The following is a 55430-nucleotide window of genomic DNA, read 5'->3' as shown; positions in this document are numbered from 1 at the left end:
CGACCGGCCCCGTACACCCATCGCGCCGCACATGGAGGTGCCCGCGTGAACTCGACCCCGTACGCCGAGAACCCCGACCCCACCCCCCTCGCCTTCACCGACCCCTGGGAATACGAGCTCGCCTTCCCGCGCGACCCCCGTGGCCCCGGGATCGCCCGGACGACCTTGCGGACGGTCCTCACCGCTCACGGGCTTCTCGAACTCTCCGAGCGGGCTGAGTTGTTGACCTCGGAGCTGGCCACCAATTCGGTCCGGTACGCCGACGGGCCGGCCTCCGTCCGCCTGCGCTGGGTGTGCCCCGTACTGCGGGTCAGCGTCACGGATACCTGTCCCCGTCTGCCCGTCGTGGCGGCGCCGCCCCTGCCCGACGCGGTGGGCGGGCGGGGGCTGCCGATCCTCGACCTCATCGCTGATGAGTGGGGCGGTTGTGCGCTCGGGAACTCGCTGCTCGGGCCGGGCGGCAAGACCATCTGGTTCGAGCTGGCGCTGCATACGAGGACGCCGCCTCCGCAGGCACCGCCCGCGCTGGCCGCGTAGTCGGCGTCGACCACGTAGCAGGCGGACGTGCCACGAGGCCGCGCCGGCGGACAGCGGCCGGCACGGCCTCGTGAGGGGAACGGGCGCCGGAGGGGGGTGGGCGCCCGGGGCGGAAGCCGCCCGGAAGGTACAGGTAGAGCAGGTAGAGCAGGTAGAGCAGGTAGCGGGGGCTAGACGACCAGCGACAGCAGCAGTACGCACGCGATGCCGACCACCGAGATCAGCGTCTCCATCACCGACCAGGTCTTCAGCGTCTGGCCGACGCTCATCCCGAAGTACTCCTTGACCAGCCAGAAGCCGGCGTCGTTGACATGGCTGAAGAACAGCGAGCCGCAGCCGATGGCCAGGACCAGAAGGGCGCCATGGGTGGTGGACATGTCCGCGGCGAGCGGGGCGACCAGGCCGGCGGCGGAGATGGTGGCCACCGTCGCGGAGCCGGTCGCGAGGCGGATGGTGACCGCGATCAGCCAGGCCAGCAGCAGCGTGGAGATGTGCCAGCCCTTGGAGATGTCGAGGATCATCTGGCCGACGCCCGCGTCCACCAGCGTCTGCTTGAAGCCGCCGCCCGCGCCGACGATCAGCAGGACGCCGGCGATGGGGGCGAGTGACTTCTCGACGGTGGCGGCGGTCCGGCCCTTGGTGAAGCCGGCCGCGCGCCCCAGCGTGAACATCGCGACGATGACGGCGGTGAGCAGGGCGATCAGCGGGGAGCCGACGACGTCGAAGATCCTCTGGACGGTGTGCTCCGGGTTGTCGACGACGATGTCCACCAGCGCCTTGGCCAGCATCATGACGACGGGGAGGAGGACGGTCGCGACCGTGACGGCGAAGCCGGGGCGCTTGTCGAGGTCGTCGGAGGCGCGCTCGGGGACCATGTTCTCCGGCGGACGGATGTCGACCCACCGGGCCGCGTAACGGGAGAAGAGCGGGCCCGCGATGATCGCGGTGGGAATGGCGACCACGACGCCCAGCGCCAGCGTGACGCCGAGGTTCGCGTGGACCGCGTCGATGGCGGCCAGCGGGCCGGGGTGCGGCGGGATCAGACCGTGCATGACGGACAGGCCGGCCAGCGCCGGGATGCCGATCCGCATCAGGGAGAAGTTGCCGCGCTTGGCGACCAGCAGCACCACGGGGATGAGAAGGACGATGCCGACCTCGAAGAAGATCGGCAGGCCGACGATGCCCGCGATCAGCACCATCGCCCAGGGCATGGCCTTGCCGCCCGCCCGTCGCCCGCCACCGCCCTTCGCCGGAAGGGCCTGCGGCCCTGCCCCTCCACATTTCGCCAGGATCGTGTCGACGATCTGGTCGGCGCCCCCGGAGTCGGCGAGCAGCTTGCCCAGGATGGCGCCGAGCGCGATCAGTACGCCGGTGCCCGCGACCGTCGTGCCCAGTCCCGTCGAGAAGCTGACGATGGCCTTGTCGAGCGGCGCCCCGGCCACCGCGCCGAGCACCAGCGAGCCGACGATCAGCGACAGAAAGGCATGCAGCTTGAACTTGGTGATGAGCAGGACGATGACGGCTATGCCGGCCAGGACGGCGATGCCCAGCTGCGCGTGACCGGCCGAGGTGATGGGCTCGGTCGCGTCCGCTGCGAGCATCTCGACGCTGAGATGTGTCACGGCGATTCCCTACGGTTCGGGGATTCCCTGGATGGGGGGACGGGGGCGGCCGCCCGATCAGGCGGCCGGTTCGAGGTGGTGCAAGGCGGCTACGGCGCGGTCGGCGATCTCCCGCGGCGTGCCGGACACCTCCACCGCGACGCCCGCCTCGTCCGCGCCGAGCGGCTCGAGCGTGGCGAACTGAGAGTCCAGCAGCGCGGTCGGCATGAAGTGGCCCTTGCGCTCGGCCATCCGCCCTTCGATCAACGCCCGGTCCCCGGTGAGGTGCAGAAAGACGACGCCGGGGGCGGCGGCCCGCAGGCGGTCACGGTAGACGCGCTTGAGTGCGGAGCTGCTGACGACGCCGCCGTGCCCGGCTCGGCCGTGGGCCCAGGCGCCGATGGCGTCCAGCCAGGGGCCGCGGTCGTCATCGTCCAGCGGGGTGCCGGCCGACATCTTGGCGATATTGGCCGGCGGGTGGAAGTCGTCGCCTTCGGCATACGGGACGCCCAGTGCGGCGGCCACCAGCGGCCCGATCGTCGTCTTGCCGGTGCCGGCCACGCCCATCACGACGATCACGTGGGGGGTGCTCATGCCGCTTACCTCGCTGTCCGCGCTGACCGCGCTGTCTTCGTTGACCGGCTACCGACCTTCGTACGTGGTCCGTAGCCAGCCCCACTGAAACTCATTAGGTACGACGTATTCAAGAGCCTGTGATGTAAACGTCATACTTAATTGGTCGAAGCCGGGGAACGTAGGCTTGCCCCATGGAAAACGAGGGGCTGGGGAAGGGGCTGCACGCCCGCGTATTGGAGTCCCTGGGGCCCGCGATCACCGCGGGCGCATACCCTCCGGGCACGGTCCTGCGCACGGACGAGCTGGAGCAGCGCTTCGAGGTGTCGCGCACGGTCATCCGTGAGGCGATCCGGGTGCTGGAGTCGATGCGGCTGGTCGCCTCGCGGCGGCGGGTCGGGGTGACCGTCCGCCCGATGGAGGAGTGGAACGTCTACGACCCGCGGGTGATCGGCTGGCGACTGGCCGGCCGCGACCGCCCCCGGCAGCTGCGCTCGCTGACCGTACTGCGCTCCGCCGTCGAACCGGTCGCCGCGGGCCTGGCCGCCACCCACGCCACCCCCGAGCAGTGCGCCGAGCTCACCGAACACGCGATGGGCATGGTCGCCACCTCACGCGGCCAGCAGCTCGACGCCTACCTCGTCCACGACATGGCCTTCCACCGGGTGGTGCTCACCGCCTCCGGCAACGAGATGTTCGCCCGGCTCGCCGATGTCGTCGCCGCGGTGCTGACCGGCCGCACCCAGCACCATGTGATGTTCACCGACCCCGACCCGGCGGCCGTGACCTTGCACGTCCAGGTGGCGGAGGCGGTACGCATCGGCGACGCGGCGCGGGCCGAGTCGCTGACGCGGCAGATCACGGCCGGCGCGATGGCCGAACTGGACGTACTGGCACCGTAGTCGGTGCCACGCCCGGGACGTCCGACGCGTCAGAACAACGGCTGCTGACCCGGCATCGGCGGTTCCTCCGGGTCGAACAGCTTCTCCGCCGGCGCCATCATCGGGGCCATCCGCCGCGACCCGGGGCAGGAGATCAGCTCGATCCCCGTACGGCGCCCCGGAGGGTCGTGACGGGCGAAGCGGCCGCCGACAACGGCGATCTCTCGGGTGCAGACGGGGCACGCGCGGCGGGGTGACGACATGGCACCAGTGTGACGGACTGGCGCGTTGCGCTCCCCGCCAGCTCGGCCGTCACCAGCTCCCGCACCCGCACGGCCAGTTCCCGCGTCACCGGGTCCCCGTCACACCTCCACCGACTCGCACGCCCCGCGCCCGGCAGCGTAAGGAGGAGCACGTCAGAACGCGCCCGTAGGGACATACGTCCCCCACACCCCCCGCAGCGCATCGCAGACCTCCCCCACCGTCGCCTTCGCCCGCAGGGCATCCCGCATCGGGTAGAGGACGTTGCCCGTCCCCTCGGCCGCTTTCTTCAGGTCGTCGAGCGCCGTCGACACCTCGCGGGGGTTGCGCCGGGCCCGCAGCGTGGCCAGCCGCTCCGCCTGTTCCGCCTCGATCGCCGGATCGAGGCGGAGCGGCTCGTACGGCTCCTCCTCGTCCAGCTGGAAGCGGTTGACGCCGACCACGACCCGGTCGCCGTCATCGGTCTCCCGCGCGATCCGGTACGCGTTCCGCTCGATCTCGCCCTTCTGGAAGCCCGCTTCGATGGCGGCCACCGCTCCGCCCAGGTCCTCGACCCGGCGCATCAGGTCCATGGCCGCGGCCTCCACCTCGTCGGTCATCGACTCGACGACGTAGGACCCGGCGAACGGATCGACGGTGGCGGTCACATCGGTCTCGTAGGCCAGCACCTGCTGCGTACGCAGCGCGAGCCGGGCCGCTTTGTCGGTGGGCAGCGCGATGGCCTCGTCGAAGGAGTTGGTGTGCAGGGACTGGGTGCCGCCGAGCACCGCGGCCAGTCCCTGGACGGTGACCCGGGCCAGGTTCACCTCCGGCTGCTGGGCGGTGAGCGCTACGCCCGCGGTCTGGGTGTGGAACCGCAGCATCAGCGACTTGGGATTCCGCGCGCCGAATTCCTCGCGCATCAGCCGGGCCCACATCCTGCGTGCCGCACGGAACTTGGCGACTTCCTCGAGGAGTGTCGTCCGGGAGACGAAGAAGAAGGACAGCCGCGGCGCGAAGTCGTCGACATCCATACCGGCGGCGAGGGCGGTACGGACGTAGGCGATGCCGTTGGTGAGGGTGAAGGCGATCTCCTGGGCGGGCGAGGCGCCGGCCTCGGCCATGTGGTAGCCGGAGATGGAGATGGTGTTCCACTTGGGGATCTCGGCCCGGCAGTACCGGAAGGTGTCCGCGACCAGACGCAGGGACGGCTGCGGCGGGAAGATGTACGTCCCCCGGGCGATGTACTCCTTGAGGATGTCGTTCTGGATGGTGCCGGTCAGGTGACGGGCCGCCACGCCTTCTTCCTCGCCGACCAGTTGGTAGAGGAGCAGCAGCAGCGCGGCCGGGGCGTTGATGGTCATCGACGTCGAGACCTTGTCGAGCGGGATGCCGCCGAACAGCACCCGCATGTCGTCGACGGAGTCGATGGCCACCCCGACCTTGCCGACCTCGCCGGACGCGATGGGCGTGTCGGAGTCGTGGCCCATCTGGGTCGGCAGATCGAAGGCGACCGACAGGCCGGTGGTGCCGTGGGCGATCAGCTGCCGGTAGCGGGCGTTGGACTCACGGGCGGTGCCGAAGCCGGCGTACTGACGCATCGTCCAGGGGCGCCCGGTGTACATCGACGGGTACACGCCACGGGTGTACGGGTACTCGCCGGGCGCGCCGAGCTGCCGCTCCGGATCCCAGCCGGCGAGCGCCTCGGGCCCGTACACGGGCTCGATGGGCAGGCCGCTCTCGTTGTATCGGACACTGCCCGACTCGCGCGCCATGGGGTGTACGCCTCCCACTGGGTGAATGGCATCCGGTTGTACGCCTTTGCCCAGCATGCCCGCAGGTTAGCCGCGTCGCAGCATTGGAAAGCATGAAGCGAGGCTGGTGCGGCCGGTGACATCCGGGAGTGGGCATGCGGCGAAAGAGCAAGAGCGCAAGACCCGTGGCAGGGGCGCTCCTGGTGGCTGTGGTGTGTGCGGCCGCGGTGGGCTGCCGGCCGGTGACGGTCACCGGCGCGGGGTCGGCCGACGGCAGCAACGGCCGCCCTCTGCCGACGGCGCCGGTCACGCCGTCCGCCGCTCACGCCAAGCCGCCCTCCCCCGCCCACCACGGCCGCGCCCACCGGCCCCGGCCCCGGTCGGTGATGGCCCGCGGCTCGCGCGGCGCCCAGGTCCGTGAACTCCAGGCGAGGCTGAGCCAGCTGGGCCTCTTCGGCCGGTCCCCGACGGGCTATTACGGCTCGGTCACCGCCGCCGCGGTCCGCGCGTTCCAGAAGCGGCAGGGGCTGCCGCGCACCGGGGTCCTGCCGCCCGCCGCCTGGAAGGCGCTCCGCTCGCATACCCGCGCGCCGTCGCACGACGAGCTCCGCCCGCCCACCAGCAAGCCGATCGGCATGCCCGACCGGCGCTGTATGACGGGGCGGGTGATCTGCATCAGCAAGAAGAGCCGCACTCTGACGTGGCGGGTGAACGGCAGGGTCGTCTCGGCGATGGACGTCCGCTTCGGATCGCAGTTCACCCCGACGCGCGAGGGCACCTTCCGCGTCACGTTCAAGAGCCGCCGTCACATCTCGACGATCTACCACACGGCGATGCCGTACGCGATGTTCTTCAGCGGGGGTCAGGCGGTGCACTTTTCGTCGGACTTCGCGGCGCGGGGGTATCGCGGTGCCTCGCACGGCTGCGTCAACGTCCGGGACAAGCGGCGCATCGCCGCGCTCTTCGCTGCGGTGGGGGCGGGCACGAAGGTGGTCGTCCACCGGTAGCCGGCAGGCCCACGGACTCGGTGGGCCCGGGGGGGGCGCGGGCAGGGCCGGGGGAACGTGCCCCGCCCGCGCCGTGGGCGCGGAACCGTGGGTACGGGGGGGAACCCCGGCTCGCGCGCAGCCGATGACCAGTCGGCTTCACTCACTACTGCGTCACTGGCTCAAAAAACGTCACACCCGGCCGGCGGCCGCCGTGCTCGGGGTGCTGCCGGAGGGGGCAGGCGTGGCGGTTGAGGGTGTGGGGGCGGGGGTGGCGGTGCCGGGCGACGGGGTGGGGCTCGGGGAGGTGGCGGGGTGCTCGTCGTCGTCCTCGTCGCCGCCCTGACCGCTGCCGTTCTGGCCACCGATCGGTGCGCCGCCGACGAGGCCGTCGTCGTTGCCCCCACCGCCGACCTGGTTCGCCAGGTACTGACGGCAGAAGGCGTGCACCTTTTCCGCGCCGCCCGCCGCGCGCTCCAGGCGCCGCCGGGTGGCGGGGTCCATGCCGCCCTTGCCGGATTCGTATTCACGGCACAGCGCCAGGACGAACTTCCTGCGGTCGTCTCCGCCCTGGCCGGGCTTGGACTTCTGGTCGTCGCCCTGGCCGGTGCCGGTGGGGCTGCCGCTGCCGGGGCCTGTGGTGCCGGGGGGACTGGTGTCGCGCGTAGACCCGCCCGGTGACGGGGTTGCGGTGGGGCCGGTCGTCCCGGGGCTGGGGCTGCCGTCCGGTGACCGGGTGGCATCGGTCTCGGCGCCGGGGTCCGGGGATTCGAGGGTGCCCGGGGTCTCGGCGGCGGAGACGCTGGCGGCGGGCTCGGGGTCGGCGCCGCCGCCCTGGAAAGGGGTCGGCAGCACGCCCGTGCCGGCCGCGACGGCCACGCCACCGATCGCGCAGACCGCGAGGGCGACGGCGAAGCCGCGCCGGAAGGGGCGCGCGAGGCGGGTGCGTTCGGCGACGCCGCCGGAGCGGGTGGTGTGGACCGAGGTGACCTCGGCGGCCGCCGAGCGGCGGCGCGGCCGCGCGCCGGGGCCGTGCTGGGCCCGGCGGAACGCGGCCACCGCGGCCGCTTCGCCGGGCAGCTCGGCGCTCTGGGCCGGGCCCCCGCCGACCGCCGCGGCGGCATCGAGGAGCTGCTGGAGTTCGCGTGCGCCGTTGCCGTCCGGGGCACTGACCGGGTCGCCACGCAGCAATCGCTCCGCGGCGTCCTTGTCGAGCCACTCGTACCGGTCGTCGGCCATCACATGTCCTTCTGCGTTCGTGCGGCCGTTTCCGTCACACCTGGTACGTACGATTCCGCCACGCCGTCGCGGCGTCTTCGGCCCTGGGCGGGCACCCCGTCCACCATTCCGCCGCCCTTGCGCGGGCCTCGTGCGGCCGGGCCGGAGGCGCGGTCTTCGCCCTGGTCGGCGCCGCCTTGAGCTCCGTCATGAGCTCCGTCATGAGCTCCGTCGCGAGCCCCCTCGCGAATGCCGCCTTCGCCGTCGTCGGGCTCGGCCTCGAGCAGTTCGGCGAGCTTGCGCAGTCCCCGGTGCGCCGCGGTGCGCACCGCTCCGGACCGCTTGCCGAGCACCTGGGCGGCGCTCTTGGCGTCGAGTCCGACCACCACGCGCAGCACCACGGCCTCGGCCTGGTCCTGCGGCAGCCGGGCTATCAGGCGCAGGGTGCGGCCGGTACCCAGGGCCTCGAGCGCCTCGCCCGCGGTGTCGGACAGCGCGGGGGTGTCGGCCAGTTCGCTCTCGTCGCCGCCGATCGCCGGACGGCGGCCGCGCATGCGTATGTGGTCCAGGGCGCGGTTACGGGCGATCCGGGCGGCCCAGCCGCGGAAGCGGTCCGCGTCGCCGCTGAAGCGGGCGAGGTCGCGGGTTATCTGGAGCCAGGCTTCGGACGCGACATCCTCTGCGTCCGGTTCGCCCACCAAGGTCCGTACATATCCGAGAAGTCGGGGATGTACGGCGCGGTAGACGGTGCGGAACGCCGCCTCGTCACCATCCTGTGCCGCCTGCACGGCAACGGTCAGCCGACTGTCGTCCGGCTGAATGTCGTCCCCTCGCACGGGTCCATCCTGTCGCACGCGGAATGTCCGCCGCCCGGTCCTGGCTGCTCTTTCGGTTCGCTCAGCTGCTTCGCTGACCCCGGGTAACCCGGCTGTTCCTGCAGACCGTAACCCGTGCGATCACACGCTCCGAACCCGGGCCACCGCGTGGAGCGACGGAGGTCCCGGTGACCGGACGGGCACCGAGCCGCCCGAAGTGGCCCGCGTCCGCCGCCGCGACCGCCGTGTGGTGCGCGCACCGATCCATCTGGAACTCCTCGCAAACACGGCCGTTTCCGGCCGCGGCAACAGGCCTGCCCCGTGCGCCTTCCGGCGCGAACCCGCACGTTACGGGCCTGGCCCGGCCCGCGTCCAGACCGCTCGCCCAGCGCCTCCCCGTACCCCCCGTGACGCTCGTGTGACGCTTTCGCGCCGTCTGGCGCTGTATCGATTAGGGACCCGTAACGGGCCCCTCGTGAACGACGGCCGGGGCCTCTCCTGTGGGGGGTGGCGGCCCCGGCCGTCCCTCGATTCACACCAAAATCACACCCGGCCGGCGAGCGCCTTGAAGCTCTGCCAGGACATTTTCGGCATTCCCGGGTCCCAGGTTTTCTGCGCCAGCGCCGCCAGCGGCAGCTGGATCCCGGCCGCGACCTGCTGCGGCGTCTGCGCACCGGAGAGGTCGGCCCAGATCGCGAACCGCGCGCCCGGCACCCGGTCCGGCCCGGTCTGGCTCGTGGGCACCGCCACCGGGGAGGTGCCGCGCAGCACCCGCGGGGTCCAGCTGCGGTAGATCCGCTCACCGGTCGGATAGGTGAACTGGTTTGGCTCGCCGAGCACGTAGTAGAGGTACTCGTCGTTGAAGTTCATGACGTTGCGGCCCTCGCGCAGGAACGCCGCCGGGTCGCGCTTGCCGATCTCCTTGCCGGTCCAGTAATCGACCATCCGGTCCTTGTCGGCGGTGACCTTCCCATCGGCGAAGAAGCCGTCGTTCCAGGCCTCGATGCGGTTCTTGCCCGCGGCCTTCACGGTCTTCTCCCGGTCGTTGAGCCAGCCGGTCGCCAGGTCCTCGATGGTGGCGCCGGATCCGTACTTCTCCCGCGCGGCCCGCGCCAGCTGCGGGTAGGAGGTCTCCGGGTCGCTGGACATCAGCGCCTGGTACTCGTCGCCGCCCAGATGCCAGTAGGCGTCGGCGCCCTTGGGGTTGCTGAACAGCGCCGCGTACTCGCGCAGCAGCGAGTCGATGAGCTGGGCGGCCTTCGGCTTGGAGATGTCGATCGCGCCCTTGACCGGCCGGCCCTGGGCATTGCGCAGGACGAGATCGGGATAGTGGTCGAGGACGGCGCCCAGGTGGCCCGGCGAGTCGATCTCGGGGATGACCGCGATGTGCCGGCTGCGCGCGACCTTGATCAGATGCCGTACCTGGTCCTTGGTCAGGTGGTCCTGGGAGACGATCTCGGGGTGCGTATCGCTTTGGATGCGCCATCCCTGGTCGTCGGAGAAGTGCAGCTGGAACTGGTTCAGCTTGAGGTCGCCGAGCTCCTTGATCCGGTCCTCGATCCAGGCCGCGCTGAACGGCTTACGGGCGTTGTCCAGCGACAGGCCGCGCTGCGGGCGGTCCGGCTGGTCCTTGATGGTGCCCTCGGGCAGGCCTCCGGCGGAGCGCACGGCCTGTTTGACGGTGCGGGTGCCGTTGAAGATTCCGGCGTCCGTCGGGGCCGTCAGAGTGAGCCGGGTGCCGCGGGCGGTGAGGGTGTAGGCCTCGTCGGCGGTGCTCCGGGCCGGCGCGTTGTCCGGCCGGCCGGCCCCTTTTTTCCCGGTGAGCTTCACCTCGATATCACCTGGCCGTACGGTCTGGTCACCCCACACCACCGGCAGCCCGCCGAGATCTTGGGCCATGAGTTGCGCCTCATCGGCAATGGTGCTCTTCTGCCCGGCCGACACGACGATCCGGGCTCCCTTGGACGGGCGCCAGCCGCGGCCGTCGGCCGGGGAGAAGTCCCGTACGGCGGGGATGACCTGCGGCTTGCCGGTGACGGCGGCCCAGGTGGGCGTGGGTGCGGGGGCTGCCGAGGTGCCTGTACTGCCCGGTGGCTGGGAGTCGGCGGCGCCGGAGCAGCCGGTGAGCGCCAGCGCCGAAGCGAGCGCCGGGGCCAGCAGCCCGGCCGACCAGGCCACCGGGGTTTTGCGTGACCTCGGGTGGGTCGGGTTCGACATCGTGCAATCCTCACTTTTCGGGGCGAAGGCATTGCCAGGTGTGCGGGGTCGCCGTCCACTAAGTGCGCGAAAGCTCTCTCATCCGGGTGAAATTCGCGCATCCATCGGACAGCGGTCGACAAGCGTCGTTAGCGTGGCGATTCCATCCGTCACCCCCGTCCCAGGGGTCCCGGATCGACGGCTTTTGCCGGGGTGTCGTGTCGCGCGCAGCGCCGCCACCACACCCGCCTCCCCTTCCGTACGCGTCCGGCGTCCGTCCGGTTCCTCTCCAGCTTCCGTCAGCCGTCCATCCCGCACCCGTCGAAAGATCCATCCGCCCCATCTGAGCCGTCCGGCCCCTCCGCAGTCCAGCCCCTGTCCATTTCCCACCCTCCGTCCGCCCGAGGAGCCCACGCTGTCCGGTGACACATCGACCACCCGGCCGACGACGCTTCCCCCGCTCACCGCCCCGTGCGGCATACGCCCGCACAGCCGGGCCGCGGTACCTCAGGGCCGGGGGTCCGGCACCGGGCTCGACCGCTTCAACACCGTGCCGCGCGATGACGCCGAGGCCGCCTTGCTGACCTGCTGCGGCTGCGACCGCTGGGCCCAGCGGATCGCCGCGCACCGCCCGTACCCCGATCTGGAGTCGCTGCTGGCCGCCTCCGACGAGGCCTGCTACGACCTCGCCCCGGCCGAGGTGGACGAGGCACTCGCCCGGGAATCGGTCTCCCCGCACCCGCTCGTCGGCGCCCGCGGGCCCGGCACACTCGCCGCCCACACCGCCCTGCGGGCCGCGCACGCCGAGTACGAGCGCCGCTTTCGACATGCCTTCGTCATCTGCCTGGACGGCTACCGCGACGACGAACAGCTGGACCAGGTGCTGTGCGGCATCCGCACCCGGCTCGGCAATGAGCCGGACGAGGAGCGGGTGGTCGCCGCCGAGGAGCTGCGCCGGCTCACTCGCGGCAGGGTGGCCCGACTCGCGGCTTCTCTCCCGTAAAGGACCGGTTGGTGCTTGTGTGATAGCCCGTTGGTGGCTGTTTGATCACACCTAAGGACCCCCGCGCGAGGAACCGACAACTCGTCGATACGATGACGAGCGGCCGGTGGACCGTACCCGGCCGGGCCCGACCGACAGAGAAGCCGGCGCGGCCCTAATCCCCGCTCCCGGAGGGTTCTTCCGTGCCGGCTGGAACGCTGTACCGCGGCCGGGAAGGCATGTGGTCCTGGGTGGCTCATCGAGTCACTGGCGTCCTCATTTTCTTCTTCCTGTTCGTACACGTCCTCGACACCGCTCTCGTACGCGTCTCCCCCGAGGCGTACGACAACGTCGTGGCGACTTACAAGACACCGATCGTCAATGTGATGGAGTACGGCCTGGTGGCCGCCATCCTCTTCCACGCTCTCAATGGCCTGCGGGTCATCGCGGTGGACTTCTGGGCCAAGGGCCCGAAGTACCAGAAGCAGATGCTGTGGTCCGTGGTCGGTGTCTGGGTCGTTCTGATGGCCGGTGCCTTCTACCCCGTGCTGCAGCACACCCTGCGCACGCTGTTCGGGAGCTGATGACGCGAGATGTCTGCTGAAACGACTCCTGTGAACGACTCCGTGTCCCTCTACGACGTGGACCACCCGGCGCCGGTGATCGAGCCGCCGCGCAAGCGCACGGGCAAGACCCCGAAGTCGACCCGTACCAACTTCGAGCTGTACGGCTGGCTGTTCATGCGGCTGTCCGGCATCGTCCTGGTCGTCCTGGTCCTGGGCCACCTGCTGATCCAGCTCGTGCTGGACGGCGGCGTCTCCAAGATCGGCTTCGCGTTCGTGGCCGGCCGCTGGGCCTCGCCGTTCTGGCAGGCCTGGGACCTGGTCATGCTGTGGCTGGCCATGCTGCACGGCGCCAACGGCCTGCGCACCGTCATCAACGACTACGCGCAGCGGGACAACACCCGCTTCTGGCTGAAGATGCTGCTGTACACCGCCACGGTGTTCACCGTCCTTCTGGGCACGCTGGTGATCTTCACCTTCGACCCGAACATCCGCTAGGCCCCGGGGCTGAGGTAACCGACCCATGAAGATCCATAAGTACGACACCGTCATCGTCGGCGCCGGCGGCGCGGGCATGCGCGCGGCCATCGAGTCGACGAAGCGCAGCCGCACCGCGGTCCTGACGAAGCTCTACCCGACCCGCTCCCACACCGGCGCCGCCCAGGGCGGCATGGCCGCCGCCCTCGCGAACGTCGAGGAGGACAACTGGGAGTGGCACACCTTCGACACGATCAAGGGCGGCGACTACCTGGTCGACCAGGACGCCGCCGAGATCCTCGCGAAGGAGGCCATCGACTCGGTCCTCGACCTCGAGAAGATGGGCCTGCCGTTCAACCGCACCCCGGACGGCACGATCGACCAGCGCCGCTTCGGCGGTCACTCCCGTAACCACGGTGAGGCCCCGGTCCGCCGGTCCTGCTACGCCTCGGACCGCACCGGCCACATGATCCTCCAGACGCTGTACCAGAACTGCGTCAAGGAGGGCGTGGAGTTCTTCAACGAGTTCTACGTGCTCGACCTGCTGCTCCAGGACGTCGACGGCGTCAAGAAGTCCGCGGGCGTCGTGGCGTACGAGCTGGCCACCGGCGAGATCCACGTCTTCCAGGCGAAGGCGATCATCTTCGCCTCCGGCGGCACCGGCAAGTTCTTCAAGGTGACCTCCAACGCGCACACCCTGACGGGTGACGGCCAGGCGGCCGCCTACCGCCGTGGCCTGCCGCTGGAGGACATGGAGTTCTTCCAGTTCCACCCGACGGGCATCTGGCGCATGGGCATCCTCCTGACCGAGGGTGCGCGCGGCGAGGGCGGCATCCTTCGCAACAAGGACGGCGAGCGCTTCATGGAGAAGTACGCGCCCGTCATGAAGGACCTCGCGAGTCGTGATGTCGTCTCGCGCTCCATCTACACGGAGATCCGTGAGGGCCGCGGCTGCGGCCCCGAGGGCGACCACGTCTACCTGGACCTCACCCACCTGCCGCCGGAGCAGCTGGACGCCAAGCTGCCCGACATCACCGAGTTCGCGCGCACGTACCTCGGCATCGAGCCCTACACGGACCCGATCCCGATCCAGCCGACCGCGCACTACGCCATGGGCGGCATCCCGACCAACGTCGAGGGTGAGGTCCTCTCGGACAACACCACCGTCGTCCCGGGCCTGTACGCGGCCGGCGAGGTCGCCTGTGTCTCCGTGCACGGCGCCAACCGCCTGGGCACCAACTCGCTCCTGGACATCAACGTCTTCGGGCGCCGGGCCGGCATCGCGGCGGCGGAGTACTCGGCCACGGCCGAGTACGTCGAGCTCCCCGAGGAGCCGGCGCAGCTCGTCGTCGACCAGGTCGAGCGGCTGCGCACCTCCACCGGCACCGAGCGGGTGGCGGAGCTGCGCAAGGAGCTCCAGGAGTGCATGGACGCCAATGTGATGGTGTTCCGCACCGAGCAGACGATCAAGACGGCCGTCGAGAAGATCGCCGAGCTGCGCGAGCGGTACCTGAACGTGTCCATCCAGGACAAGGGCAAGCGGTTCAACACCGACCTGCTGGAGGCCGTCGAGCTGGGCAACCTGCTCGACCTGGCCGAGGTCATGGCGGTGTCCGCGCTGGCCCGCAAGGAGTCCCGCGGCGGTCACTACCGCGAGGACTACCCCAACCGCGACGACGTCAACTTCATGCGGCACACCATGGCGTACCGCGAGGTGGGCGCAGACGGCACCGAGTCGATCCGCCTCGACTACAAGCCGGTCGTGCAGACCCGCTACCAGCCGATGGAGCGTAAGTACTGATGAGCACCCCGACTCTCGACAAGCACTCCGCGGCACTGGACGCGGCCGAGGACGGCGCTTCGCATCTGATCACGGTCACCTTCCGGATCCGCCGGTTCAACCCGGAGGTCTCGGAGGACGCGAGCTGGGAGGACTTCCAGCTGGAGATCGACCCCAAGGAGCGCGTCCTGGACGCCCTCCACAAGATCAAGTGGGAGCTGGACGGGACGCTGACCTTCCGTCGTTCCTGCGCCCACGGCATCTGCGGTTCGGATGCCATGCGGATCAACGGCCGCAACCGTCTCGCCTGCAAGACGCTGATCAAGGACATCAACCCTGAGAAGCCGATCACCGTCGAGGCCATCAAGGGCCTGACGGTGCTGAAGGACCTTGTCGTCGACATGGAGCCCTTCTTCCAGGCGTACCGCGATGTGATGCCGTTCCTGATCACGACCGGCAATGAGCCGACCCGTGAGCGCCGGCAGTCCGCCGAGGACCGCGAGCGCTTCGACGACACCACCAAGTGCATCCTGTGCGCCGCGTGCACGTCCTCGTGCCCGGTGTTCTGGAACGACGGCCAGTACTTCGGCCCGGCGGCGATCGTCAACGCGCACCGCTTCATCTTCGACTCGCGTGACGAGGGCGGTGAGCAGCGGCTGGAGATCCTGAACGACAAGGACGGTGTCTGGCGCTGCCGGACGACCTTCAACTGCACGGACGCGTGCCCGCGTGGCATCGAGGTCACGAAGGCGATTCAGGAAGTCAAGCGGGCGCTGATCACCCGGCGCTTCTGACTTTGCGGCCAAACCGCCGCCGCTCTCGCGGAGGTGGCTGCTCGCCGCGTGGGTTCCTCAATTGATGGTTGCGGTACCTGCAAGCAGGGCCCGGCACCCGGTGATCGCACCGGGGGCCGGGCCCTTGCGCATCTGGCTTTCCGCCTCCCAGGCCGGATAGACCAGCACCGGCCGCAGCGCCTCGTCCGCGAGCGCCACCGGATCGTCGCGGCAGAAGTACGACGGGACGAAGACCAGGCCGCGCCCCTCCAGATGGAGGTCCCGCTCCACCGGGTAGTCGACCTCCAGCACCGGCGGCCGCCATCGCATCGCCGGTCCGAACGTCCGCAGCATCGCCTCCGCCCCGGCCTCGTCCAGCGCATGCCGGCGCAACGCCCGGTCCGTGGCGACCCGTTCGGCGATCACCGGCCAGGACGGCGCGATGGCGTGATGGTGGTACGTGCGCAGGCTGCGGGCGAGATGCCGCAGCGCGGCCGGCTCCCCCGCCGCGATATCGCGCGTCCAGCCCGGCAGCGCCCGATGTCCGGCCAGTACGGCCAGCTCGGCGCGCAGCCGCGTCCGTGGCGTGCTCATCACGGCCTCCAGGCCCGGCTCGACACCGTCGGCGGTGGCGGTCGGGGTGAGGAAGTCCGGAAAATAGCCGTGCTGCGGCACCAGCGGGAAGAGGGTCCGTAACGGCCCCGGGCCGTGCCGCACGGCATGCCGCCGCCACGCGGCCAGGGCGGGCTCGGTCCGGCTCTCGCGCAGTGCGTGCAGGCTCAGGATGGTCTCCCACAGCGGATCGGCCCCCTCGGCCACGCGCGTACGCGCCAGATCCTGTGCGGTGAAGTGCACTCGCAGCACATCGTCCCCCGGTATTCGGGATCCCCCGCTCTGCCGGGGCCCGCCGCTCCCCCGAGCGACGTGCACAAGAGAATCCGTCGGCCGGGCGCTTGCCGCAAGCCAGACACGCGGAAGGAGCGGCAGAGGTTCGCCGCGGTTTCGGCTCCCCGCCCGCTCCGTGCCGCTCCGGCTGCTCAGGCCGAACGCAGCGCCCTCGCGGCCAGCGCCTCGTCCTGTGCCCGCCGCTCCCGCATGACCTGCGCATACGCCTCCAGGGCGGCCCGACGGCGCTGCAACTCGGCTATTTCCGCGTCCAGTTGGGTCCTCTGCCGCTCGATCGTGCCGCAGGACAATGCGCAGGAGGCCAGTCCCGGGCCGCCCTGGGCACAGGGCAGCAGAGCGCGGATGTCGTCCGTGTTGAGCCCGGTGGCCAGGAGTTCGCGTATCCGGGCGACGGTTTCGAGCGATTCGGCGTCATAGCGCCGGTAGCCGCTGGCGTCCCGCCGGGCTCGGAGCAGCCCGCGCTGCTCGTAGTAGCGCAGCGAGCGCGTACTGACGCCGCTGCGCCGCGCCAGCTCGCCGATCCGCATCCGGTCCCGCTCCCCCATGACCCGCTCCCCCATACCCCGTTCGCCCCGATCCCGATCCCGATCCCGATCCCCGGGCATCGCCTTTCCCTGCGGCCGACTTGACCTTTACACCGGTGTCACAGTGCAGTCTCGACGCCATGACCAACATTTCCGCGAGCACCCGCATTCCGGCGCCGGCCGCCGACCTCCCGCCCCTGTCCACCACCGTTTCCGGCGCCCCCACCGGCCCCGGCATCCTCCTGGCGCACGGCGCGACCGGCAGCATCCAGTCGAACTACGGGCAGCTCATCCCCGTACTGGCGGCCTCCGGCCACCGCGTGGTGGCCCCCGACTACCCGGGCTCGGGCGACACCCCACGCGCCACCGCCCCCTTGGCGCTGGACGACCTGGCCGACGCGCTGGTCGCCGAGGCCACCGACGCCGGCCTCGACTCCTTCACTTTGATCGGCTTCTCGATGGGTACGGCGGTCGCCGTACGGGCCGCCGCACGCCACCCCTCACGCGTCCGCGGCCTCGTGCTGACCGCCGGGCTCGCCAGGGCCGACGCCCATATGACCGTCTGGATGGACCACTGGCTGCACCTCCTGGAGCGCGGTGACTACGCGGGCTTCGCCCAGGCGCGGGCGCTCAGCGGTTTCTCCCGCGCCTACCTCAACGGCCTGTCCGCGGACGGGATGCGGACCGTACTGGACCCGGACCCGGCCCTCCCGCCCCGCGGCTCCGCCGAGCAGGCGGCGCTCGTGCAGACCCTGGACATCACCGCCGACCTCCCCGGCATCTCCGTGCCGACCCTCGTCATCGCCACGACCCGGGACCCCCTGGTCCACCCGTCCCACTCCCGCCTACTGGCCGACCACATCCCCGGAGCCGAGTACGCCGAGATCGCCACCGGGCATCTGCCGATGGTCGAGCGCCCGGAGGAGTGGCAGCGGCTGATCGCGGCCTTCCTCGCCCAGCACGGGCTGTGACGCCCGCCCCGCCGCCCGATTAGGGTCGTCAGCGTGGACGACGCAACGACGAGCAGCGGGAAGGCGCCGAGGTCCGGGGGCGGCCCCGGCGCCAAGAGCGAGCAGACCCGGCGGCTGATCCTGGAGACCGCACTGCGCCTCTTCCGGGAGCGCGGTTACGACAAGACCACCATGCGGGCCATCGCCCAGGAGGCCGGGGTCTCCGTCGGGAACGCGTACTACTACTTCGCCTCCAAGGAGCATCTGGTCCAGGGCTTCTACGACCGGATGGCCGAGGAGCACGCGGCCGCCGTCGAGGACGTTCTCGCGCGGGAGACCGGACTGGCGCGGCGGCTGCGCGGGGTGCTGCTGGCCTGGCTGGACATCGCCGAGCCGTACCACGAGTTCGCCGCCCAGTTCTTCAAGAACGCCGCCGACCCGGCCAGTCCGCTCAGCCCCTTCTCCGACGAGTCCGCGGGCCCCCGCGAGGCCGTCATCGACCTGCACCGCCGCCTCCTGGCCGGCGCCGACATCAAGGCGGACCCCGAACTCGCCGAACAGCTCCCCCGGTTGCTCTGGCTGCAGCAAATGGGCCTGGTCCTCTACTGGGTCCACGACCGCTCCGCGAACTGCGCCCGCAGCCGCGCCCTGGTGGAGCGCACCTCTCCTCTGGTCGCCCGCGCCATCGCCGCCTCCCGCTTCCGGGTTCTGCGCCCCCTGGTACGCGAAGTGACGGACGTGCTGGAGGAGTTCCTCCTCCCCGGCGCCGAATCGGAGCGGGCCAGCAGAACCTGACGGTCCGGAGCCCAGGACGTACGTTGGGCGGCGTGCGCACCGGCCCCTTCGTAGGCTCGGGATCATGAAGCGAATCCGTCGAAGCGCGGCCGTGATAGCCGCCCTCGCCCTGACGCTCCCGGGAGCCGTGCCCGGCCGCGCCGGATCGGGGCCCGCCGCCCTTCCTCACCAGGCCGGGCGGCGGCTTCCTACTGCCCGCAGCGCGTGCCCGCGCCCCGTTACCGCGCTCGTGCCCTGCCGGCCCGGGTCCTCGGCGGCCGCCTCAGCCCCAGTGCTGACCGCCGGCGTTCCTGCGGCGACGGGACACGACGACGATGGCGACGACGGCCGCGATGACCAGCAGAACGCCGGCGCCGATGCCGCCGTACAGCAGGGCGGCGTTCACCACCTTCTTGCCGCCCACCGGCGGGTCGGCGTCGGGCGCACCGGCCTCCAACTTGGATGACGCCTTGCCCTTCGGCATCGGCAGCGGGCCCTCCTTGGAGCCTGCGGGGATGTCCTTGCGCAGGGCGGGGCCGGGCTGGATGAAGCCGTAGCCGTAATGGGCGTCCGGGTGCTTGAGGCCCTTCTCCGACGAGGGCAGACCGGCCGTCTTCACCAGGCGGTTGGCGATCTGGCCGGGTGTGAGGTCGGGGTACTTCTCCTTGATGAGGGCTACGGCGGCGGAGACGTAGGCGGTGGCCCCCGAGCTGCCGTCCCTGGTCTGGTAGCTCGAGTCGCTCTTGCCCGTCGCGGCCGGGATCTGCACGCCGGGGGCGAGCAGGTCCATGTCCGAGTTGTAGTTGTTGGCGTCGGAGGACTTGCCGTACTGGTCGACCGCTCCGACACCGATCACACCCGGGCAGCCCGACGGATACTGTCGCGCGGTTGAACCGTCGTTACCCACGGAGGCAACAACCACGACCCCCTCGGAAAGGGCGTATTGGATGGATTCGCAGTCGTCACCGAAGCGGCCTCCGCCGTAGGACATGTTGATGACGTCGGCGCCGTGATCCACGGCCCAGCGGGTGCCCTGAGCGCCGTTGTGGTACTCGGGTACGGGAAGGATCTTGGCCTCCGGCGCCAGTCCCTTGACGCCGCCGGAGCCACCGGGGCCGTGCCCATGGCCCGCGATGATCGCAGCCATGCCGGTGCCGTGGTCGCGTACGTCCTCACCCGGCTTGAGGTGTTTGGCTCCCTCAGCCTCGGTTGCCTGCCCGTAGTCCGGCCCCGGGAGGAACTGCCCCTTCACATCCTGATGAGTCTTCCGAAAGCCACTGTCGATCACGGCCACCGTTACGCCCTTTCCGGTGGCCTCCTTCCACAGCTGCTCGGCCCCGAACGCCTCCAACGGCCACAGATCCTTGCGCGTTTGATCCGCGGAGGCGGTACCGCTCGCGGTGATGAGCAGCGCGCCGGTCAGCGCGGCACCCACCGTCGCGCGCAGTGCTCGGGTGACCCTCATGCTTGGCTCCTTCTCGCTGTGCTGTCCGGGCGGCAGTGTTCCATCCGAAGAGAAGCCCCGCACCCTCGGGTGCGGGGCCACTCCTTACCAGCCGCCGTACGACGGTGCCGGTGTCCTACTCGATGACGCGGGGCACCACATTGCGTTGCGGCGTCCACGTCTCTTCGTCCTCGACCAGGTAGTCGGGGCGCTCACCGGTGGTGCGCTCCTTCTCCCTCTTGTCCTTGCCCTTGGCTCCGGGGGCGCCCATGCCCGCCTGCTTGCCGCCACGGCTGCGATGCAGACCCGAACCGCCCTGCTTGGCGCCGCCCGCGGGGCCACCCGGCTTGCCGGCCATGCCGCCACGGGTACGCGCCTGCGCACCGCTGCGTCCGACCGCGCCCGTCTTGCCGCCCTTGGCGCCGCCCGCGCCGCCCGCGCCCGGCATGCCTCCGCGCATACCTCCGGCACCAGGCGCACCACGCCCGCCGCCGGGGCGCATGGAGCCGCCACCCGGTATGCCAAAGGGGCCGCCTGGCGGCATCGCGCCGGGCGGGCCGCCGCCCGGACCGCCGACCACGCTATGTCCGCCGCCGGGCGGGCCACCGGGGTATCCACCGGAGACCGAGGGCGGGGTCATGGTGCTGCCCTGCAGGCCGTCGAGTCCGGTGTGGACCGGCAGGTCCGGCCGACTGATCTTGGGGCCGTCGAAACCGGGCGGGACGGCGCCGCCACCCACACCATGGGGCTGGTGCGGTGTGATCGACGACGGATCCGGGTGGTGCCTGTCGTCCGTGTTGGGCATCCGCACCGGGGGCGGGTGCGGGGCGTTCGAGGGCTCCTTCGGCCAGTCACCGTGGAGGCCGTCTTCGGGGTCACCCCACTGCCTTCCGCGGCCGGCGTAGTGGTCCGCCAGCTCATCCATCACGATGACCGCCTCGACCTGACGCTCCTTGCTCAGGGACAGCTTGTCCCGGTTGAGCTCAAGCGCCTGGCGGGCGTCCATCTTCGGGTTCGCCATGTCCCGGTGGAACTGGGCGTCGTCGCCGCTGTCGTCCTTGAGGCTCTCCCAGTTGCCCGGGTCATGGATCTTCGACATGGCATCCATGGCCAGCCGAAGGTTGTGGGCGAGGCCAACTTCCGCGCCCGACTCACGCGAGCCGATCAGCGACGCCTCGGTCGCCCGAGCATGCGCGTACGTCCTGTCGATCTTGCCGAGCACCTTGATGGCTTCCTTGCGGAACCCGTCGGCCGCCGAGCCCTCCCAGTGCGCCGTCGCGTGATCGACGGCATCCAGGAACTTCTTGCGGACGCCACCATGCCCGTCCTCGCCACCGAGCAGGTCGGCGGACTTGCGCCAGTGGTCGCCGGCGGACTCGAGCGTCTCGGGCTTGGCATTCGCGATCATCTTCCGGAGCGCGTTGATGCCGTGGTGGTGGAAGTCGGAAGGGGAGTGCGGGGTCAGGCGCTCACCCTTGAACGACTTGAGCTTGTTTTCCCGCTCATGCGCCTTGTGCTGCTCCTCCTCCTTGTGCTGCTTCTCCCAGTTCTCGGCGCTTTGCTTCTCCTGCATGGCGTCAACCACGCCGGCCCCCCATCATCCTCATCCCTCTCGTCCTCGTCCTGCCTCGCGGTGCACGGTCAGCCGTTCATCGAGACCTTGGTCTCGTGATCCTGGTCCTCGTAGGCACCGCGGCTTGCCTCTGTCTTCTCGCCGAACTTGTGGGTGAGGTCCTGGAGCGCCTTCACGACGTCCTTCAGGTACGTCTGCATGCGGTCATGGGCGTGGGAGACTTCCTCCGCCTCGCCGAAATTGACCCCGAAGGCCGACTTCGGGACGTTCGTGCCGTACTCGACCTTCTGGCCGGCTTCATCCATATCGTGCTGAAGGTGCCTGAGCTGACGCACGACGCCGTCCAGCTCATCCAGATCAACCTTGAAATGCTTGCCCATGACCACTCTCCCCGTAATGCGCACACCCGGCTGGACCCCGTCGCCCCACTCGCCACGCCGCCCCGTGCGGCGCCGCCACGGCGAGGGTCGACGGGCAGCGTAAAGTCAATAAAGATTACGGAGTTGGCGGGCAAAATAGCAAGATCGTAAGTCGTGATCTGTCCGATTCGGGGCGTAATGCGGACGCACTTCGTAGACAGTCCGTTACTCAATACCCGAACGGCAGCCCGTTCACCCCTTCCAGGCCGCCCTCAACGGCATCGAGAGGCCCCGAACTACACCCGCGTCGAGGCAAGTTCGACCACCGTCACATCCGGTGGCGCCCCCACCCGAACCGGCGGCCCCCACGCCCCCGCGCCGCGGGTGACATACAGCTGGGTGTCGCCGTACCGCGCCAGGCCCGCGACGGTGGGATTGGTAGCCGCGGCGAGATAGGTGACCGGCCACATCTGACCGCCGTGGGTATGGCCGGAGAGCTGGAGATCCACGCCGTGGCGGACGGTTTCGTGGATGGTCACGGGCTGGTGCGCCAGAAGGACGACGGGCCGGGTGGTATCGCGGCCGCCGAGGGCCGATCCGTAGTCCGGGCCCGCCTGTTCGCTCTCCCCCGCGAGATCATTGATCCCCGCGAGATCGAACCCGGGAAGTTCGGTACGCGCATTTTCCAGCGGCTGAATACCCAATTCACGTACGTAATCGACCCATTGAGCCGCCCCCGAGTAATACTCGTGATTTCCGGTGACGAAGTACGACCCGTACCGGGAGTGCAGGTCGCGCAGCGGTTCGGCGGCCGGGCCGAGGTCGGGGACGCTGCCGTCCACCAGGTCGCCGACGATGGCCACCAGGTCGGGGTTGGTCCGGTTGATCGTCTCGACGACGCGCCGGGTGTGGGCGCGGCCGAGGACCGGGCCCAGGTGGATATCGCTGACGACGGCGATACGGAAGCCGTGTGCGGCGCGCGGCAGTTTGGCCAGTGGAACGGTCACGCGCTTCACGCGGGGGCCGCGCAGGGTGGTCGCGGTGCCGTATCCGACGGTGGCCGCCGCGGCGAGGGACGCACCGGCCGCGACCGCTCGCGCGACGAACAGCCGGCGGGGCGGGGTGGGGAGCGGCGGCAGGGCGGGGGTACGGGGCGGGAGGAGGGTGGGGGAGGACGAGGGTGAGGGGGAGCAAGAGGGGGAGGGGGAGGGAGTGTGTGACGGTGCGTGCGAGGGGGCTGTTGTGGAGGCCGTGAGCGAGGGGGTCGGCCGCTCCGGGGCCCTGCGGAGCCAGACCCGTAGCCAGACCCCCCGTACGACTTCCCCCGCCAGCAGCGCCGTGACCAGATAGAGCACCAGCGCCAGCCAGAGGTAACCGGGCCAGGCCAGCGCCTGCTGCAGGACGAACGGTGCGCCGAGGCGCCCGGCGAGCAGTGCGGCGAGGGCGATGACCGGGAGAGCGAAGGCCGCGACCGTCCCCGTACGGCGGGCCCAGCCGCCCGGCGCGGTCGTGTCGCGGATCAGCCGGCACCACAGATAGCGATGCGCCGCGAAGAACATCCCGAGGACCGGGACCACGATCAAGGCGAAGACCACGCGGACTCCCCAGACTGTTGAGCGCCTGCAGGCTTGAGCGCCTGCCGGCCCGGCACGCTCCCGGCACGGTATAGCGCCCAACGGTAAGGGAGGCGGCGGGGCGGGAATTCCCCCTGGCCGCACGGCACATCCAACAGGCCGATGAATTTTAAACAATTGACATCGTGGCGGGCGTGTGAGCAATCGCAAGCCGAGTGGGCGCCAAGGGAGGGAGAGATGAGGGGAGGGGGAGAGGAGAGGGATACCGGAGCGGTGGGCCGGCGAGGCGTCTGCCGTCTGATCCTGGAATCCGCCCGCCCACGCGAAACTTCTGCGCCTAAGCTCGTTACGGAGCAGGTCACTTGGCACGTTCCCGCGTCGCCATCCGGGCAAGTTCCCAGCGGCCGTCACGAAGACGATCAACCGCAGTAACTCCCCTTCGCCGTCTGCTACATTCCAGCCGCGCGCTTCTGAACCCCCCACACCGGGAGGACAACTCCCGGTTCCTGCATAGGAATTCGATGTCGTTGCCTCACAATGCGGCAGAGCCGGACTCTGCCGGAATACGGTGTCGCTCCAGAGCACCGTCCTGCTTACCCCGCCGCGCCACGTCCGCATTATGGGACCGCCGGCTATGCCGTGAGCGTGCTCATGCGCCCTGTATATAACCCGGCCGGCCTGGACGATGACCTGCGAGTAGCGCTGGTCGAGCTGCAAGCGGGCCGCTGGAGAGCCGCGCAGAAGGTGTTACGGGACACCGGCACACAATGGGCGCTGCGGACCTCCCGTACGCAGATGCTGGCCGTCGCCGCCGCGCGGTCCGATGTGATCGATGTCTGGCTGGCCGAGGAGCCGGACAGCTATGACGCGCTGGTGCTGCAGGCCCGGGTGTTCGTCGAACGGGCCCTGCGTGCGCACCGCCAACAGCACGCCGCCGGTGCGGCGGGATTCGACGACAAGGCGCGGCAGGCGGCGCTGCGGGCCGCGCGCTGGGCGTCGCGGGACCCCGTGCCGTGGATATGCCTGCTGGCCCTGGCGCAGATCGACGGGCGCCAGCAGCGCCCCGAGCATCGCGAGTGGTCGGCCGAGCCGATGCTGCCGAGCGGCCCTTGGGGGCTGCTGCACCAGATCGACCAGCGCGATCCCGGCAACCGTGAGGCGTACCACCGGGTGATGCAGTTCCTCCTCGCCCGGGACGTGCCCCGCTCCGCGTCCCTCGCCGCGGTCTTCGACTTCGGGCGGTGGGCGGCGTCATGGGCACCGGCCGGGTCACCACTGCTGCTGTTACCGGCGTATGCGCAGGTCGAGCAGGTCCGGCAACAGCGGGCCGCGGGCCGGACCGACCCGCTGTGGCGGCGTAAGTGGGCGGAGGACCCCACCCTTACCTACACGCTCAAGGCCTTCCACGAGTGGTTCCGCACCGCGGATCCGGCGCTGCGTTCCCTGGCCGATCTGAACCATCTGGCCTATGCGCTGTGGGTGAGCCACACGTTCCTGGAGGCGGCCGAGGTGTTCGGGGCGATGGGCCCCTACGCGGCGCGCGAGCCGTGGCTGTCCGTCAGCGGGGACACGGCGGGGCGGGAGAACGGCGAGGCGCTGTTTCTGCGGGCCGGCCGGGAGTCGCTGTCCTTCGCCCGCACGCACGCGCCACGCGCCGGTCCGCACCCGTGACGGTTCCGGTTCCTCTCCCGTCACCCGCACACCCCTCAGCCCCCTGACCCGCACCCTCCTCCCACACCCCCACACCCCCATCCCTGGAGGTAGTTCCGTGTTCCGTAAAGTCCCGCCTCGTCGTTCGGCCGGCATCGCGGCGGATGATGTGTACTTGCGCGAGCTCGGCTACGAGCCGGTGCTGACCCGCCGTATGGGTCCGTTCGGGAACTTCGCCATCAGCTTCTCCGTCATCAGCGTCCTGTCCGGGTGCATGACCTTGTACGGCTTCGGGCTGAACACCGGCGGTCCGGCCGTGATGATGTGGGGCTGGGTCGCGGTCGGCTTCATGGTGATGTTCGTCGGCGCCGGACTGGCCGAGGTGACCTCCGCCTACCCGACCTCGGGGGCGCTGTACTACCAGGCGGAACAGCTCGGCGGCCGCAAGTTCGGCTGGTACACCGGCTGGCTCAACCTTCTCGGGCTGCTCGGCGCGATCGCCGGCATCGACTACGGGGCCGCGCTGTTCACCGGCGCCTTCCTGAACCTGCAGTTCGGGTTCACGCCGACCGAGGGCAAGACCATGGTGATCTACCTGGTCATCCTCGCCCTGCACGCCACCTTGAACCTCTTCGGGGTCCGGCTGGTCAGCATTCTCAACAGCATCAGCGTCTGGTGGCACCTCGGCGGCGTCGCCGTGATCGTCGGCGTACTGGCCGTCGTGCCCTCCCATCACCAGTCGCCGGGCTTTGTCTTCGGGCACTTCGCCAATGACACCGGCTGGTCCAGCCCGCTGTACGTCACCCTGATCGGTCTGCTGCTCGCGCAGTACACCTTCTGCGGCTACGACGCCTCCGCGCATCTGTCCGAGGAGACCACCAACGCGCAGGTGTCCGCGGCCCGCGGCATCATGCGGGCGATCGGCTGGTCGTGGGTGGCCGGCTTCGTCCTGCTCGGCGGGCTCACCTTCGCCATCCAGGACTACGCGGCAACACAGGGCACGGCGACCGGAGTTCCGCCCGCCCAGATCTTCCTGGACGCGCTCGGGGCGGGCGGCGCGAAGGCGCTGCTGCTGATCGTGATCGCGGCACAGCTGTTCTGCGGCAACGCCGAGACGGCCGCGGCGTCCCGGATGGTGTTCGCCTTCAGCCGGGACGGTGCGCTGCCGGGTTCGCGGCTGTGGCGGCGGGTGCACTCGCGCACCGGCACCCCGCGCAACGCCGTTTGGCTGGCCGCCTGCGCCGCCGCCCTGCTCGCCCTGCCGAGCCTCTACAGCCCGACCGCGTACGCGGCGATCACCAGCATCAACGTCATCGGTATCACCCCCGCCTACGCCATCCCGATCTTTCTCCGCGTGCGGAAGGGCAACACGTTCCGGGCCGGCCCGTGGAATCTGGGCCGTTGGGGTGTGCCGGTCGGCTGCATCGCGGTGGTCTGGGTGGTGTTCGTGACCGTGCTCTTCTGCCTGCCGCAGAGCCGCCCGGAGGGAGGGAGCATGTTCTCCGTCGAGACCTTCAACTACGCGCCGGTCGCGCTGCTGTGCGTCCTGCTGCTGGCGTGGATCTGGTGGCGGGTCGCCGGACGGCGCTCCTACGAGGTACCCGCCCACGGCTTCGACCGCTCGGCGGACAGCTTCGAAGAGGAGATCGTTTGATGGCCACCGGGGACACCGAGGACCACCGCCCCACCGGGCTCCTGACCCTTCCCCGGCTTCGGGAACTGGCCGGCGCCGGCCGCATCGACACGGTGCTGCTCGCCGTCCCCGATCTCCAGGGGCGGCTGAAGGGCAAGCGGTACGACGTGCGGCACTTCCTCGAACGCATCGCCCGGGACGGTGCCGAGATGTGCGCGTATGTGCTGGCCACTGACGTCGATATGACGCCCGTGGACGGCTTCGCACTGGCCTCGTGGGAGACCGGCTACCAGGACCTGGCGGTGCGCGCGGACCTGGCGACGCTGCGTACGGTGCCGTGGATAGCGCGCACCGCGCTCGTCCTGGGCGATGCCTACGGCCCCGATCACCGGCCCGTCGCCGTGGCACCGCGGCAGCTGCTGCGCCGGCAGCTGGACCGGCTGGCCGAGCGGCACGGTCTGCACGTCAAGGCCGGCCTGGAAACCGAATTCGTCCTTTACCAGGGCACGTACGAGCAGGCGGCCGAGCGCGGCCACCAGGGGCTGCGGCCGCTGACCACGGAGAACCTGGACTACGCGCTGGACCATTCCCCGGCCGCGGAGCGGTTCTTCGGCCGTCTCCAGTCCCTGCTCGCCGGCGCCGGGCTCCCGGTGGAGGCGATCAAGACCGAGGGGGCCGGCGGCCAGGTCGAGGTGACCTTCCCTTACGGGGATGCGCTCGCCGCCTGCGACGGACACCTGGCCTTCAAGCACGCCGTGCGGGCCCTGGGGGCGCGGGCGGGTCTGGCCCCCACCTTCATGGCGGCCCCGGAGACCGGCGTGGCCAGCGGCCTGCATCTGCATGTGTCGCTGTGGCAGGAGGACGGGGGCAGCGCGATCGGCGGGAGCCGCGCGGGAAGCGGGGCAAACGCAGGAAGCGCGGCCGGCTGCGCGGACGGCGGGCTCTCCCCGCTGGCCGGGCATGCCATCGCCGGACTGCTCGACGCCCTCCCCCAGCTGGCCCCGCTCTACGCCCCGAACATCAACTCCTACAAGCGCTTCGCCCCAGGCTCGTTCGCGCCCGTCACCTTCACCTGGGGTGAGGACAACCGCACCTGCGCCGTCCGCGTGGTGGGGCACGGCGAAGGCCGGCATCTGGAGATCCGCGTACCGGGCGCGGACGCCAACCCCTATCTGGCCCTGACCGCCGCACTGGCCGCGATCTGCCACGGCCTCGAGCGGCGCCTCGAGCCCGTACCCGCCCAGACCGCCAACGCCTACGACGCCGGCGGCACACCCGTACCGCCCACCCTGCACCAGGCGCGGACGGCCTTCCGGGACAGCCCCCTTGCCCGGGAAGCCCTCGGCGCGGACGTGGTGGAGCACTATGCCCACCTCGCCCAGCTGGAGATCGACCATCACCGGCGCACGGTCACCGACGCGGAGCGGGAGCGGTGGCTGGCCCGCGCGTGACCCGGTGGCCGCGGACGGTGCGCGGCGACGAGTCGCGGGCCTGACGTCAACTCGGCGCCGCAGGAAGAGAGTTACAGAAGGGAGCGCGTTACGCCCTCGGGGTCACGGGCCGGGCCACGGGGGCGCGGCCGCGTGACCTGCCTCACGCCTGCCCCGCCGCCTCGTCGGCGGACTCACGCCGAAGCGCCCGCACCCCTCGGAACCCGATGACGCCGATCGCCGTCCCCAAGAGAAAGGACGTCACCGCGAGCAGCAGATGCACCCAGAAGTAGGCGGTCGGGTCACCTGCGGCGTTGAAGGCGAGGCCGCTGCCGTCCTGCCAGAGATTCTTGACGAAAGTGATCCAGATGAACCAGCTCCAGACCCCGAAGGCGAGCAGGAACCAGGACACGGGGCGAGAGAGCTTCATGGTTTCCAGTATGGGCAGGGCCTCCATCCGGCGGTCGGGTGGGGCACTCTTCCGTGGGGTGATGCCGGGGGCGGGCGGCGGGCCGGGTACGTTCAGCGACGTGCCGACGACCTTCGCTGCTTCCACGGCTTCCACCCCTTCGACGCCCCCCGGCGCACCCGGCCACGCCGCGCCCCCGCGCCGCCCGGCGCGCGCCGTGGCCGCGCTCGCCTCCGCCGCGCTGCTGGCATCGCCGCTGCTGGCCGGCACCGCCTACGCCGCCCCCGAGGACGGCAAGCTGCCGCCCAAGGCTCCCGCGCCGCCCGCCAAGATGTCGCAGCTGGGCGGGGACCGGCTGGGCCGGCCCGGCGTCCAGGTGGGGCAGCTGACGGCCGGGGCGCCGAAGCTGCCGGGTCCGGACGCGCTCACCGCCCGTTCGTGGATCATCTCGGACGCCGAGTCCGGCAAGGTGCTGGCCGCCAAGAACCCGCACTGGCGGCTGGCGCCGGCCAGCACGCTGAAGATGCTGTTCGCCGACACGGTGCTGCCGAAGTTCCCCAAGGACGAGAAGCGCACGGTCAGGTCGGCCGACCTGAAGGGGATGGGCGTGGGCAGCAGCATGGTGGGGATAAAGGAGAACCTCACCTACACCGTGCACGACCTGTGGCTCGGGGTGTTCCTGCGGTCCGGCAACGACGCGGTGCATGCGCTGTCGGCGATGAACGGCGGTACGGAGGCCACGGTCGCCGAGATGCAAAAGCGCGCGAAGGAGCTGAATGCCACCGACACGCATGTCGTCACACCGGACGGCTATGACGCGCCCGGCCAGGTCTCCAGCGCGTACGACCTGAGCCTCTTCGCCCGCGCCGGGCTGCAGAACGCCGACTTCCGCGAGTACTGCTCGACGGCGAGCGCGCAGTTCCCGGGCGAGGAGGAGAAGAAGGGCAAGCGGAAGACGTTCGGGATCCAGAACACCAACCGGCTGCTCAGCGGCGACTACGACATAAAGCCGTACCCGGGCATCGCCGGCGTGAAGAACGGCTCCACCACGAATGCCGGATCGACGTTCACCGGGCTCGCCAAGCGCGGTGGCCGCACCCTCCTCGTCACGGTCATGAACCCGCAGAAGAAGGAGCACAACGAGGGCTACCGGGAGGCCGCCCGGCTCCTGGACTGGGGTTTCGCGGTGGCCGACAAGGTGGAGCCGGTCGGCCGGCTCGTCGGGCCCAAGAACGAGGAGGACCGGGCGGCCCACGGGAAGGACCACTCCCAGGCCGGCGGCAAGAACGGGCAGGACGGCGGGACGGCGCTGCAGTCCACCGACAACACGGGGGGCACGTGGACGGCGGTGGGAATCGCCGGGGGCGCGCTGGTCCTGCTGGGAGCGGTGGCGATGGTGATGCGTCGGCGGCGGCGGACGCGGGAAAGGTGATCCGCTGCGGCGGGTGATCACGTAGGGGGGCGGGGCCCGACGGGCTCCGCCCCCCTATCGCCCCTCGCCGTCATCGCCCTTCTTGCCCCCGTCGGCCTCGTCGCCTCCGTCGGCCTCGTCGGCCTCGCCCTCGTCCCTCTTCCCCGGCTCGGCCTCGGCCTCTGCCTCCGCCTCCGCCTCGGCCTCTGCCTCCGCCGTAGCCGTCCACGCCGCGCAGAACACCAGCAGCTTCGCCGTGAAGTTGATCCACAGCAGCAGCGCGATCGGCGTGCCGAACGCCCCGTACATGCTCCGCGCGGCGACACCCCTCAGATAGCCGCTGAGCAGCAGCTTCAGCACCTCGAAGCCGACCGCGCCGATCAGACCGGCGATCACGACGGCGCGCCGGCCCGGGTGGGCGCCGGGCAGCTTGGTCAGGACGTAGACCAGCAGCAGGAAGTCCGTGAGGACGGCGATGCAGAAGCCGGCGACGGAGAGCAGGACGGCGCCGATGCCGCCCTCCGGCAGGCCGATCGCGTCGGCCGCCTTGCCCACCGCGGCGGCCGCGAAGGCCGAGCAGGCGACGGAGACCAGCGCCACGCCGCCGAGACCGATCAGCAAGGCGCCGTCCCGGAGCTTGCCGAGGAAGAAGTTGGTGTCCTCGTCGCCCTTCTCCCACACCGCGCGCAGGCAGTCGCGCAGCGCGTCGACCCAGCCGAGGCCGGTGAACAGCAGCAGCGCACCGGCGATCAGGCCGACCGTGGTGGCGTGGTTGACCAGACCGGCCAGGTCGAGCTGGCCGGAAATGCCGGGGACCTGCTCGGCGAGTTTGCCTTCCAGCTTGTGCAGTTGGCTGTCGTTGAGCACCGCGGCGCCGATCGCGGCGCCGACGGTCAGCAGCGGGAAGAGCGCGATGAAGCTGGTGAAGGTGATCGCGGCGGCGAGCCTGGTCCAGTGCACCCGCAGCATGCGCTCGTAGGCGCGCCAGAGGTGCGTGGTCATCAGCCATCTCGCGGCCGGTCCGATCACCGGCAGTGTGGTCAGCCAGTTCATGGTGTCCGCCCGTCCCCCTTGTCCGCCCCGGCCGGGCCGTCTTGTCCGGCCCGGCCACGTCATCCGGAACACTAGGGCCTGTCGTTTGGATCAGGTCGGATTAGGGAGCGGGGTCTGGTGCGTGCAGCTGCAAGGCGGAGGATTGAGGCAACGCGGAGCATTGCTGATTGACGACAACGCCGCAGATGCGCGTGCCAGACCCCGCGAGCCCGACCTGATCCAAACGACAGGCCCTAGCCTCCGGATGGTTCGGCTACCCCGTATCCGCGCCCTGTCACACGTCCGCGACGGCCATCGCGTACAGCGCGATCCACACCAGCCCGATGACCGCCAGCGCCCGGTCCCGCAGCAGTACGTCCTCCGGCGCGCCGGCCGTACCGCGGTCGGCGAAGACGGCGTAGCGCAGTACGGCGAGCAGGAACGGCACCATCGACAGCTGGCGCCAGGGCAGCAGGCCCGCGCTCGTACCACCGCTCTCCAGCGCCCACAGGCAGTACGAGAGGACCGCGCCACCGGCCGCCAGCTGCCATACGAAGCGCAGATAGCCGTCGGTGTACTCGCGCAGCAGCGCCCGGGTCTCGCCCCGCTTCGATGTCATCTGGAGCGCCTCGGAGTACCGCTTGGCGGCGACCATGAACAGGGCGCCGAAGCCGGCGGTGATCAGGAACCAGCGGGAGAGCGGGATGCCCAGCGCGCATCCGCCGACCATTGCCCGCATCAGAAATCCGCTGGTCACGACGGTGAGATCGACGACCAGGACGTGCTTGAGGCTGATGCAGTAGGCGAGTTGTATCAGGAGGTACGCGGCGATCAGCCCGGCTGTAGCGGTGTTACAGAGCGCCGCGGTGGCTATCGGCACCAGGACGGCGAGCACGCCGCCGGCTCCGTACGCGAGCGGCACGGGGACCTCGCCGGCGGCCACCGGGCGGCGGCACTTGTCGGGGTGCGCCCGGTCGGCGGTCGCGTCCCGGGCGTCGTTGAGGAGATAGACCGCGGCCGCGGCGGCGGTGAACAGCACGAAGACCAGGGCGAGTTGGGGAAGGGCGCCGGGGCGGAAGAGGTCACCCGCGGCGGCCGGGGCGGCCAGGACGAGGACATTCTTGATCCACTGACGCGGACGTGCGGTACGCAGCAGGCCCAGCGCCAGGCCGGCCGGCCGCAGGCGACGGACCGTCAGGCGGGCCGGGGCGATCCGGGCCGTGGGCCGCGGGGGCGGCTCCTTCAGGAGGGCGGTGCGCTCAGTCATGGCCACCCCCGGGGACGGACCCGCCGGGTATGCCGGCCGGGCGCAGCGCGCCCAGCGTCACGGCTGCCGCCGCGGCCGAGGTGGCATGCGAGCTGGGGAAGGAGTGGAGCCCTGCGGTACGGACGAGGGGCGCGCGGTCCTGGAGGGCGGGGCGGGGACGTCGTACGACCCGCTTGAGGCCCGCGCTCGCCAGGTGCGCGCCGGCTATCAGGGCCGTACCGCGCAGCCAGGTGGCGCGCCTGCGCGGGTCGGCGGCGGCACCGGCCGGCCCGGCGGCGAGCCAGAGCGCGCCGTGTTCACCGCCGCGGGAGAGGGTGCGGGCGACGGTGGCGACCCGCGCGTTCGCGCCGCAGTCGCGCAGCGCCACGAGCAGACGGTGGTCGATCTCTTCCGGGGTCAGCGGACTCATCTCCATCCGGTCCGAGAGGTCACGGCGATCCCTGCGTCATTGCCGGGACGCCGTGGCCAGGACGTCGTGTGCGGGACGTCGTGTGCGCGGACGTCCTCCCCTCGACCCTCACTCCCCGATGGCCGAATTTCCTTACTATTAGCCCATCCACACCATTAATCACTCCTTTCGGCGAGGAGAAGGCGAGCGAGGCCCCACCAGCGGCCCCTGGCCCGACAGTCGGCACTACCGTCGCCCGCATGCCGTCCGACACCGCCCCGATGGCCGCCCTCACCCCGCTCACCGGCTGGGGCCGCACCGCCCCCACCGCCGCCCGGCTCGTCCGCCCCGGTTCGCCGGCCGAGGCGGTCGCCGAACTGGCCGCCGTACGGGACGGCGGGCCGCGCGGCGGCATCCCGCGCGGGCTCGGCCGGGCGTACGGCGATGCCGCGCAGAACGCCGGCGGCACCGTCTGGGACATGACCCGGCTGGACCGCATCCGCGCCGTCGACACCGAGGCGGGCGTCGTGGTGTGCGAGGCGGGGGTGAGCCTGCACCGGCTGATGCGGGCGCTGCTGCCGCGGGGCTGGTTCGTGCCGGTCACCCCCGGCACCCGCTATGTGACGGTCGGCGGCGCGATCGGCGCGGACATCCACGGCAAGAACCACCACCGCTCCGGCTCCTTCACCCGCCATGTACGGTCCCTCGACCTCCTCACCGCGGACGGCGAGGTGCGTGCCGTACGCCCGGGTACCGACCTCTTCGACGCCACGGCCGGCGGCATGGGCCTGACCGGCGTCATCCTCGCCGCGACCCTCCAACTCCTGCCCGTACGCACGTCCTTGATGTCCGTCGACACCGAACGCACCACGGACCTCGATGACTTGATGGCCCGCATGACGGCCACCGATCACCTCTACCGCTACTCCGTGGCCTGGATCGATCTCCTGGCGCGCGGCCGCGCGACGGGCCGCTCGGTCCTCACCCGCGGCGACCACGCGCCGCCCGACGCCCTCCCGCCCCGCGCCCGCCGCGCCCCGCTCGCCTTCCGCCCCCTGCGGCTACCGCCCGCGCCCCCGCTGCCCCCGGGGCTCCTCGGCCGCCCGTCCGTAGCCGCCTTCAACACCCTCTGGTACCGCACGGCGCCCCGCCACCGCACCGGCGAACTGCAGAAGCTCTCCGCCTTCTTCCACCCCCTGGACGGCGTACCGCACTGGAACCGGGTCTACGGGCGGGGCGGCTTCGTGCAGTACCAGTTCGTGGTCGGGCACGGGCAGGAGGAGACGCTGCGGCGCATCGTGCGGCGCATCGCGGACCGCCGCTGCCCGTCGTTCCTCGCCGTCCTCAAACGCTTCGGCGCCGCCGACCCCGGCTGGCTGTCCTTCCCCGCCGAGGGCTGGACGCTGGCGCTCGACATCCCCGCCCGGCTGCCCGGCCTCGGCGCCTTCCTGGACAGGCTGGACGAGGAGGTCGCGGGGGCGGGCGGGCGGGTGTACCTGGCGAAGGACGCGCGGCTGCGGCCCGAACTGCTGGCCGCGATGTACCCCCGCCTCCCCGACTTCCGCGCGCTGCGCGCCGAGCTGGACCCGGGCGGGGTGCTCAGGTCGGACCTGGCGCGGCGGCTTGACCTCTAGGGGCCTTACGGCCGTCAGGGCCCCAGCCTCCAACTCCCCCCGGAACTCCCCAAGGACGCACCCGTGAAAGACGCCTTCGGCCTCCCGCAGTCCCTTCTCGTCCTCGGCGGTACCTCCGAGATCGCGCTCGCCACCGCCGCCCGGCTGGCCGGCCGGCGCACCCGTACCGTCTGGCTGGCCGGACGGGCCTCGCCCGCGCTGGAGGAGGCGGCGGACCGTCTGCGGGCCCTCGGCGCCCAGGTGCGTACGGTCGCGTTCGACGCGCTCGAGACGGCCCGCCACGAGGAGATCCTGGGCACCGTCTTCGCCGCGGGCGATCTCGACATGGTGCTGCTGGCTTTCGGCGTGCTCGGTGATCAGCCACGCGACGAGCACGACCCGCCGCAGGCGGTCCGGGTCGCCCAGACCAACTACACCGGCGCCCTCTCCGCCGCCCTGATCTGCGGCCAGGCGTTGCGGCGCCAGGGGCACGGCTCGCTGGTCGTGCTGTCCTCGGTGGCCGCCGAGCGGGCCCGGCGCTCGAACTTCATCTACGGATCGAGCAAGGCGGGGCTGGACGCCTTCACCCAGGGCCTCGGCGACTCCCTCCACGGGACCGGCGTGCACGTGATGGCCGTACGGCCCGGATTCGTCCGCACCAAGATGACGGCCGGCCTGGACGCCGCTCCCCTGGCGACCACCCCGGAGGCCGTCGCCGAAGCGGTCGAGAACGGGCTGCGGCGGCGCGCCGAGACCGTCTGGGTGCCGGGCTCGCTGCGCTATGTGATGTCGGCGCTACGGCACGTACCCCGCGCGGCGTTCCGCAAGCTGCCCCGGTAAGGAACGCCTGGGGGCCGGGGCGCGGGCTACGAAGCGGGGGCCGGCGGCCGCGAGAGGTCCGCCTGCCGCGGCACGCCCGCCGTCTGCGGGCCGAACGGATACTCCCGCTCCAGCCGCCAGACCGCGTCCGCGCCCTGCTGATAGAGCGCGAAGCCGCCGATCGTCCACGTCGCCGAGAAGTCCTTCAGCTCGGTGTGCGCGCGGTCCATCGCCTCCTCGGCGATGCCGTGCGCGACCGTGACATGCGGGTGGTACGGGAATGCCAGCTCGCGGGCGCACGGGCCGGAGGCGGCGCGGACCCGGGCCTGCAACGCCGTGCAGCCCGCCTCGCCCTCGGCGACCTTCACGAAGACGACCGGGGAGAGCGGGCGGAAGGTGTCCGTGCCCTCCAGGCGGAGCGGAAAGGGCCGGAAGGTGGCGGCGACCTCGGCGAGGTGGGCCTCGATGGCGGGCAGCGCCCCGACGGTGACCTCCGTCGGCGGGAGGAGGGTGATGTGGGTGGGGATGCCGTGTGCGGCGGGATCCCCGAAGCCCTCGCGCTTCCTTTGCAGGAAGCTTCCGTAAGGCTCCGGGACCGCGATCGAAACGCCCAGCGTTACGGTCCGCACGGCGCTCTCCCTCCTGAAGTCCAAAGGCGCCTCGTCCCACAGCGCCACGTCCCAAAGCGGCACGCTCTCACGCACCGGCTATCAGTGTGCCGGGTACGCGCCCGCGACGGGGAGCGGCCTCGGCGCTGTTACCGGCGGGCACTTCGGCCCCCGGATGCGGGGACCGGGCCCCGGGCCGCCCGCGAAGCCGGTCGAAACCGGCCTCGCGGGCCGTCCGCTCAGTGCTTGGCCGGCAGGAATCCGAGCCGGTCATACGTGGTGGCGAGGGTCTCGGCGGCCACCGAGCGGGCCTTCTCCGCACCCTTGGCCAAGATCGCGTCCAACGTCTCGGGGTCGTCCAGATATTCCTGCGTACGGTCCCGGAAGGGTGTGACGAAATCGACCATCACCCCGGCGAGGTCGGTCTTGAGAGCGCCGTACATCTTGCCCTCGTAGGACTGCACCAGGTCCGGGACGGATGTACCGGTGAGCGTGGAGAGGATCGTCAGGAGATTGCTGACGCCCGGCTTCTCCTCGCGGTCGAAGCGGATGACCGTGTCGGTGTCGGTCACCGCGCTCTTGACCTTCTTCGCGGTGGCCTTGGGGTCGTCGAGGAGGTCGATGATGCCCTTGGGCGAGGACGCCGACTTGCTCATCTTGATCGACGGGTCCTGAAGATCGAAGATCTTCGCCGTCTCCTTGACGATGTACGGGTTCGGGATCGTGAAGGTGTCGCCGAAGCGGGTGTTGAAGCGGTCCGCGAGGTCGCGGGTCAGCTCCAGGTGCTGGCGCTGGTCCTCGCCGACCGGGACCTGGTCGGCCTGGTAGAGCAGGATGTCGGCGACCATCAGCACGGGATAGGTGAACAGCCCGACCGTCGTACGGTCCTGGCCCTGCTTCGCCGACTTGTCTTTGAACTGGGTCATCCGGCTGGCCTCGCCGAAGCCGGTGACGCAGTTCATGACCCAGCTGAGCTGAGCGTGCTCGGGCACATGGCTCTGGATGAAGAGCGTGCAGCGCTCCGGGTCGAGGCCGGCGGCCAGCAGCTGCGCGGCGGCGATCCGGGTGTTGCGCCGCAGCTCCGCGGGGTCCTGCGGGACGGTGATCGCGTGCAGGTCGACGACCATGTAGAAGGCGTCGTGGGACTCCTGCAACGCCACCCACTGGCGCACCGCGCCGAGGTAGTTGCCGAGGTGGAACGACCCGGCGGTGGGCTGGATACCGGAGAGCACTCGCGGAGGACGCTGCATGGCGGAGCCATTCCCCTGAGGGTGGTGGTGGGCGACGGTCGGGCGATCGAGAGCCATGGCACCGATTGTCTCAGGTCCGGGGGCGCCGCCCGGCGCGTGGTCGGGCAGCGCCCCGGTTCGCCGGTCAGCCGGCCGTCGGCAGCCCCGGTGCCGGATAGTCGGCCATCAGCTCCGCGACCTCGCCCCGGATCGCCGCCAGGGCCGCCTCGTCGCCCGTCCGCGCGGCCGTCACGCTCCGCTCGATCCACTCCGCGACCTGCGGCATCCGGTCTGTGCCCAGGCCCCGGGAGGTGAGCGACGGGGTGCCGATCCTGATGCCCGAGGGGTCGAAGGGCTTGCGGGGGTCGAAGGGGACGGTGTTGTAGTTGACGACGATCCCGGCGCGGTCCAGGGCCTTGGCGGCGACCTTGCCCGGGACGTCCTTGGACGTGAGATCGATCAGTACCAGGTGGTTGTCGGTGCCGCCGGAGACCAGGTCGAAGCCGCGCGCCAGCAGCGCCTCGGCGAGCGCCTTGGCGTTGGCGACCACGGCGTGCGCGTAGTCCCGGAAGGACGGGGCGGCCGCCTCACGCAGAGCGACCGCGATGGCCGCGGTGGTGTGGTTGTGCGGACCGCCCTGCAGGCCCGGGAAGACGGCCTTGTCGATGGCCTTGGCGTGCGTGGCGCGGGACATCAGCATGGCGCCGCGGGGCCCGCGCAGGGTCTTGTGCGTCGTGGTCGAGATGACGTCCGCATGCGGTACGGGCGAGGGGTGTGCGCCGCCCGCCACCAGGCCGGCGATGTGGGCGATGTCGGCGACGAGTACCGCGTCCACCTCGCGGGCGATCTCGCCGAAGGCGGCGAAGTCGATGGTGCGCGGGACGGCCGTACCGCCACAGAAGATGATCTTCGGGCGTTCCTTGCGGGCGAGGTCGCGCACCTCGTCGAAGTCGATGCGGCCGTCGGTTTCCGGGTCCGACGTGGCCCGTACGCCGTACTGCACGCCGTTGAACCACGTCCCGGTCGCCGAGACGCCCCAGCCGTGGGTGAGGTGGCCGCCCATCGGCAGGGACATGCCGAGCACCGTGTCGCCGGGCCGGGCGAAGGCGAGATAGGCGGCGAGGTTGGCGGGCGAGCCGGAATAGGGCTGGACGTTGGCGTGCTCGACGCCGAAGACGGCCTTGGCGCGCTCGACGGCCAGCGTCTCGACGCGGTCGATGTTCTGCTGGCCTTCGTAGTAGCGACGGCCCGCGTATCCCTCGCTGTACTTGTTCTGCAGGACGGTACCGGTGGCCTCGAGCACCGCGTCCGATACGTAGTTCTCGCTGGGGATCAGGCGGAGGGTGTCGGCCTGCAGCAGTTCCTCGGCACCGACGAGCGCGGCCAGTTCGGGGTCGGCGGCGCTGAGGTGCGGGTGGGAAAGGGGAAGCGTCATGAGGATGTTCCTCCGGGGCGTGCGATCGGTTCTCCGGTCGGGTCCCGGGGTGCCCAGGCGGGGCGACACCTCGCGATGGGGCCGCTGATGCGGCCGCCCACCGCTCCCTCGGGGTCGTTTCCCCGTACGCCAGTCGCGGTGTGCACCGCACAGCCTATCGAGCGTGACAATGGAAAGGGGCGCCGCGTGCACCTCACGGGCACCGGCACCCGCTCTACCGAACGGAGCCACCGGTGACGTCCACGGAAACGGAACGGGCCATCGCCGCCGCCGAATCCCACAGCGCGCACAACTACCACCCGCTCCCGGTCGTGGTGGCCACGGCCGAGGGTGCCTGGATGACGGATGTGGAGGGCCGGCGCTATCTGGATCTGCTCGCCGGATACTCCGCACTGAATTTCGGCCATGGCAACCGCCGGCTGCTGGATGCGGCCGCCGCCCAGCTGGAGCGGGTCACCCTCACCTCCCGCGCCTTCCACCACGACCGGTTCGGCGACTTCTGTACGCAGCTGGCCGAGCTGTGCGGGATGGAGCTGGTGCTGCCGATGAACACCGGCGCGGAGGCGGTCGAGACGGCGGTGAAGACCGCCCGTAAGTGGGGTTACCAGGTCAAGGGCGTCCCGGACGGCCGGGCGAAGATCATCGTCGCGGACAACAATTTCCACGGCCGGACCACCACCATCGTCTCCTTCTCCACGGACGAGGAGGCCCGCGCCGGCTTCGGCCCGTACACCCCTGGCTTCGAGATCGTCCCGTACGGCGATCTCGCGGCGCTGGAGGCGGCCGTCGACGATCACACGGTCGCCGTGCTGCTGGAGCCGATCCAGGGCGAGGCGGGCGTGCTGGTGCCGCCCCCGGGCTATCTGGCGGGCGTACGGGAGCTGACCCGTGGCCGGAACGTGCTGTTCATAGCCGACGAGATCCAGTCCGGGCTGGGCCGCACGGGCCGGACCTTCGCCTGCGAGCACGAGGGCGTGGTCCCGGACATGTACGTCCTGGGCAAGGCGCTGGGCGGCGGGGTGGTCCCGGTGTCGGCGGTGGTGTCCTCGCGCGAGGTGCTGGGCGTCTTCGCGCCGGGCGAGCACGGGTCGACGTTCGGCGGGAATCCGCTGGCGTGTGCGGTGGCGCTGGAGGTCATCGCGATGCTGCGGACCGGCGAATTCCAGGCGCGGGCAACGGAGTTGGGCCGGCATCTGCACGATGAGCTGGGGCCGCTGGCGGGCGGCGGCGCGGTGGACGCGGTGCGCGGGCGCGGACTGTGGGCGGGCGTGGACATCAACCCGTCGCGCGGCACCGGCCGGGAGGTCTCGGAGCGGCTGATGGCGCGCAGGGTGCTGGTCAAGGACACCCATGGCGCCACGATCCGGATCGCGCCGCCGCTGACGATCAGCAAGGAGGACCTGGCCTGGGGGCTCGACCAGCTGCGGGGCGTACTGGAGGCGTAGCCCGGGGCGCGGACAGGCGCCCGGCGGCCTAAAGGATCACATGCGGAACGAACCGCGCGTATTCATCGGTGACCGGCCCCGCCGACTCCCGGATCCCCAGTCCCGCCGCCTCGTCCTCCACGACCCAGGCACCGAGCACCACCCGGTTCCCGTCGAAGTCCGGCAGCGGCGCCAACTCCTGGTAACAGCAAGGATCTTCGGGCCCGCGCAGCACCGGTTCCGCACCCGGCTCGTGCAGCGTGACCCCGGCGCCCTCCCGGCCGAGCAGCGGCTTGGCCACATACCCCCGCGTCCGCGCCAGCTCCCGCGGCCCGTCAAGGTAGGCGGGCAGCAGATTCGGATGCCCGGGGAACAGCTCCCACAGCACCGCCAGCAGCGCCTTGTTGGACAGCAGCATCTTCCAGGCCGGCTCGATCCAGAGGGTGGAGCCGGTACCGCCGCCGTTGTCCAGGGTGTCCAGGACGTGCGGACCGAAGTCGTCGGTGGCCAGCCATTCCCACGGATAGAGCTTGAAACAGGCCCGGATGAACCGCAGCCGCTGGTCCACGAAGCGGCCCGAGAGGCGGTCCCAGCCGATGTCCTCCATGGGGATCGCCACGGTCTCCAGACCGGCCTGCTGCGCCGTCTCCTCCAGATAGGCGACGGTCATCAGGTCCTCGCCGAGCTCATCGGCCGCCGAGTGCGCGAAGTGCAGCGGCGCCCCCGGCGGCAGCAGGGCCGCCTGCCGCTTCCAGGCCGCCACCAGCCGCTCGTGCAACGAGTTCCACTGGTCGGCGCCGGGGAAGCGCTCCTCCATCCAGAACCATTGTGGACTGGCCGCCTCGACCAGCGAGGTCGGCGTATCGGCGTTGTACTCCAGCATCTTGGCCGGCCCGCTGCCGTCGTAATGCAGATCGAACCGCCCGTAGACGGAGGGGAGTTCGTCCCGCCGCCGCCAGGACTCGGCGACGAGCCCGGCCAGCCGCGGATCGTCGATCCCGAGATCGCCGAAACGGCCCCGCTCCACGATGTGCGCGGCCGCGGCCAGGCACATCCCGTGCAGCTCCTCGACGACGTCTTCCAGCGCCTCGACCTCGGGGAGCGAGAAGGAGTAGTACGCGCTCTCGTCCCAGTACGGGCGCAGCGAATCGTCCGGATAGCGGGTGAGCGGGTAGATCAGGCCCTGCGACTCGACGGTCTGCTGCCAGTGGGGGCGGGGGTCGGTGGTGTGGCGTTTCATCTCGGCGCCCGGTCCGCTCAGCCGCCGTAGGAGCCGTGCGAACCGTGCGAGCCCGAGCAGCCGAAGCCGCCGCGGTTGACGGCCGTGCTCTTGCTGAACGTCCCCTCGTCGGCGAACCGGCCGCTCGGCTTGTCTGCCCCGTAGTACCACTGGGCGTCCACGGACTGCTTGCCCGTCGCGCCGCCGCGGCCGTTCTTGCCGTAACCGCCACTCGTACCGCTGCTTCCGGAGGACGAGCCGCCGCCCGCCGAGCAGTTCTTGGCGTCGACGACGCGGTAACCCGTTCCCTCGGCATAGCTGTTGCGGTCCACACAGCGCTTGTCCGGCTCTGAGCCGCAGGACGTCAGAGCGGCGGCCAGAGCGCCCATCCCGCCCAGGATCACCGTGCTCGACCGCAGCCGCCGCCGTGCCTTCTCCGCCATCGCTTCGTCTCCCCCGTTGCCGTCCGTGTCTGAACGGGGGCCAGCCTAGGGGGGTGGCTTTCCGCTCACCAGGAAGGCCCTGCCCCGGTTCCGACTTCTCCCCCTAAAGTCGCTTCATGGTCCTCGGGATGATCTGCGCGCTTGCGTCGGCTGTGTGCTTCGGTACCGCCTCCGTCTTCCAGGCCGTGGCGGCCCGGACGACCCCACCGGGCACCGCCTCCGGTGTGGATCCGCGCCTGCTGCTGCGGGTGCTGACACAGTGGCGCTACCTGCTCGGACTCGCCCTGGACGGGGTCGGTTTCCTCCTGGAGCTGGTGGCGCTGCGGTCGCTGCCGATCTATGCGGTCGGGGCGGCGCTCGCGGCGACCCTCGCGGTGACGGCGGTGGTCGCGGCGCCGGTGCTGCACACCCGGCTCAGCCGCGCCGAGTGGGGGGCGGTGGGCGCGGTCTGCGGCGGTCTCGCGCTGCTGGGGCTCTCGTCCGGCGCGGAGGGGCATCTGCGGGGCGGCTCCGGACTCCGCGTCGCGGTACTGGTCTTCGCGCTCGCCGTGCTCGCCTCCGGCGCGCTGGCCGGCCGGCTCCCGGACCGTGCCCGCGCGGCGGTCCTCGGCCTGGGCGCGGGGTTCGGTTTCGGGGTGGTGGAGGTCGCCGTACGCCTCATCGACGACTTCTCACCGTCCGGCCTCCTCACCAACCCCGCGACCTACGCCCTGCTGATCGGCGGCGGCGCCGCCTTCCTCCTGCTGACCTCCGCCTTCCAGCGCGGTTCGGTGACCACCGCCACCGCCGGCATGGTGATCGGCGAAACCATCGGCCCCGCCCTGGTCGGCGTCGCCTGGCTCGGCGACCGTACCCGCGCGGGCCTGGCGCCGCTGGCGGTGACCGGTTTCGCGTTGGCGGTGGCGGGGGCGCTGGCCCTGGCGCGGTTCGGGGAGGCGCCGGCCGCGGAGCGGTCACCCGAACCGTCGTGAGTGCGACGGGAGTTGCCGGTACGGGGGGGGCTCCCGGGTGCGGGCGGCCGGCGGCCGGGCGGGGGGCGCGGAAACGCCGTGGAATCCCCGGGCGCACGGCCCGTAGGGTAATCCGGCCGGTACGTCGTACGTTCGAAGGATCAGGGGACCAGGCCATGGCAGAAGGCACCTCGACGCTCGGCGGAATGCCCGGAGAGCTGACGCTGCGTCACCCCACGCCCTCGGACCACCCGCGTCTCCAGGTGGCCCTGGCCGACTGGTGGGGCGGCCTGGGCGGTGCGGCGGGCGCGCTGCAGCGGCAGTTGCTCGTACCGCGCCTGTTCCTGCAGCACTTCGCCGGCACCAGCTTCCTTGCCGAGCGCCCCGACGGCGCGCTGCACGCCTTCCTGATCGGCTTTCTGTCCCAGACGGATCCCGGGACCGCGTACATCCACTTCGTTGGCGTGTGCCCGGACGGCAAACGGGGCGGCGTCGGCAGTGCGCTGTACGATCGCTTCTTCGCTCTGGCCCGGGAGGCCGGCCGCAGCCAGGTCCGGTGCATCACCAGCCCCAACAACCGCGATTCCGTCGCGTACCACACCCGGATGGGGTTCCGTCTGGAGCCGGGCGACCGGACCGACGAGCACGGCCTGCCGGTGCAGGTGGATTACGACGGGCCGGGGCTGGACCGGGTGTCGTTCGTCAGGGAGTTGTAGCCGGCCGCGGCCCTCCGGCCCTCCGGGCTGTCCTGGGGCCCAGCGGTCACGTTCGAAAACGGGGAGAGTACGTGTCACAACCCTCCGGGGCCGACAACCGGTCCTTTCGCGTCGATCTGCGCGGGATCGTCGATCTGCTCAGCCATCATCTCTACGCCAGTCCGCAGGTCTACGCCCGCGAGCTGCTGCAGAACGCAGTGGATGCGATCACCGCCGCGCAGCGCGCCGACGACGGCCCGCGCCGGGCGGGCCGGATCGAGATCACTTCGGGTGATGCCACCGACGACGGCTCGCTGACCATCAGCGACAACGGCATCGGGCTGACCGAGGCGCAGGTGCACGAGCTGCTGGCGACCATCGGCCGCAGCTCCAAACGCGATGAACTCGGCTTTGCCCGGCACGAGTTCCTGGGACAGTTCGGTATCGGCCTGCTCTCCTGCTTCATGGTCTCGGACGCCATCGAGGTGACCACACGCCGGGCCGGAGAGCCCACCGTGCTGTGGCACGGCAGCTCCGACGGCAGCTACACGGTGCGCCCGGCCCCGGACGGCGGGCAGCGCGCGGCGGCGGGCACCACCGTCACCCTGCGTCCCCGCCCCGGCTGCGGCCGGCTGCTCTCCCGCGCCTCGATCACCGAGCTGGTGGAGCACTTCGGCGCCCATCTGCCGTACCCGGTCACCGTGGACGGCAAGCAGATCACCGGCGGCACGGCGCCCTGGGACCGCCCCGTGGACGAGGGGCCGGACCGGCGCCGGGCGCGGTTGGCGGCGTACTGCCAGGAGGTCTTCGGCTTCGCCCCGTTCGACGTGGTGGATCTGTCCGTCGGCGAGGCCGGGCTGCGCGGCGTCGCGTTCATCCTGCCGATGCCCGCCAACCCGGCGGTCCCGGCCGCGCATCGCGTCTACCTCAAGCAGATGCTGCTCGCCGAGGGCGCGGAGCGGCTGCTGCCGGAGTGGGCCTTCTTCGTGCGCTGCGTCGTGGACACCTCCGAACTGCGGCCGACCGCGAGCCGGGAGGCCCTCTACGAGAACGACCTGCTGGCCGACACCCGCGAGAAGCTGGGCGAGGCGCTACGGGGCTGGCTGGTCCGGCTGAGCCGGCAGGACCCGGGGCGGCTGCAGGAGTTCCTGCGCGTCCACCACCTCGGCGTGAAGGCGCTGGCCCTGCACGACGACGCCATGCTGCGGCTGGTGACGGAGTTCTGGCCGGTGGAGACCAATGCCGGGCCGCTCACGCTGCGCGAGTTCCATGAGCGGTACGGAGTGATCCGGTTCACCCCGGCGCTCGACGAGTTCCGGCAGCTGGCACCTGTCGCCGCGGCGCAGGGCCTCGCGGTCGTCAATGCGGGATATGTCTACGACACCGAGCTGATCGACCGGCTGATCACCCTGGACGACGGGGTCGAGGCCGAGACGCTGCGGGCGGCCGATCTGACCACCCACCTGGAGCGGCTGAGCGCCGCCGAGGAGCGGGCCATCGCCTCCGCCCTGGCCACCGCCGAGGGTGCCTTGGCCGGGCTCGGCTGCGATCTTCTCGTCCGGTCCTTCGAGCCGTCCGGGCTGCCCACGCTCTATCTCCTCGACGGGGACACGGCGTTCCAGGCGGACCTGCGGGAGGCGACGGAGCAGGCGGACGAGGTGTGGACGGCGGTCCTCGGCAGCTTCCGGGCCGCCGAGGCGCCCCGGCCCCGACTGGTGCTCAATCACCGCAATGCGCTGGCCCGCCAGGTGCTGGCGCTGACCGATCCCGACCTGCGGGCGACGTGCCTGGAGGGCCTGTACGTGCAGGCCCTGCTGCTGGGGCATCACCCGCTGCGCCCGGCCGACACGGCCGCGCTCAACCAGTCCTTCCTCGGCCTGATCGGCCGGGCCGTCGCCGGAGGCGCCCAGTGAGTTACACCGAGCAGGAGCTGCGCACGCTCTTCCGCACGACGTACGGCATGCCGGCGGGCGACGCCAAGTTCGCCGCCCTGGACGAGGTGATCCGCCATGCGGATGCGCTCGGGCTGGTGGAGTTCGCCTTCCAGGTGCGTATGGAAGCCACGTCGGTGTTCACCAACAGCTGGGCGCCCACCAAGGCCCTGCTCTCCTTCTCCTGGTGTCTGGCGGCGTACGACCGGGAGCCGGAGCGGTTCGGCGGCCAGGCCGAGCACCAACTGCTGTGGCAGTACAAGTGGATGATCTGGATCGTCAGCCTGTTCCCGGAGATTGCGCTCACCCGGGCGCACGACCTGCTGGACGACATGGAGAGCCGTTACCGGCGCGGCGGCCACAGCCTGCACGCCGTACTGCAGCACCGCGGCATGTTCGCGGAGAGCCTGGGCGAGCCGGCGCAGGCCCAGGAGTTCTACGAGCGGATGGCGCGCACCCGGCGGGACGGGCTCTCGGACTGCTCCGGCTGCGTCCCGACCAGCCAGGTGCGCACCCTGGTGGCGCTGGGCCGCGACGAGGAGGCGATCGTGACCGGTGAGCCGGCCCGTAACGCCTCGTGCGCCAAGCAGCCGCAGTGCATCGACTCCGAACTGCTGCTGCCCTATGTCCGCGCCGGCCGCAGCGAAGCGGCCGTCGATGCCCACCACCGCGCCTACCGGCGGATACGTGACAACCCGCACCACCTCGAACAGCTCCCGCTCCATCTGCTCTTCTGCGTCCACACCGGCAATCCCGGCCGGGGCCTCGATCTCATCGAGCGGCACTTCTCGTGGCTGGACCGGTTCACCACTCCGCTGACGGAGATGGACTTCGCCGCGGCGTCGGTCGCCGTCCTTGCCGGGCTGGAGGCCGCGGGCGAGGGGGCGCTGCCGGTGCGGTTCCCGGCCTCCCAAGGCCGGCGGCGTCCGGACACCACGGTCGCGGCGCTCGCCGCCGAGCTGCGGCAGCGGGCCGTGGCCCTCGCCGAGCGCTTCGACGCCCGCAGCGGCAACGACTTCCACGGTGCCCGCGTCCGGCGGTGGATGGCGGCCGGCGTGATCGGCGCCCCCGTCGCGATTTCCGGCCCTGCCGGGGCCCCCGCCCGCCCGTCCGTCACTCCCCCGGAGGCAGCGCCCTGATCAGCGCCTCCAGCCCGCCCGCGAACGAGTGGTCCGGCGGCGTCCCGTACGCCACCACCAGGGCGTCCCGCGCGGCACCCGGCGCCGACGGTTCCCGGAAGGTGCTCAGGCCCTCCAGCGCCAGCCCCTGCCACCGGGCCGCCTGGACGATGGACTGCTCCGTGCCCGGCGGGAGTTCGAGTACGGCGTGCAGGCCGGCGGCGATGCCGGAGACATGGACGTGCGGCGCGCGGTCGGCCAGGGCCGCCACCAGCTGGTCGCGGCGGTGCCGGTAGCGCAGCCGCATACCGCGCAGATGCCGGTCGTACGCGCCGGAGGCGAGGAACTCGGCGAGGGTGAGCTGTTCCAGTGCGCCGGACTGCCATTCGCCGGTGCGTTTGAGGGCCAGCACCGGGTCGACGAGGCGGTCCGGCAGCACCATCCAGGCCAGTCGCAGCGCCGGGGCGAGGCTCTTGCTGGCCGTGCCCAGGTAGACGACATGGTCGGGGTCCAGGCCCTGGAGCGCGCCGACCGGCTGGCGGTCGTAGCGGAACTCGCCGTCGTAGTCGTCCTCGAAGACGTAACCGCCGGTCGAGCGGGCCCAGTTGACGGCGGCGGCCCGGCGGTCGGGGTGCAGGGAGACGCCGGTGGGGAACTGGTGGGCGGGGGTGAGCAGCGCCGCGGATACGTCATCGAGGGCGGCCAGCTCCTCCGTACGGGCGCCGTGTTCATCGACGGGGAGGGGGACGGTGCCCAGTCCCGCGCGGGTGAGGACATCGCGGTGGAAGAAGAGCCCGTACGACTCGACGGCCACCCGCCCCGCCCCCGCGCCCAGCGCCCGGCTCAGGAGCCCCAGCCCCTGCATGAACCCGGCGCAGACGACGATCCGGTCCGGGTCGGCGCGGACCCCGCGGGCGCGCGCCAGGTAGTCGGCGAGGACGGTGCGGAGTTCGGGGCGGCCGGCCGGTGAGCCGTAGCCGAAGGCCTCGCTGGGGGCGGCGGTCAGCGCGCGGCGGGCGGCGGCCAGCCAGGCGGTGCGGGGGAAGGAGGAGACGTCTGGCCGGCCGGGGGTGAGGTCGAAACGCGGCCGGTCGGCGGGGCGGGCCACGCCGGGGGCGCGCCGGGCCGGGCGGGGGGCGTCGCGGGCCGGCGACCGCTCGGCGACGCGGGTGCCGGAGCCCTGGCGGGCGCTGAGCCAGCCCTCGGCGACCAGTTCGGCGTAGGCGTCGGCGACGGTGTTGCGGGCGATGCCGAGGTCGGCGGCGAGCGAGCGGGAGGACGGCAGGCGGGACCCTGGGGCCAGCCGGCCGGACCGTACGGCGTCGCGCAGCGCCCGCAGCAGGGCGGCCCGCACCCCTCCGGGACCCGTGAGGTCCAGATGCAGGTCCCGCCCGAAAGTGGCCCAGGAATTCTCCATGGAAGTGGACCATACAGGGGTGCCATTGCCCACGTAGCGTCGTAGGCATGACGACACGGACAACGCCCGACGCGGCACCTCAGACGCCCCATCCGCACGGCCCCCGCCTGCAGTGGGCCAAACTCGCCCCCGAGGTCTTCAAGGCCATGGTCGCCCTCGATTCGGCGGCCAGGAAGGGTCTCGACCCGACGCTGGTCGAGCTGGTCAAGATCCGTGCGTCGCAGATCAATCACTGCGCGTTCTGCATCGATATGCACATCAAGGACGCCAGGAAGGCCGGCGAGACCGAGGAGCGCATCTACCTCCTCAATGCCTGGGAGGAGGCCGAAGCCTTCTACTCCCCCAAGGAGCAGGCCGCCCTCGCCCTCACCGAGGCCATCACCGTCCTGACCGACGGCTTCGTCCCGGACGCCGTCCATGCCCGCGCCGCCGCCCTCTTCGACGAGGCCGAGCTCGCCCAGCTGATCGCCCTGATCACCACCATCAACGCCTGGAACCGCTTCGGCGTCTCCACCCGGATGGCGCCGGGGCAAGGGTGACCGCCGCAACCGCCACCAGCACCGGGAGGAACGGATCCACCCCGGCCGAGCTGACCCGCCTCATCTCGCTGATCGCGGTCATCAACATCTGGAACCGGATCAACGTCGCGATCCGCACCCCCGTACGCGCACACCCCCTGACGCCGCCAGGAGACACCTCATGACAGCAGCAGCCCTCCGCGCCCTGCACCACGGCCCCGGCCTGCCCCTGGTCCTGCCGGGCCCCTGGGACGCCGCCGCCGCCAAGGCGTTCGCCGACGCCGGGTTCCCGGCCCTGGCCACGCCCAGCGCGGGCATCGCGGCCTCCCTCGGTTACCAGGACGGGAGCACCCCGGCGGACGAGATGTTCGCGGCCATCACCCGGATCGTCCGGGCCGTGGACGTGCCCGTATCGGCGGATGTGGAGGCCGGATACGGGCTGTCCGTCAAGGAGTTGGTGAGCCGTCTCGCGGACGCCGGGGCGGTGGGCTGCAACCTGGAGGACAGCGACCAGGCGTCCGGCGTCCTGCGGGAGGCCGAGGCGCAGGCGGACTGGCTGGCCCGGGTACGGGCCGAGGCGGGCGACGCGCTGGTGATCAATGCCCGGATCGATACGTTCCTGCGGGGCGACGAGGGCACGCAGGAGGCGATCCGGCGCGGCCGGCTGTACGCGGAGGCGGGCGCCGACTGCGTCTACCCGATCCTCGCCCCGCCCGCGCTGCTCGCCGAACTGGCCGCCGCCATCGGCATCCCCGTCAACGCCGTGGTCACCCCGGACGGCCCGTCACCCCGCGAGCTGGGAGCCCTGGGCGCGTCCCGGGTCACCTTCGGCCCGGGGCTGCAGCGCCGGGCGATGGCGGCCGTGGCGGAGATGGCCGAGCGGTTGCAGCGGGAGCTGCGGGAGGAGCCGCGGGAGGAGAGCTGAGCCGCCCCGGTCCCCGGGGCGCCCGGTGGAAGCCCCCGGTGACCGCCCACGCCCCGCACTTCACCGTCACCGGCATCGCCGCCGGTCTGCACGCCGTGCTCCAACTCCCCGACGGCTCCTCCGACTCCGCCGAACGCGCCGCCCTGCGCGCCGCCCAGTGGCAGGGCCTGGCCCTCGACGGCCTCTCCGGCTACCGCCCCCCCCGGCCGCCACCATGCCCCCGCGCCACGGCCTGGTCATCGGCTACGCGACGCCCACCGACCGTGCCTTCCCCGGGGCCCTGGAGGCCCTGTGCCGGGCGCTGCCGCCGACGCCGTAGCGAGACCCGCCCCTGCCCGCTACGGCGCCGCACGGGCTTACTGGCCGGCGAACTTCCGGCTGATCCCGTCGAAGACGCGCTGCGCCTCCGGGCCCAGGTGCGGGCCCGCGAGCCAGGTGTGGGCGTTGGAGCTGATGGACGTATTGGAGACGAGCGTCAGCTTGCCGCCGCGGTTGACGAACCAGCCGCCGCCCGAGGTGCCGCCGGTCATCGTGCAGCCGATGCGGTGCATGGCGGGTGTGCCCTGCTGCATGGTGAGGCGGCCGGGGCGGGCGGGGCAGTTCATCATCCGGGCGCCGTCATAGGGGGGCGCGGCCGGGTAGCCGAAGGCGTCCAGGGAACTGATGCCGTCGGCGGAGGGGCCGTTGAACCAGACCTGGGCGGCGGCTCCCACCGTCTCCTGCAGCGACTTGCCGCCGCCGTTCTCCGGCTTCACATGCAGCACCGCGAAGTCGTAGGCGGAGCCGCCGTTACCGCTCTCCTCGCTGCCCATGTTCATCCACTCACCGGAGGTGGTGATCCAGTCCGCCCAGAAGCGGCCGTACGGCGTGACCTGCTGGGCCGGCGTGCTGTTGACCTGGTTCATCGGGACGCCGTTGTCGTTGTAGGACGGCACGAAAACGATGTTGCGCATCCAGCCGCCCTGCTTGCCGGAGTGGACGCAGTGGCCGGCGGTCCACACCAGGTTGGACTTTCCGGGGTGGGCGGGGTCCTCGACGATCGTGCCGGAGCAGACCATCGGGCCCTTGGGGCTGTCGAAGAAGATCTTCCCGACGGGGGCCATGTGCTGGTGGTACGGGCGGGCGACCTGCTCGGCGGTGATCGGCCGCGGCTCGGGGTCGGTCGCATCGAACTCGCTGCCCGCGCCGGTGGCCTTCACCCCGATCTCGGGGGCGGCCTTCGCCTTCGCCAGGCGGTCCGCCTTCCAGTGGTCCTTGATGATCGGATTGGCGAAGTCCTGCGCCTTACGCGCCCACTTGTCCCAGTTCTGCCAGCCGCCGTCCTTCCACTTCTTCAGGTCGTCGATGCTGGTCGGCATGCCCTTGGGAAGCTTGAGGCCACCCTCGCCGCCCGCGCCCTTCTCATCGGCGGCCGAACTGCCGGGCCTGCCCGCGGCGGCGTTGTCGCTGGGGCCGCAGCCGGTGACGGTAACGGCGAGCACGGCGGCGAGCGTCGCGGCCGCGGCGGTGGTACGGCGAATGGATGGCATGGTGCGGGGTCCCCCTGCTGCGTACACCGGCGCACCGCTCCGCGCGACGCGCCCTCTTGTCATGCCCCCGGCCGGGGGCGCGCTCTACTATGCCGCCACACGGCAGGGGGCGAGTGGCCGGGAGCCGCCTACGGCGTTACCGCCGGGCCACCCGGGGGTCGCGGTACCCGGGATGCGGCTGGTGCCGCATCCCCGATGACCCGTAACGGAACTCCGCGAGCTGTTTCGCCGTCGGGTACCACCTGCGGTCACAGCGACGGCACCACCACCGCCAGTTGTCCCAGTCGGTGTCGGTGGTCGTGGTGTCCTTCCACAGCCAGTCGTCACAGTCCTGGGTGGGGCACTTCGGCGGCAGCGGCATGGCGGCGGGGCCCTTCGTCGGCGGCAGGCGGTCCCCACACTGCTGCGCCTGCCGCCGCGCCGTGCGGGGGATCGCCTGCCGCCATCCGGACGGGTGACGGCGGCGGTGGACCGTTCGCTACCAGGGCTCCGTCGTCCGCCCCGTCGTGGCGAGCCAGAGGGCGGCGAACGCGGTACGGGAGCGGGCGTCGCCGTCGTCGAGCTCCGGGAGCCGTCCGAGGAGGTCGATCACCGCTCCGAGGTGCCCGACGCGCGCCGCGTGCTGGATGAGCAGTCGGGTGGGGTGCGCCTGCCGACTGCGTGGAGTTTGCCGCAACTCGTCGTAGGCGGCGGAGAGTTCGGCCAGATCGTCAGGGGTCGGGGAGAGGGGGGTGAGGTGCCCGGCGGCGGGTCTGAGCGACTCGGCCACCACACGGACGTCCCGGATGCGCGAGCGCGCGAAGGCGGGGTCGGCGCGCCGGCGGGCGGCGGTCTCCTCCCACGCGGCCAGGAACTCGTCGCACAGGGCGTGGCGGCCGGTACGCACCAGGTAGACCAGATACGCCTCGACGGAGGGGTGATGCGGCTCCGGTTCGGCGTACCACGCGGCGGGTCCCCACAGCGCGCGGGCCTCGTCCTGGCGCCCGCATTCGGTGAGGGCCCAGATGACCGCGAGACGGTTCTGCCAGGCGTGGACCTCCGGGACGATCGTCCTGTGCGCGAGATCGAACCACCCGTCCGCACGCGCCGGGTCGCCCAGCGCCTCGTACGCCCCACCCATCGCGGCCGCGATGAACGCGGACTCGTGGCTCATCCAGGAAGCCTCGTCGGCCTGCCACATGCGGTCCTTCTCGGCCCTGGCCAAGGCGGCGCGGGCCTCGCCCGTCCGGCCCTCCCGGGCAAGGATCATCGCCACTTCGGCGGACGCGGCCACCCGCTCGCCCGGAGGGTGAATGCCCCCGGCTATCTCGATGGCCTGGTCGGCCGCGCCGCGCCGCGCGCAGAGCCGGGCGGTGAGCCGCAGGTTCCGGAAGCGGCGGTCGTCTCCTTCGTCCCCGTACGCGCGCCCGTGGTGTGCCTGCTCGATGAGGTCCTCGACCGTCGCCCTGTCGCGCGGCGGCCAGGGGGTGTTCCGCAGCTGCTGCCGCTGCCGCTGCTCGATCTCCTCCCGGTTGTAGCTCAGATTCCAGCCGGAGCCCTCCCCGTCGTCGAGCAGTTCGCTCGCGGCCCGTGCGTCCGGTACGACATCGAGCGCGCCCCAGCGCACCGGCCAGGCCAGGCGCTTGTGCACCGTCCAGGCGAGGACGCCGTCCAGCGACTCGGCTTCCCGGCCGTCCGGGGCGATCACGACGCCCTCGGGGAAGGCCGCACACCATGTCGTGTCGTCGGGCGCGAAGTAGTTCGTGTCGAAGAACCACACCTCGCTCAGCGGCCTGAGGGCCTGCGGCTCCCGGAGGAAGGTGAAGTCGCCGAGGACGTCGCCGGATCCGGCCCGCAGGAACCGCAGCGTGGTGGGGCTCATAGCGACCAGGACATCGTCGGCGCCCCACAGCACCACACCGGTCTCGGGCGGTACGTCCAGGGTGCGCAGCCGGCGTGGCGCGTCCCCTTCCAGCGACCACACCTCCACCCGCCCGTCGGCCGTGAGCCAGGCTCCCGCCTCCCCGGACGGGGACCAGGCCCAGGAATCGGCGAAGACCAGGTCTTCGGGCACCGGCGTGACGTCGAGGCGGTAGCGGAAGCGGGTCCCGTCGTGGATGAGGACGCCGGGCTCGGCCCCGTCGGCGTTGCCCTCCCCCACCAGGGCCGCCAGCCGGGGCTCGGCGCCGCGCATGCCCCACCGCAGCGCGGACACGCCTCGCTGCCCGGGTCCCTTGCCGTGCGGCCCGCCGGTCGCCGCGTCGAGGAAGCGCAGGCCGTCGTGACAGTGGACCAGCAGCCGGTCATCGGGGCTCCACGCGGCGGGTCCGCCGATCCCGGCGAGCAGGCGCACCTGTCCGGAAGCGACGTCGACGACGAACGCCTTCGTACGGTCCGGTCCCCCGCCCAGCGCGTGCAGCCGGGTGCCGTCCCGCGACCAGCGGACATGGTCGGCCTCGAGCGCGACGGCGCCGTGCACACGCACCTGCGCGGTCCGCAGGCGCTCCCGCAGCCGCTCGGCCAGCAGGAAGGGGTGCGCGGGCGGCGCCTGACCGGGAGTCCAGTGCAGCGCGCCCCGCCCCAGAGGGACGACACAGCCGCCCACCTCACACGGTGACGCGGAGGCCACGAAGGCCCGCCTGCCGTCCGGCGACAGCGCCCACACGGGCGGCCAATCCGCGTCGTCCGCCACCCTGGCGGAGGCGAAGGGGGCGACGGCCCAGTTGTTGTCCCTGAGGGCGGGGTCGAACGGATCGAAGACCTCGACCCAGTTGGTGTTGTAGACGAGGCCGATGCGGCTGCTGTCGGCCGACCACTGGATGCCGCCCTCGTGGCCCGGCCGGCCGATGCCGCCGTTGAAGCTGCCCAGCATGTTGACGCAGCGTCCGGAGGCCAGTTCCCAGATCGCCAGGGTGCCGCCGGCGTCGCGTTTGTCGCCGACCCAGGTGCCGGTGGCCAGATAGCGGCCGCAGGGGCTGAGTGCGTAATCGCTGATCTCCGACTTATGGCCGTCGCCATGGAGCAGATGCACGCTCTCCGTGGCGCGGATCTCGCGGGTGGCGGCGCGGTGCTCCTCCGTGATGCCCTGCTCGCGCTCCAGCTTCAGCAGCCGCGCCCGCAGTGCCAGCAGATCCGAGACCGCTCCGGGCTCGCGCTCGGCATCGTCGGCCGCGTCCTTGTCGTCGAGCAGGGAGCGCAGCGCCCCGCCGTCGCATATCGGGAGGCCCCGCCGGCGTGCCTCCTGCAGATTCTGTCCCCCGTCGGTGAAGAGGTACTCGGAGAACACCAGATCCGTCCGCCCGGACACCGCCCCCGTCACCCGGGCGCCCAGCTCCTCCAGCCGCCGCTTCACCTCACTTCTGCGCAGGCCGTGGAAACGGCCGACGAGCACAATCGTCATTCCCCGTACGTCCATGCTGCAGACCGTAACCGCAGCCACCGACAACGCCGCCCAACGTCCGCTCCGGAACGGACAGTTGGCGGGCCAGGGTGCCCCGGTGACAGAGACTCGAGCGCGCCGCGTGCGCGGCTGCGTCGGCAGGTGACCGCGTACCGCCGGCAGGTGACCGCGTAGCACGCAAAAGAGGCGGGCGGCCGCACGCGCTTCGCGTACGGCCGCCCGCCCCGGACCGGCGTCACATCGGACGCCGCGTCCCGGCTACCGCTTGGGCAGCCACTTCTTCCAGACGTCCGGGTGCTTGTCCACCCACCGCTTCGCCGCCTCATCGGCCGAAAGGCCGCTCGAGGCGATCGATTCGGAGACCTCGTTCTGGTCGTCCTTGGTCCACTTGAAGTTCTTCAGGAATGCCGCGGCACTGCCGCCGCTCTTGGCGAAATCGGCGTTGAAGAACTTCTGGAGGGGGGTGGTGGGATAGGCGCAGTCGATGGACTGGGGGTCCTTGGTGCCCTTGGCCGCGCAGGCGTCCGTGTACTTGGGGAGTTTGACCTCCACCATCGGCACCTGGTTGAAGAGCCACTGCGGCTCGTACCAATAGGAGAGGAACGGCTTTTTCTGCTTGGCGAACTGCTGGATCTGGGTGATCTGTGCCGCCTCGGAGCCCGCGAAGACGACCTCGTAGTTGAGCTTGAGGTTCTTCACCAGCGCCTTGTCATTGGTGACATAGGACGGTGAACCGTCCATCAGCTGGCCCTTGTTGCCGCTCTCCGAGGTGCGGAGCTGCTTGGCGAACTTGTTGAGGTTCTTCCAGTTCGTGACCTCGGGGTGCTTGTCGGCCCAGTACTTGGGGACGAACCAGCCGATGTGGCCGGTGACGCCGTTGCCGCCGCCCGCCGTGATCGTCTTCTTGTCCTTGACGTAGCGCTGTTCCTGGTCGGGGTGGCCCCAGTCCTCCAGGATCGCGTCGACCCGACCCTGACTGAGGGCGTCCCAGGCGGGGATCTCGTCCACCTGGACGGTGTCGACGTGGTAGCCCATCTCGTGTTCGAGGAGGTATTTGGCGACCGCGACGTTGGACTGGGCGCCGACCCAGGTCTGTACGGAGAGGGTGACGGACTTGGAGCCCTTCGCCGCGGCGAACGGCGAGGCCTGTTTGGTCATATCGGCCTTGCCGCAGGCGGAGAGGGACAGGAGCAGCGCTCCGGCCACCACCGAGGTGCCGGTGATCTTCGCGAGGGTACGAGTACGGGACATGGTCAGGCTCCCTTCCCCGTGGCGCGGCGGTCCGTGGGCTGGGTGACCCGGTCGAGCATCAGGCCCAGGCAGACGATGGCGACACCCGCGACCAGGCCGATGGCCAGGTCTCCGGTGGCGAGGCCGGTGACGACGTCGTAGCCGAGGGCGCCGCCGCCCACCAGGCCGCCGATGATGACGACGGCGAGGACCATGACCACGCCCTGGTTGACGGCGAGCAGGAGCGA

At 71.3% G+C, this 55430-nt stretch carries 52 protein-coding genes (1 of these 52 only partly in view); 24 read left to right on the top strand and 28 right to left on the bottom strand.

What is annotated here, in order from left to right; genetic code table 11:
• The first annotated feature begins 45 nt into the window (after positions 1–45).
• Complete coding sequence (locus ACZ4S3_RS07550; protein ID WP_467927719.1) at positions 46–537, top strand: ATP-binding protein; 492 nt, start codon at positions 46–48, stop codon at positions 535–537.
• A 170-nt stretch (positions 538–707) separates the two neighbouring features.
• Here the strand turns inward: ACZ4S3_RS07550 and ACZ4S3_RS07545 are convergent, their stop codons facing one another.
• Together ACZ4S3_RS07545 and ACZ4S3_RS07540 are read right to left on the bottom strand one after the other, a co-directional pair.
• A complete protein-coding gene (locus ACZ4S3_RS07545) occupies positions 708–2159 on the bottom strand; it encodes a GntT/GntP/DsdX family permease (protein ID WP_467927715.1) in 1452 nt (483 codons plus the stop codon).
• A gap of 57 nt (positions 2160–2216) precedes the next feature.
• Entirely contained in the window at positions 2217–2732 is a 516-nt protein-coding gene (locus ACZ4S3_RS07540; protein ID WP_467927712.1) for a gluconokinase, read from the bottom strand.
• Positions 2733–2905: 173 nt separating this feature from the next.
• Between ACZ4S3_RS07540 and ACZ4S3_RS07535 the strand changes: the two genes are divergently transcribed.
• Positions 2906–3613 (top strand): FadR/GntR family transcriptional regulator, encoded by a 708-nt coding sequence (locus ACZ4S3_RS07535; RefSeq protein WP_467927708.1) that lies wholly within the window; start codon positions 2906–2908, stop codon positions 3611–3613.
• Between the two features lie 29 nt (positions 3614–3642).
• On the opposite strand, the gene ACZ4S3_RS07530 is transcribed toward ACZ4S3_RS07535, so the two are convergent.
• Together ACZ4S3_RS07530 and ACZ4S3_RS07525 are read right to left on the bottom strand one after the other, a co-directional pair.
• Complete coding sequence (locus ACZ4S3_RS07530) at positions 3643–3855, bottom strand: hypothetical protein (protein WP_388265006.1); 213 nt, start codon at positions 3853–3855, stop codon at positions 3643–3645.
• A 153-nt stretch (positions 3856–4008) separates the two neighbouring features.
• Complete coding sequence (locus tag ACZ4S3_RS07525; RefSeq protein WP_467927701.1) at positions 4009–5607, bottom strand: acyl-CoA mutase large subunit family protein; 1599 nt, start codon at positions 5605–5607, stop codon at positions 4009–4011.
• A 134-nt stretch (positions 5608–5741) separates the two neighbouring features.
• Here ACZ4S3_RS07525 and ACZ4S3_RS07520 point away from each other — a divergent pair, with 134 nt between their 5' ends.
• Entirely contained in the window at positions 5742–6593 is an 852-nt protein-coding gene (locus ACZ4S3_RS07520; protein ID WP_467927696.1) for a L,D-transpeptidase family protein, read from the top strand.
• Positions 6594–6764: 171 nt separating this feature from the next.
• Here the strand turns inward: ACZ4S3_RS07520 and ACZ4S3_RS07515 are convergent, their stop codons facing one another.
• From ACZ4S3_RS07515 to ACZ4S3_RS07505, 3 genes are all read right to left on the bottom strand, one after another.
• Positions 6765–7811, bottom strand: a complete 1047-nt coding sequence (locus tag ACZ4S3_RS07515; RefSeq protein WP_467927692.1) for a hypothetical protein — start codon at positions 7809–7811, stop codon at positions 6765–6767.
• Positions 7811–8626 carry an RNA polymerase sigma factor gene (locus ACZ4S3_RS07510; RefSeq protein ID WP_467927688.1) on the bottom strand — a complete coding sequence of 272 codons (816 nt, stop codon included), beginning with the start codon at positions 8624–8626 and terminating at the stop codon, positions 7811–7813. The genes ACZ4S3_RS07515 and ACZ4S3_RS07510 overlap by 1 nt, the downstream gene beginning before the upstream one ends.
• Before the next feature lie 522 nt (positions 8627–9148).
• Entirely contained in the window at positions 9149–10822 is a 1674-nt protein-coding gene (locus ACZ4S3_RS07505; protein WP_467927687.1) for a beta-N-acetylhexosaminidase, read from the bottom strand.
• Between the two features lie 529 nt (positions 10823–11351).
• Between ACZ4S3_RS07505 and ACZ4S3_RS07500 the strand changes: the two genes are divergently transcribed.
• The 5 genes from ACZ4S3_RS07500 to ACZ4S3_RS07480 all read left to right on the top strand — a co-directional run bounded on the left by ACZ4S3_RS07500 (position 11352) and on the right by ACZ4S3_RS07480 (position 15397).
• Positions 11352–11804 (top strand): 2-oxo-4-hydroxy-4-carboxy-5-ureidoimidazoline decarboxylase, encoded by a 453-nt coding sequence (locus ACZ4S3_RS07500; RefSeq protein WP_467927684.1) that lies wholly within the window; start codon positions 11352–11354, stop codon positions 11802–11804.
• A 182-nt stretch (positions 11805–11986) separates the two neighbouring features.
• Positions 11987–12367, top strand: a complete 381-nt coding sequence (gene sdhC, locus ACZ4S3_RS07495; RefSeq protein WP_467927680.1) for a succinate dehydrogenase, cytochrome b556 subunit — start codon at positions 11987–11989, stop codon at positions 12365–12367.
• 9 nt (positions 12368–12376) lie between these two features.
• On the top strand, positions 12377–12844 hold the full coding sequence (locus tag ACZ4S3_RS07490; RefSeq protein ID WP_467927675.1) for a succinate dehydrogenase hydrophobic membrane anchor subunit: 468 nt from the start codon (positions 12377–12379) through the stop codon (positions 12842–12844).
• Between the two features lie 25 nt (positions 12845–12869).
• Complete coding sequence (gene sdhA, locus ACZ4S3_RS07485; protein WP_467927670.1) at positions 12870–14624, top strand: succinate dehydrogenase flavoprotein subunit; 1755 nt, start codon at positions 12870–12872, stop codon at positions 14622–14624.
• On the top strand, positions 14624–15397 hold the full coding sequence (locus ACZ4S3_RS07480; protein ID WP_467927665.1) for a succinate dehydrogenase iron-sulfur subunit: 774 nt from the start codon (positions 14624–14626) through the stop codon (positions 15395–15397). Before sdhA ends, ACZ4S3_RS07480 begins: the two co-directional genes overlap by 1 nt.
• Before the next feature lie 57 nt (positions 15398–15454).
• On the opposite strand, the gene ACZ4S3_RS07475 is transcribed toward ACZ4S3_RS07480, so the two are convergent.
• Both ACZ4S3_RS07475 and ACZ4S3_RS07470 read right to left on the bottom strand, forming a co-directional pair.
• The gene (locus tag ACZ4S3_RS07475) at positions 15455–16231 is read right to left on the bottom strand and encodes a hypothetical protein (RefSeq protein WP_467927663.1); all 777 of its coding nucleotides are present in this window, start codon (positions 16229–16231) and stop codon (positions 15455–15457) included.
• A gap of 182 nt (positions 16232–16413) precedes the next feature.
• Positions 16414–16827 carry a MerR family transcriptional regulator gene (locus ACZ4S3_RS07470; protein ID WP_467927658.1) on the bottom strand — a complete coding sequence of 138 codons (414 nt, stop codon included), beginning with the start codon at positions 16825–16827 and terminating at the stop codon, positions 16414–16416.
• A gap of 119 nt (positions 16828–16946) precedes the next feature.
• Between ACZ4S3_RS07470 and ACZ4S3_RS07465 the strand changes: the two genes are divergently transcribed.
• Together ACZ4S3_RS07465 and ACZ4S3_RS07460 are read left to right on the top strand one after the other, a co-directional pair.
• On the top strand, positions 16947–17777 hold the full coding sequence (locus ACZ4S3_RS07465; RefSeq protein ID WP_467927655.1) for an alpha/beta fold hydrolase: 831 nt from the start codon (positions 16947–16949) through the stop codon (positions 17775–17777).
• 33 nt (positions 17778–17810) lie between these two features.
• Positions 17811–18551, top strand: a complete 741-nt coding sequence (locus tag ACZ4S3_RS07460; RefSeq protein WP_467927652.1) for a TetR/AcrR family transcriptional regulator — start codon at positions 17811–17813, stop codon at positions 18549–18551.
• Between the two features lie 262 nt (positions 18552–18813).
• On the opposite strand, the gene ACZ4S3_RS07455 is transcribed toward ACZ4S3_RS07460, so the two are convergent.
• The 4 genes from ACZ4S3_RS07455 to ACZ4S3_RS07440 all read right to left on the bottom strand — a co-directional run bounded on the left by ACZ4S3_RS07455 (position 18814) and on the right by ACZ4S3_RS07440 (position 23501).
• Positions 18814–19995 carry a S8 family peptidase gene (locus tag ACZ4S3_RS07455; RefSeq protein ID WP_467927649.1) on the bottom strand — a complete coding sequence of 394 codons (1182 nt, stop codon included), beginning with the start codon at positions 19993–19995 and terminating at the stop codon, positions 18814–18816.
• Positions 19996–20110: 115 nt separating this feature from the next.
• Positions 20111–21547 (bottom strand): hypothetical protein, encoded by a 1437-nt coding sequence (locus tag ACZ4S3_RS07450; RefSeq protein ID WP_467927646.1) that lies wholly within the window; start codon positions 21545–21547, stop codon positions 20111–20113.
• Between the two features lie 68 nt (positions 21548–21615).
• The gene (locus tag ACZ4S3_RS07445) at positions 21616–21927 is read right to left on the bottom strand and encodes a hypothetical protein (RefSeq protein WP_467927643.1); all 312 of its coding nucleotides are present in this window, start codon (positions 21925–21927) and stop codon (positions 21616–21618) included.
• Positions 21928–22202: 275 nt separating this feature from the next.
• Positions 22203–23501, bottom strand: coding sequence for a metallophosphoesterase (locus tag ACZ4S3_RS07440; RefSeq protein ID WP_467927639.1), 1299 nt, complete (start codon positions 23499–23501; stop codon positions 22203–22205).
• A gap of 630 nt (positions 23502–24131) precedes the next feature.
• Here ACZ4S3_RS07440 and ACZ4S3_RS07435 point away from each other — a divergent pair.
• The 3 genes from ACZ4S3_RS07435 (at position 24132) to ACZ4S3_RS07425 (ending at position 28214) form a co-directional block, all read left to right on the top strand.
• Positions 24132–25151, top strand: coding sequence for a hypothetical protein (locus ACZ4S3_RS07435; RefSeq protein WP_467927637.1), 1020 nt, complete (start codon positions 24132–24134; stop codon positions 25149–25151).
• Positions 25152–25344: 193 nt separating this feature from the next.
• On the top strand, positions 25345–26784 hold the full coding sequence (locus tag ACZ4S3_RS07430) for an amino acid permease (protein WP_467929581.1): 1440 nt from the start codon (positions 25345–25347) through the stop codon (positions 26782–26784).
• Positions 26784–28214 carry a glutamine synthetase family protein gene (locus ACZ4S3_RS07425; RefSeq protein ID WP_467927633.1) on the top strand — a complete coding sequence of 477 codons (1431 nt, stop codon included), beginning with the start codon at positions 26784–26786 and terminating at the stop codon, positions 28212–28214. The genes ACZ4S3_RS07430 and ACZ4S3_RS07425 overlap by 1 nt, the downstream gene beginning before the upstream one ends.
• A gap of 142 nt (positions 28215–28356) precedes the next feature.
• On the opposite strand, the gene ACZ4S3_RS07420 is transcribed toward ACZ4S3_RS07425, so the two are convergent.
• On the bottom strand, positions 28357–28623 hold the full coding sequence (locus ACZ4S3_RS07420; protein WP_467927629.1) for an SCO4848 family membrane protein: 267 nt from the start codon (positions 28621–28623) through the stop codon (positions 28357–28359).
• A gap of 10 nt (positions 28624–28633) precedes the next feature.
• Here ACZ4S3_RS07420 and ACZ4S3_RS07415 point away from each other — a divergent pair, with 10 nt between their 5' ends.
• A complete protein-coding gene (locus tag ACZ4S3_RS07415) occupies positions 28634–30034 on the top strand; it encodes a D-alanyl-D-alanine carboxypeptidase family protein (RefSeq protein WP_467927625.1) in 1401 nt (466 codons plus the stop codon).
• 54 nt (positions 30035–30088) lie between these two features.
• Here ACZ4S3_RS07415 and ACZ4S3_RS07410 read toward each other — a convergent pair whose 3' ends face one another.
• From ACZ4S3_RS07410 to ACZ4S3_RS07400, 3 genes are all read right to left on the bottom strand, one after another.
• The gene (locus ACZ4S3_RS07410; protein WP_467927622.1) at positions 30089–31066 is read right to left on the bottom strand and encodes a YihY/virulence factor BrkB family protein; all 978 of its coding nucleotides are present in this window, start codon (positions 31064–31066) and stop codon (positions 30089–30091) included.
• Between the two features lie 274 nt (positions 31067–31340).
• Complete coding sequence (locus ACZ4S3_RS07405; protein WP_467927619.1) at positions 31341–32312, bottom strand: decaprenyl-phosphate phosphoribosyltransferase; 972 nt, start codon at positions 32310–32312, stop codon at positions 31341–31343.
• The gene (locus tag ACZ4S3_RS07400) at positions 32305–32721 is read right to left on the bottom strand and encodes a phosphatase PAP2 family protein (RefSeq protein ID WP_467927616.1); all 417 of its coding nucleotides are present in this window, start codon (positions 32719–32721) and stop codon (positions 32305–32307) included. Before ACZ4S3_RS07400 ends, ACZ4S3_RS07405 begins: the two co-directional genes overlap by 8 nt.
• A 239-nt stretch (positions 32722–32960) precedes the next feature.
• Between ACZ4S3_RS07400 and ACZ4S3_RS07395 the strand changes: the two genes are divergently transcribed.
• Both ACZ4S3_RS07395 and ACZ4S3_RS07390 read left to right on the top strand, forming a co-directional pair.
• Entirely contained in the window at positions 32961–34334 is a 1374-nt protein-coding gene (locus ACZ4S3_RS07395; RefSeq protein ID WP_467927614.1) for an FAD-binding protein, read from the top strand.
• A 63-nt stretch (positions 34335–34397) separates the two neighbouring features.
• Positions 34398–35153, top strand: coding sequence for a decaprenylphospho-beta-D-erythro-pentofuranosid-2-ulose 2-reductase (locus tag ACZ4S3_RS07390; protein ID WP_467927611.1), 756 nt, complete (start codon positions 34398–34400; stop codon positions 35151–35153).
• A gap of 26 nt (positions 35154–35179) precedes the next feature.
• On the opposite strand, the gene ACZ4S3_RS07385 is transcribed toward ACZ4S3_RS07390, so the two are convergent.
• The 3 genes from ACZ4S3_RS07385 to ACZ4S3_RS07375 form a co-directional block, all read right to left on the bottom strand.
• Positions 35180–35761 (bottom strand): 2'-5' RNA ligase family protein, encoded by a 582-nt coding sequence (locus ACZ4S3_RS07385; protein WP_467927607.1) that lies wholly within the window; start codon positions 35759–35761, stop codon positions 35180–35182.
• A gap of 218 nt (positions 35762–35979) precedes the next feature.
• Positions 35980–36990, bottom strand: a complete 1011-nt coding sequence (gene trpS / locus ACZ4S3_RS07380) for a tryptophan--tRNA ligase (protein ID WP_467929576.1) — start codon at positions 36988–36990, stop codon at positions 35980–35982.
• Positions 36991–37114: 124 nt separating this feature from the next.
• Complete coding sequence (locus ACZ4S3_RS07375; RefSeq protein WP_467927604.1) at positions 37115–38404, bottom strand: serine hydroxymethyltransferase; 1290 nt, start codon at positions 38402–38404, stop codon at positions 37115–37117.
• A gap of 233 nt (positions 38405–38637) precedes the next feature.
• Between ACZ4S3_RS07375 and rocD the strand changes: the two genes are divergently transcribed.
• Complete coding sequence (gene rocD / locus ACZ4S3_RS07370; protein ID WP_467927601.1) at positions 38638–39849, top strand: ornithine--oxo-acid transaminase; 1212 nt, start codon at positions 38638–38640, stop codon at positions 39847–39849.
• A 28-nt stretch (positions 39850–39877) separates the two neighbouring features.
• Here the strand turns inward: rocD and ACZ4S3_RS07365 are convergent, their stop codons facing one another.
• Positions 39878–41068, bottom strand: coding sequence for a glutathionylspermidine synthase family protein (locus ACZ4S3_RS07365; protein WP_467927597.1), 1191 nt, complete (start codon positions 41066–41068; stop codon positions 39878–39880).
• A 17-nt stretch (positions 41069–41085) separates the two neighbouring features.
• The gene (locus ACZ4S3_RS07360) at positions 41086–41490 is read right to left on the bottom strand and encodes a hypothetical protein (protein ID WP_467927592.1); all 405 of its coding nucleotides are present in this window, start codon (positions 41488–41490) and stop codon (positions 41086–41088) included.
• Between the two features lie 116 nt (positions 41491–41606).
• Here ACZ4S3_RS07360 and ACZ4S3_RS07355 point away from each other — a divergent pair, with 116 nt between their 5' ends.
• From ACZ4S3_RS07355 to ACZ4S3_RS07340, 4 genes are all read left to right on the top strand, one after another.
• Entirely contained in the window at positions 41607–42461 is an 855-nt protein-coding gene (locus ACZ4S3_RS07355; RefSeq protein ID WP_467927590.1) for a hypothetical protein, read from the top strand.
• Positions 42462–42616: 155 nt separating this feature from the next.
• A complete protein-coding gene (locus ACZ4S3_RS07350; RefSeq protein WP_467927586.1) occupies positions 42617–43156 on the top strand; it encodes a GNAT family N-acetyltransferase in 540 nt (179 codons plus the stop codon).
• A gap of 71 nt (positions 43157–43227) precedes the next feature.
• Positions 43228–45048: an HSP90 family protein gene (locus ACZ4S3_RS07345; protein WP_467927584.1), complete on the top strand. Its 1821-nt coding sequence runs from the start codon at positions 43228–43230 to the stop codon at positions 45046–45048.
• Positions 45045–46205: a hypothetical protein gene (locus ACZ4S3_RS07340; protein ID WP_467927581.1), complete on the top strand. Its 1161-nt coding sequence runs from the start codon at positions 45045–45047 to the stop codon at positions 46203–46205. The genes ACZ4S3_RS07345 and ACZ4S3_RS07340 overlap by 4 nt, the downstream gene beginning before the upstream one ends.
• Here the strand turns inward: ACZ4S3_RS07340 and pdxR are convergent.
• The gene (pdxR, locus tag ACZ4S3_RS07335) at positions 46180–47601 is read right to left on the bottom strand and encodes a MocR-like pyridoxine biosynthesis transcription factor PdxR (RefSeq protein WP_467927577.1); all 1422 of its coding nucleotides are present in this window, start codon (positions 47599–47601) and stop codon (positions 46180–46182) included. The two genes, ACZ4S3_RS07340 and pdxR, sit on opposite strands and share 26 nt — an antisense overlap.
• Before the next feature lie 47 nt (positions 47602–47648).
• Here pdxR and ACZ4S3_RS07330 point away from each other — a divergent pair, with 47 nt between their 5' ends.
• The 3 genes from ACZ4S3_RS07330 to ACZ4S3_RS07320 are packed head-to-tail and all read left to right on the top strand — an operon-like array spanning position 47649 to position 49044.
• The gene (locus ACZ4S3_RS07330; protein WP_467927572.1) at positions 47649–48140 is read left to right on the top strand and encodes a carboxymuconolactone decarboxylase family protein; all 492 of its coding nucleotides are present in this window, start codon (positions 47649–47651) and stop codon (positions 48138–48140) included.
• On the top strand, positions 48137–48304 hold the full coding sequence (locus ACZ4S3_RS07325) for a hypothetical protein (RefSeq protein ID WP_467927568.1): 168 nt from the start codon (positions 48137–48139) through the stop codon (positions 48302–48304). Before ACZ4S3_RS07330 ends, ACZ4S3_RS07325 begins: the two co-directional genes overlap by 4 nt.
• Positions 48301–49044, top strand: coding sequence for an isocitrate lyase/PEP mutase family protein (locus tag ACZ4S3_RS07320; protein ID WP_467927564.1), 744 nt, complete (start codon positions 48301–48303; stop codon positions 49042–49044). The genes ACZ4S3_RS07325 and ACZ4S3_RS07320 overlap by 4 nt, the downstream gene beginning before the upstream one ends.
• A 356-nt stretch (positions 49045–49400) precedes the next feature.
• On the opposite strand, the gene ACZ4S3_RS07315 is transcribed toward ACZ4S3_RS07320, so the two are convergent.
• The 5 genes from ACZ4S3_RS07315 to ACZ4S3_RS07295 all read right to left on the bottom strand — a co-directional run.
• A complete protein-coding gene (locus ACZ4S3_RS07315; RefSeq protein WP_467927560.1) occupies positions 49401–50573 on the bottom strand; it encodes a trypsin-like serine peptidase in 1173 nt (390 codons plus the stop codon).
• A 136-nt stretch (positions 50574–50709) separates the two neighbouring features.
• Positions 50710–50934 carry a hypothetical protein gene (locus tag ACZ4S3_RS07310; RefSeq protein ID WP_467927556.1) on the bottom strand — a complete coding sequence of 75 codons (225 nt, stop codon included), beginning with the start codon at positions 50932–50934 and terminating at the stop codon, positions 50710–50712.
• Positions 50935–51051: 117 nt separating this feature from the next.
• On the bottom strand, positions 51052–53967 hold the full coding sequence (locus ACZ4S3_RS07305; protein WP_467927552.1) for a WD40 repeat domain-containing protein: 2916 nt from the start codon (positions 53965–53967) through the stop codon (positions 51052–51054).
• Positions 53968–54210: 243 nt separating this feature from the next.
• Positions 54211–55203, bottom strand: coding sequence for an ABC transporter substrate-binding protein (locus tag ACZ4S3_RS07300; protein WP_467927549.1), 993 nt, complete (start codon positions 55201–55203; stop codon positions 54211–54213).
• Positions 55204–55205: 2 nt separating this feature from the next.
• On the bottom strand, positions 55206–55430 hold the 3' portion of the coding sequence (locus tag ACZ4S3_RS07295) for an ABC transporter permease (protein WP_467927546.1). It continues 1809 nt past the right edge of the window; the window shows 225 of its 2034 coding nt (coding positions 1810–2034); the start codon falls outside the window, past its right edge; it ends in the stop codon at positions 55206–55208.

The sequence above is a fragment of the Streptomyces sp. NPDC028368 genome (assembly GCF_055565615.1).
The sequence above is the reverse complement of the archived record's forward strand: the minus strand, read 5'-3'. Positions and strand labels throughout refer to the sequence as shown.

What these genes read in the sequence shown, in the direction of transcription:
- ACZ4S3_RS07320 (WP_467927564.1), top strand. Translation starts at nt 48,301, where the DNA reads ATGACAGCAGCAGCCCTCCGCGCCCTGCACCACGGCCCCGGCCTGCCC.
- ACZ4S3_RS07405 (WP_467927619.1), bottom strand. Translation starts at nt 32,312, where the DNA reads ATGACTGAGCGCACCGCCCTCCTGAAGGAGCCGCCCCCGCGGCCCACG.
- ACZ4S3_RS07415 (WP_467927625.1), top strand. Translation starts at nt 28,634, where the DNA reads ATGGGCAGGGCCTCCATCCGGCGGTCGGGTGGGGCACTCTTCCGTGGG.
- ACZ4S3_RS07445 (WP_467927643.1), bottom strand. Translation starts at nt 21,927, where the DNA reads ATGGGCAAGCATTTCAAGGTTGATCTGGATGAGCTGGACGGCGTCGTG.
- ACZ4S3_RS07465 (WP_467927655.1), top strand. Translation starts at nt 16,947, where the DNA reads ATGACCAACATTTCCGCGAGCACCCGCATTCCGGCGCCGGCCGCCGAC.
- ACZ4S3_RS07410 (WP_467927622.1), bottom strand. Translation starts at nt 31,066, where the DNA reads ATGAACTGGCTGACCACACTGCCGGTGATCGGACCGGCCGCGAGATGG.
- ACZ4S3_RS07470 (WP_467927658.1), bottom strand. Translation starts at nt 16,827, where the DNA reads ATGGGGGAGCGGGACCGGATGCGGATCGGCGAGCTGGCGCGGCGCAGC.
- ACZ4S3_RS07425 (WP_467927633.1), top strand. Translation starts at nt 26,784, where the DNA reads ATGGCCACCGGGGACACCGAGGACCACCGCCCCACCGGGCTCCTGACC.
- ACZ4S3_RS07375 (WP_467927604.1), bottom strand. Translation starts at nt 38,404, where the DNA reads ATGACGCTTCCCCTTTCCCACCCGCACCTCAGCGCCGCCGACCCCGAA.
- ACZ4S3_RS07515 (WP_467927692.1), bottom strand. Translation starts at nt 7,811, where the DNA reads ATGGCCGACGACCGGTACGAGTGGCTCGACAAGGACGCCGCGGAGCGA.
- trpS (WP_467929576.1), bottom strand. Translation starts at nt 36,990, where the DNA reads ATGCAGCGTCCTCCGCGAGTGCTCTCCGGTATCCAGCCCACCGCCGGG.
- ACZ4S3_RS07540 (WP_467927712.1), bottom strand. Translation starts at nt 2,732, where the DNA reads ATGAGCACCCCCCACGTGATCGTCGTGATGGGCGTGGCCGGCACCGGC.
- ACZ4S3_RS07480 (WP_467927665.1), top strand. Translation starts at nt 14,624, where the DNA reads ATGAGCACCCCGACTCTCGACAAGCACTCCGCGGCACTGGACGCGGCC.
- pdxR (WP_467927577.1), bottom strand. Translation starts at nt 47,601, where the DNA reads ATGGAGAATTCCTGGGCCACTTTCGGGCGGGACCTGCATCTGGACCTC.
- ACZ4S3_RS07450 (WP_467927646.1), bottom strand. Translation starts at nt 21,547, where the DNA reads ATGCAGGAGAAGCAAAGCGCCGAGAACTGGGAGAAGCAGCACAAGGAG.
- ACZ4S3_RS07490 (WP_467927675.1), top strand. Translation starts at nt 12,377, where the DNA reads ATGTCTGCTGAAACGACTCCTGTGAACGACTCCGTGTCCCTCTACGAC.
- ACZ4S3_RS07400 (WP_467927616.1), bottom strand. Translation starts at nt 32,721, where the DNA reads ATGAGTCCGCTGACCCCGGAAGAGATCGACCACCGTCTGCTCGTGGCG.
- ACZ4S3_RS07350 (WP_467927586.1), top strand. Translation starts at nt 42,617, where the DNA reads ATGGCAGAAGGCACCTCGACGCTCGGCGGAATGCCCGGAGAGCTGACG.
- ACZ4S3_RS07365 (WP_467927597.1), bottom strand. Translation starts at nt 41,068, where the DNA reads ATGAAACGCCACACCACCGACCCCCGCCCCCACTGGCAGCAGACCGTC.
- ACZ4S3_RS07430 (WP_467929581.1), top strand. Translation starts at nt 25,345, where the DNA reads ATGGGTCCGTTCGGGAACTTCGCCATCAGCTTCTCCGTCATCAGCGTC.
- ACZ4S3_RS07435 (WP_467927637.1), top strand. Translation starts at nt 24,132, where the DNA reads ATGCGCCCTGTATATAACCCGGCCGGCCTGGACGATGACCTGCGAGTA.
- ACZ4S3_RS07520 (WP_467927696.1), top strand. Translation starts at nt 5,742, where the DNA reads ATGCGGCGAAAGAGCAAGAGCGCAAGACCCGTGGCAGGGGCGCTCCTG.
- ACZ4S3_RS07505 (WP_467927687.1), bottom strand. Translation starts at nt 10,822, where the DNA reads ATGTCGAACCCGACCCACCCGAGGTCACGCAAAACCCCGGTGGCCTGG.
- ACZ4S3_RS07360 (WP_467927592.1), bottom strand. Translation starts at nt 41,490, where the DNA reads ATGGCGGAGAAGGCACGGCGGCGGCTGCGGTCGAGCACGGTGATCCTG.
- ACZ4S3_RS07420 (WP_467927629.1), bottom strand. Translation starts at nt 28,623, where the DNA reads ATGAAGCTCTCTCGCCCCGTGTCCTGGTTCCTGCTCGCCTTCGGGGTC.
- ACZ4S3_RS07315 (WP_467927560.1), bottom strand. Translation starts at nt 50,573, where the DNA reads ATGCCATCCATTCGCCGTACCACCGCCGCGGCCGCGACGCTCGCCGCC.
- ACZ4S3_RS07395 (WP_467927614.1), top strand. Translation starts at nt 32,961, where the DNA reads ATGCCGTCCGACACCGCCCCGATGGCCGCCCTCACCCCGCTCACCGGC.
- sdhA (WP_467927670.1), top strand. Translation starts at nt 12,870, where the DNA reads ATGAAGATCCATAAGTACGACACCGTCATCGTCGGCGCCGGCGGCGCG.
- ACZ4S3_RS07530 (WP_388265006.1), bottom strand. Translation starts at nt 3,855, where the DNA reads ATGTCGTCACCCCGCCGCGCGTGCCCCGTCTGCACCCGAGAGATCGCC.
- ACZ4S3_RS07355 (WP_467927590.1), top strand. Translation starts at nt 41,607, where the DNA reads ATGGTCCTCGGGATGATCTGCGCGCTTGCGTCGGCTGTGTGCTTCGGT.
- ACZ4S3_RS07305 (WP_467927552.1), bottom strand. Translation starts at nt 53,967, where the DNA reads ATGGACGTACGGGGAATGACGATTGTGCTCGTCGGCCGTTTCCACGGC.
- ACZ4S3_RS07525 (WP_467927701.1), bottom strand. Translation starts at nt 5,607, where the DNA reads ATGGCGCGCGAGTCGGGCAGTGTCCGATACAACGAGAGCGGCCTGCCC.
- ACZ4S3_RS07330 (WP_467927572.1), top strand. Translation starts at nt 47,649, where the DNA reads ATGACGACACGGACAACGCCCGACGCGGCACCTCAGACGCCCCATCCG.
- ACZ4S3_RS07300 (WP_467927549.1), bottom strand. Translation starts at nt 55,203, where the DNA reads ATGTCCCGTACTCGTACCCTCGCGAAGATCACCGGCACCTCGGTGGTG.
- ACZ4S3_RS07455 (WP_467927649.1), bottom strand. Translation starts at nt 19,995, where the DNA reads ATGAGGGTCACCCGAGCACTGCGCGCGACGGTGGGTGCCGCGCTGACC.
- ACZ4S3_RS07535 (WP_467927708.1), top strand. Translation starts at nt 2,906, where the DNA reads ATGGAAAACGAGGGGCTGGGGAAGGGGCTGCACGCCCGCGTATTGGAG.
- ACZ4S3_RS07310 (WP_467927556.1), bottom strand. Translation starts at nt 50,934, where the DNA reads ATGCCGCTGCCGCCGAAGTGCCCCACCCAGGACTGTGACGACTGGCTG.